64 protein-coding genes, 1 pseudogene and 1 riboswitch are annotated in these 57,671 nt (G+C 52.5%); of the genes and pseudogenes, 56 read left to right on the top strand and 9 right to left on the bottom strand.

What is annotated here, in order from left to right; genetic code table 11:
* Positions 1–299 precede the first annotated feature (299 nt).
* The 21 genes and pseudogenes from rho to D889_RS0107850 all read left to right on the top strand — a co-directional run bounded on the left by rho (position 300) and on the right by D889_RS0107850 (position 18,429).
* Positions 300–1,574 carry a transcription termination factor Rho gene (gene rho, locus D889_RS0107950; RefSeq protein WP_018962258.1) on the top strand — a complete coding sequence of 425 codons (1,275 nt, stop codon included), beginning with the start codon at positions 300–302 and terminating at the stop codon, positions 1,572–1,574.
* Positions 1,575–1,769: 195 nt separating this feature from the next.
* The gene (locus D889_RS0107945; protein ID WP_010630637.1) at positions 1,770–2,015 is read left to right on the top strand and encodes a type B 50S ribosomal protein L31; all 246 of its coding nucleotides are present in this window, start codon (positions 1,770–1,772) and stop codon (positions 2,013–2,015) included.
* Between the two features lie 149 nt (positions 2,016–2,164).
* Positions 2,165–2,737, top strand: a complete 573-nt coding sequence (locus D889_RS0107940) for a thymidine kinase (protein ID WP_010630636.1) — start codon at positions 2,165–2,167, stop codon at positions 2,735–2,737.
* 95 nt (positions 2,738–2,832) lie between these two features.
* Positions 2,833–3,906, top strand: coding sequence for a peptide chain release factor 1 (prfA, locus tag D889_RS0107935; protein ID WP_010630635.1), 1,074 nt, complete (start codon positions 2,833–2,835; stop codon positions 3,904–3,906).
* Complete coding sequence (gene prmC, locus D889_RS0107930) at positions 3,903–4,778, top strand: peptide chain release factor N(5)-glutamine methyltransferase (RefSeq protein ID WP_010630634.1); 876 nt, start codon at positions 3,903–3,905, stop codon at positions 4,776–4,778. The genes prfA and prmC overlap by 4 nt, the downstream gene beginning before the upstream one ends.
* 65 nt (positions 4,779–4,843) lie before the next feature.
* On the top strand, positions 4,844–5,587 hold the full coding sequence (gene spoIIR, locus D889_RS0107925) for a stage II sporulation protein R (RefSeq protein WP_010630633.1): 744 nt from the start codon (positions 4,844–4,846) through the stop codon (positions 5,585–5,587).
* A 302-nt stretch (positions 5,588–5,889) separates the two neighbouring features.
* Positions 5,890–6,930, top strand: coding sequence for an L-threonylcarbamoyladenylate synthase (locus tag D889_RS0107920; protein WP_026038981.1), 1,041 nt, complete (start codon positions 5,890–5,892; stop codon positions 6,928–6,930).
* A 146-nt stretch (positions 6,931–7,076) separates the two neighbouring features.
* Entirely contained in the window at positions 7,077–7,646 is a 570-nt protein-coding gene (locus D889_RS0107915) for a manganese efflux pump MntP (protein WP_010630631.1), read from the top strand.
* A 101-nt stretch (positions 7,647–7,747) separates the two neighbouring features.
* Complete coding sequence (locus D889_RS0107910) at positions 7,748–8,353, top strand: TIGR01440 family protein (protein WP_010630630.1); 606 nt, start codon at positions 7,748–7,750, stop codon at positions 8,351–8,353.
* A 364-nt stretch (positions 8,354–8,717) separates the two neighbouring features.
* Positions 8,718–9,974, top strand: coding sequence for a serine hydroxymethyltransferase (locus D889_RS0107900; RefSeq protein WP_010630629.1), 1,257 nt, complete (start codon positions 8,718–8,720; stop codon positions 9,972–9,974).
* A gap of 84 nt (positions 9,975–10,058) precedes the next feature.
* On the top strand, positions 10,059–10,688 hold the full coding sequence (gene upp / locus D889_RS0107895; RefSeq protein WP_010630628.1) for a uracil phosphoribosyltransferase: 630 nt from the start codon (positions 10,059–10,061) through the stop codon (positions 10,686–10,688).
* A gap of 467 nt (positions 10,689–11,155) precedes the next feature.
* Positions 11,156–11,377, top strand: coding sequence for an AtpZ/AtpI family protein (locus D889_RS0107890; protein ID WP_010630627.1), 222 nt, complete (start codon positions 11,156–11,158; stop codon positions 11,375–11,377).
* A 17-nt stretch (positions 11,378–11,394) separates the two neighbouring features.
* Positions 11,395–11,685, top strand: a pseudogene (locus D889_RS15960) (ATP synthase subunit I); the annotation flags it as partial.
* Between the two features lie 103 nt (positions 11,686–11,788).
* Positions 11,789–12,529, top strand: coding sequence for a F0F1 ATP synthase subunit A (atpB, locus tag D889_RS0107885; protein WP_010630626.1), 741 nt, complete (start codon positions 11,789–11,791; stop codon positions 12,527–12,529).
* Positions 12,530–12,596: 67 nt separating this feature from the next.
* Positions 12,597–12,821, top strand: a complete 225-nt coding sequence (gene atpE, locus D889_RS0107880; protein ID WP_010630625.1) for a F0F1 ATP synthase subunit C — start codon at positions 12,597–12,599, stop codon at positions 12,819–12,821.
* A gap of 156 nt (positions 12,822–12,977) precedes the next feature.
* Positions 12,978–13,463: a F0F1 ATP synthase subunit B gene (gene atpF, locus D889_RS0107875; RefSeq protein WP_010630624.1), complete on the top strand. Its 486-nt coding sequence runs from the start codon at positions 12,978–12,980 to the stop codon at positions 13,461–13,463.
* Complete coding sequence (locus D889_RS0107870; RefSeq protein WP_010630623.1) at positions 13,460–14,005, top strand: F0F1 ATP synthase subunit delta; 546 nt, start codon at positions 13,460–13,462, stop codon at positions 14,003–14,005. The genes atpF and D889_RS0107870 overlap by 4 nt, the downstream gene beginning before the upstream one ends.
* A gap of 7 nt (positions 14,006–14,012) precedes the next feature.
* Positions 14,013–15,527 (top strand): F0F1 ATP synthase subunit alpha, encoded by a 1,515-nt coding sequence (gene atpA / locus D889_RS0107865; protein WP_010630622.1) that lies wholly within the window; start codon positions 14,013–14,015, stop codon positions 15,525–15,527.
* Positions 15,528–15,568: 41 nt separating this feature from the next.
* On the top strand, positions 15,569–16,438 hold the full coding sequence (gene atpG, locus D889_RS0107860) for an ATP synthase F1 subunit gamma (protein WP_010630621.1): 870 nt from the start codon (positions 15,569–15,571) through the stop codon (positions 16,436–16,438).
* Between the two features lie 104 nt (positions 16,439–16,542).
* On the top strand, positions 16,543–17,952 hold the full coding sequence (atpD, locus tag D889_RS0107855) for a F0F1 ATP synthase subunit beta (protein ID WP_010630620.1): 1,410 nt from the start codon (positions 16,543–16,545) through the stop codon (positions 17,950–17,952).
* Positions 17,953–17,997: 45 nt separating this feature from the next.
* Positions 17,998–18,429, top strand: a complete 432-nt coding sequence (locus D889_RS0107850) for a F0F1 ATP synthase subunit epsilon (RefSeq protein WP_010630619.1) — start codon at positions 17,998–18,000, stop codon at positions 18,427–18,429.
* A gap of 252 nt (positions 18,430–18,681) precedes the next feature.
* Here the strand turns inward: D889_RS0107850 and D889_RS0107845 are convergent, their stop codons facing one another.
* Positions 18,682–18,975: a transposase gene (locus tag D889_RS0107845; protein WP_010630618.1), complete on the bottom strand. Its 294-nt coding sequence runs from the start codon at positions 18,973–18,975 to the stop codon at positions 18,682–18,684.
* A 411-nt stretch (positions 18,976–19,386) separates the two neighbouring features.
* On the opposite strand from D889_RS0107845, the gene D889_RS0107840 reads away from it, so the two are divergent.
* The 11 genes from D889_RS0107840 to D889_RS0107785 all read left to right on the top strand — a co-directional run bounded on the left by D889_RS0107840 (position 19,387) and on the right by D889_RS0107785 (position 30,311).
* Complete coding sequence (locus D889_RS0107840) at positions 19,387–19,647, top strand: DUF1146 domain-containing protein (RefSeq protein WP_010630617.1); 261 nt, start codon at positions 19,387–19,389, stop codon at positions 19,645–19,647.
* A gap of 159 nt (positions 19,648–19,806) precedes the next feature.
* Positions 19,807–20,565, top strand: a complete 759-nt coding sequence (locus D889_RS0107835) for a YwmB family TATA-box binding protein (protein WP_010630616.1) — start codon at positions 19,807–19,809, stop codon at positions 20,563–20,565.
* Between the two features lie 101 nt (positions 20,566–20,666).
* The gene (gene murA, locus D889_RS0107830; RefSeq protein WP_010630615.1) at positions 20,667–22,004 is read left to right on the top strand and encodes a UDP-N-acetylglucosamine 1-carboxyvinyltransferase; all 1,338 of its coding nucleotides are present in this window, start codon (positions 20,667–20,669) and stop codon (positions 22,002–22,004) included.
* 389 nt (positions 22,005–22,393) lie between these two features.
* Complete coding sequence (spoIID, locus tag D889_RS0107825) at positions 22,394–23,392, top strand: stage II sporulation protein D (protein WP_010630614.1); 999 nt, start codon at positions 22,394–22,396, stop codon at positions 23,390–23,392.
* A gap of 220 nt (positions 23,393–23,612) precedes the next feature.
* Entirely contained in the window at positions 23,613–24,431 is an 819-nt protein-coding gene (locus D889_RS0107820) for a M23 family metallopeptidase (protein ID WP_010630613.1), read from the top strand.
* Between the two features lie 464 nt (positions 24,432–24,895).
* A complete protein-coding gene (locus tag D889_RS0107810; RefSeq protein ID WP_026038978.1) occupies positions 24,896–25,345 on the top strand; it encodes an Lrp/AsnC family transcriptional regulator in 450 nt (149 codons plus the stop codon).
* A 310-nt stretch (positions 25,346–25,655) separates the two neighbouring features.
* Positions 25,656–27,263, top strand: coding sequence for a gamma-glutamyltransferase family protein (locus D889_RS0107805; protein WP_010630610.1), 1,608 nt, complete (start codon positions 25,656–25,658; stop codon positions 27,261–27,263).
* A gap of 72 nt (positions 27,264–27,335) precedes the next feature.
* Entirely contained in the window at positions 27,336–28,583 is a 1,248-nt protein-coding gene (locus D889_RS0107800; protein ID WP_010630609.1) for an MFS transporter, read from the top strand.
* A gap of 162 nt (positions 28,584–28,745) precedes the next feature.
* Positions 28,746–29,312, top strand: coding sequence for a chromate transporter (locus D889_RS0107795; protein ID WP_010630608.1), 567 nt, complete (start codon positions 28,746–28,748; stop codon positions 29,310–29,312).
* On the top strand, positions 29,309–29,842 hold the full coding sequence (locus D889_RS0107790; RefSeq protein WP_010630607.1) for a chromate transporter: 534 nt from the start codon (positions 29,309–29,311) through the stop codon (positions 29,840–29,842). Before D889_RS0107795 ends, D889_RS0107790 begins: the two co-directional genes overlap by 4 nt.
* Positions 29,843–29,846: 4 nt before the next feature.
* Positions 29,847–30,311, top strand: coding sequence for a hypothetical protein (locus D889_RS0107785; RefSeq protein WP_010630606.1), 465 nt, complete (start codon positions 29,847–29,849; stop codon positions 30,309–30,311).
* A gap of 66 nt (positions 30,312–30,377) precedes the next feature.
* Here D889_RS0107785 and cysC read toward each other — a convergent pair whose 3' ends face one another.
* The 7 genes from cysC to D889_RS0107750 all read right to left on the bottom strand — a co-directional run bounded on the left by cysC (position 30,378) and on the right by D889_RS0107750 (position 36,892).
* Positions 30,378–30,971 carry an adenylyl-sulfate kinase gene (gene cysC, locus D889_RS0107780; protein WP_010630605.1) on the bottom strand — a complete coding sequence of 198 codons (594 nt, stop codon included), beginning with the start codon at positions 30,969–30,971 and terminating at the stop codon, positions 30,378–30,380.
* Between the two features lie 13 nt (positions 30,972–30,984).
* Complete coding sequence (gene sat, locus D889_RS0107775; protein ID WP_010630604.1) at positions 30,985–32,139, bottom strand: sulfate adenylyltransferase; 1,155 nt, start codon at positions 32,137–32,139, stop codon at positions 30,985–30,987.
* A gap of 20 nt (positions 32,140–32,159) precedes the next feature.
* Positions 32,160–32,894, bottom strand: coding sequence for a phosphoadenylyl-sulfate reductase (locus D889_RS0107770; protein WP_010630603.1), 735 nt, complete (start codon positions 32,892–32,894; stop codon positions 32,160–32,162).
* Positions 32,895–32,966: 72 nt separating this feature from the next.
* On the bottom strand, positions 32,967–34,028 hold the full coding sequence (locus D889_RS0107765; RefSeq protein WP_010630602.1) for a sulfate/molybdate ABC transporter ATP-binding protein: 1,062 nt from the start codon (positions 34,026–34,028) through the stop codon (positions 32,967–32,969).
* 24 nt (positions 34,029–34,052) lie between these two features.
* On the bottom strand, positions 34,053–34,931 hold the full coding sequence (gene cysW, locus D889_RS0107760) for a sulfate ABC transporter permease subunit CysW (RefSeq protein WP_010630601.1): 879 nt from the start codon (positions 34,929–34,931) through the stop codon (positions 34,053–34,055).
* Between the two features lie 14 nt (positions 34,932–34,945).
* Entirely contained in the window at positions 34,946–35,791 is an 846-nt protein-coding gene (gene cysT / locus D889_RS0107755) for a sulfate ABC transporter permease subunit CysT (protein WP_010630600.1), read from the bottom strand.
* A gap of 39 nt (positions 35,792–35,830) precedes the next feature.
* Positions 35,831–36,892 (bottom strand): sulfate ABC transporter substrate-binding protein, encoded by a 1,062-nt coding sequence (locus D889_RS0107750; RefSeq protein WP_010630599.1) that lies wholly within the window; start codon positions 36,890–36,892, stop codon positions 35,831–35,833.
* 275 nt (positions 36,893–37,167) lie between these two features.
* A riboswitch (SAM riboswitch) is annotated at positions 37,168–37,269 on the bottom strand.
* Positions 37,270–37,560: 291 nt separating this feature from the next.
* On the opposite strand from D889_RS0107750, the gene D889_RS0107740 reads away from it, so the two are divergent.
* Genes D889_RS0107740 through murQ form a run of 6 tightly spaced genes read left to right on the top strand, consistent with a single transcriptional unit; the run spans position 37,561 to position 41,925 of the window.
* Entirely contained in the window at positions 37,561–37,995 is a 435-nt protein-coding gene (locus D889_RS0107740) for a PTS sugar transporter subunit IIA (protein ID WP_010630598.1), read from the top strand.
* 15 nt (positions 37,996–38,010) lie between these two features.
* A complete protein-coding gene (locus tag D889_RS0107735; RefSeq protein WP_010630597.1) occupies positions 38,011–38,829 on the top strand; it encodes a PTS mannose/fructose/sorbose/N-acetylgalactosamine transporter subunit IIC in 819 nt (272 codons plus the stop codon).
* On the top strand, positions 38,822–39,646 hold the full coding sequence (locus D889_RS0107730; RefSeq protein WP_010630596.1) for a PTS system mannose/fructose/sorbose family transporter subunit IID: 825 nt from the start codon (positions 38,822–38,824) through the stop codon (positions 39,644–39,646). Before D889_RS0107735 ends, D889_RS0107730 begins: the two co-directional genes overlap by 8 nt.
* Before the next feature lie 17 nt (positions 39,647–39,663).
* A complete protein-coding gene (locus D889_RS0107725; protein WP_010630595.1) occupies positions 39,664–40,152 on the top strand; it encodes a PTS sugar transporter subunit IIB in 489 nt (162 codons plus the stop codon).
* Positions 40,153–40,176: 24 nt separating this feature from the next.
* Entirely contained in the window at positions 40,177–41,019 is an 843-nt protein-coding gene (locus D889_RS0107720) for a MurR/RpiR family transcriptional regulator (RefSeq protein ID WP_010630594.1), read from the top strand.
* A 12-nt stretch (positions 41,020–41,031) separates the two neighbouring features.
* Positions 41,032–41,925, top strand: coding sequence for an N-acetylmuramic acid 6-phosphate etherase (murQ, locus tag D889_RS0107715; RefSeq protein WP_010630593.1), 894 nt, complete (start codon positions 41,032–41,034; stop codon positions 41,923–41,925).
* Between the two features lie 208 nt (positions 41,926–42,133).
* Here murQ and D889_RS0107705 read toward each other — a convergent pair whose 3' ends face one another.
* Entirely contained in the window at positions 42,134–42,460 is a 327-nt protein-coding gene (locus D889_RS0107705) for a hypothetical protein (RefSeq protein WP_010630592.1), read from the bottom strand.
* Positions 42,461–42,568: 108 nt separating this feature from the next.
* On the opposite strand from D889_RS0107705, the gene D889_RS0107700 reads away from it, so the two are divergent.
* From D889_RS0107700 to D889_RS0107615, 18 genes are all read left to right on the top strand, one after another.
* Positions 42,569–43,585 carry a nuclease-related domain-containing protein gene (locus tag D889_RS0107700; protein WP_010630591.1) on the top strand — a complete coding sequence of 339 codons (1,017 nt, stop codon included), beginning with the start codon at positions 42,569–42,571 and terminating at the stop codon, positions 43,583–43,585.
* Between the two features lie 390 nt (positions 43,586–43,975).
* Positions 43,976–44,245 (top strand): sporulation transcriptional regulator SpoIIID, encoded by a 270-nt coding sequence (gene spoIIID, locus D889_RS0107695; protein ID WP_010630590.1) that lies wholly within the window; start codon positions 43,976–43,978, stop codon positions 44,243–44,245.
* 241 nt (positions 44,246–44,486) lie between these two features.
* Positions 44,487–45,488, top strand: a complete 1,002-nt coding sequence (gene mreB / locus D889_RS0107690; protein ID WP_010630589.1) for a rod shape-determining protein — start codon at positions 44,487–44,489, stop codon at positions 45,486–45,488.
* A 57-nt stretch (positions 45,489–45,545) separates the two neighbouring features.
* The gene (locus D889_RS0107685; RefSeq protein WP_010630588.1) at positions 45,546–46,355 is read left to right on the top strand and encodes a flagellar hook-basal body protein; all 810 of its coding nucleotides are present in this window, start codon (positions 45,546–45,548) and stop codon (positions 46,353–46,355) included.
* 153 nt (positions 46,356–46,508) lie between these two features.
* Positions 46,509–47,348, top strand: a complete 840-nt coding sequence (locus D889_RS0107680; protein ID WP_010630587.1) for a flagellar hook-basal body protein — start codon at positions 46,509–46,511, stop codon at positions 47,346–47,348.
* A gap of 18 nt (positions 47,349–47,366) precedes the next feature.
* Positions 47,367–47,711: a DNA-directed RNA polymerase subunit beta gene (locus tag D889_RS0107675; RefSeq protein WP_010630586.1), complete on the top strand. Its 345-nt coding sequence runs from the start codon at positions 47,367–47,369 to the stop codon at positions 47,709–47,711.
* 36 nt (positions 47,712–47,747) lie between these two features.
* Positions 47,748–48,179, top strand: a complete 432-nt coding sequence (gene fabZ, locus D889_RS0107670) for a 3-hydroxyacyl-ACP dehydratase FabZ (protein ID WP_010630585.1) — start codon at positions 47,748–47,750, stop codon at positions 48,177–48,179.
* 145 nt (positions 48,180–48,324) lie between these two features.
* A complete protein-coding gene (locus D889_RS0107665) occupies positions 48,325–48,561 on the top strand; it encodes an AbrB/MazE/SpoVT family DNA-binding domain-containing protein (RefSeq protein ID WP_010630584.1) in 237 nt (78 codons plus the stop codon).
* Positions 48,558–48,896, top strand: a complete 339-nt coding sequence (mazF, locus tag D889_RS0107660) for an endoribonuclease MazF (protein ID WP_010630583.1) — start codon at positions 48,558–48,560, stop codon at positions 48,894–48,896. The genes D889_RS0107665 and mazF overlap by 4 nt, the downstream gene beginning before the upstream one ends.
* Before the next feature lie 161 nt (positions 48,897–49,057).
* Positions 49,058–49,207, top strand: a complete 150-nt coding sequence (gene scfA / locus D889_RS14900; RefSeq protein ID WP_010630582.1) for a six-cysteine ranthipeptide SCIFF — start codon at positions 49,058–49,060, stop codon at positions 49,205–49,207.
* A 71-nt stretch (positions 49,208–49,278) separates the two neighbouring features.
* A complete protein-coding gene (gene scfB / locus D889_RS0107650; RefSeq protein ID WP_010630581.1) occupies positions 49,279–50,670 on the top strand; it encodes a thioether cross-link-forming SCIFF peptide maturase in 1,392 nt (463 codons plus the stop codon).
* A gap of 410 nt (positions 50,671–51,080) precedes the next feature.
* On the top strand, positions 51,081–51,842 hold the full coding sequence (locus D889_RS0107645) for a potassium channel family protein (RefSeq protein ID WP_010630580.1): 762 nt from the start codon (positions 51,081–51,083) through the stop codon (positions 51,840–51,842).
* Between the two features lie 169 nt (positions 51,843–52,011).
* Positions 52,012–52,947, top strand: coding sequence for an ABC transporter ATP-binding protein (locus tag D889_RS0107640; protein ID WP_010630579.1), 936 nt, complete (start codon positions 52,012–52,014; stop codon positions 52,945–52,947).
* A complete protein-coding gene (locus D889_RS0107635; RefSeq protein ID WP_010630578.1) occupies positions 52,944–54,095 on the top strand; it encodes an ABC transporter permease in 1,152 nt (383 codons plus the stop codon). The genes D889_RS0107640 and D889_RS0107635 overlap by 4 nt, the downstream gene beginning before the upstream one ends.
* Complete coding sequence (locus tag D889_RS0107630) at positions 54,076–55,179, top strand: ABC transporter permease (protein ID WP_010630577.1); 1,104 nt, start codon at positions 54,076–54,078, stop codon at positions 55,177–55,179. Before D889_RS0107635 ends, D889_RS0107630 begins: the two co-directional genes overlap by 20 nt.
* A gap of 12 nt (positions 55,180–55,191) precedes the next feature.
* Positions 55,192–56,295: a sensor histidine kinase gene (locus D889_RS0107625; RefSeq protein ID WP_010630576.1), complete on the top strand. Its 1,104-nt coding sequence runs from the start codon at positions 55,192–55,194 to the stop codon at positions 56,293–56,295.
* Positions 56,273–56,914, top strand: a complete 642-nt coding sequence (locus D889_RS0107620; RefSeq protein ID WP_010630575.1) for a response regulator transcription factor — start codon at positions 56,273–56,275, stop codon at positions 56,912–56,914. The genes D889_RS0107625 and D889_RS0107620 overlap by 23 nt, the downstream gene beginning before the upstream one ends.
* A 190-nt stretch (positions 56,915–57,104) precedes the next feature.
* Positions 57,105–57,377, top strand: coding sequence for a hypothetical protein (locus D889_RS0107615; RefSeq protein WP_010630574.1), 273 nt, complete (start codon positions 57,105–57,107; stop codon positions 57,375–57,377).
* The last annotated feature ends 294 nt before the right edge of the window (positions 57,378–57,671 follow it).

Below are 57,671 nucleotides of genomic sequence, written 5' to 3'. Positions count from 1 at the left end.
AAAAAGAACATAGAATGTAAGATGATATTCAGCGGATCAATCCCGGGTACGACGGTCCGTCATTGAACGTGCAATGACCTTTTGTCCCGCTGTCAGCAGATAGTCATGCTTCAGCAATATCCCTTTTCTCCTCTCAGGGCACATTTCAGTGCAAACATCCGGATAGGAACAGATCGCATAACCCAATCATATCCCATGTCTTTTTTATGATGCATCAATGGATCGGAATCCTCTTGTCTCTATAACATTCACAGTGAAAACGCAATCAGTTAAAAAATTACAAGAAACGTGGTGCGGCAATGGCAATTACATTAGCAGAATTGGAAAATATGAAACTGAGGGAACTCTATGAGCAGGCAAAAGTGTACAAGGTCTCCTATTACAGCAAACTGACCAAGCGCGAGCTCATTTTCTCGATTCTGAAAAAGCAGGCGGAAGAGGACGGACTCTCATTTATGGAAGGCGTCCTTGAAATCATCCCGAACGAAGGCTTCGGATTTCTCCGCCCGATCAACTATTCACCGAGTTCGGAAGACATTTATATTTCCGCGTCCCAGATCCGCCGCTTCGATCTGCGCAACGGCGATAAGGTTACCGGAAAAGTCCGGCCGCCGAAAGAAAACGAGCGCTACTTCGGTCTGCTGCGGGTCGAAGCGGTCAACGGCGAGAATCCTGATGCGGCTAAGGATCGTGTCCATTTTCCGGCATTGACACCGCTCTATCCGAACCGGCAGATGGTGCTGGAAACGGCAAAGGAAAACTTCTCGACACGGATCATCGATATGATTTCACCGGTCGGCTTCGGCCAGCGCGGTCTGATCGTGGCACCGCCGAAAGCCGGCAAAACGACACTGCTGAAAGAAATCGCCAACAGTGTCAGCATCAATTATCCGGACGCCGATCTGATGGTGCTGCTTGTCGATGAACGGCCTGAGGAAGTCACCGATATCGAACGCTCAGTGCGCGGCGATGTTGTCAGTTCGACGTTCGATGAAGTTCCGGAGAATCATGTCAAGGTATCGGAACTGGTTCTGGAACGGGCGATGCGGCTGGTCGAACAGAAACATGATGTCATTATTCTGATGGACAGCCTGACCCGGCTGGCCCGCGCGTATAACCTGGTCATTCCGCCGAGCGGCCGTACACTGTCCGGTGGTATTGATCCGGCTGCATTCCATAAGCCGAAAAAATTCTTCGGCGCGGCGCGTAATCTGGAAGAGGGCGGCAGCCTGACGATCCTGGCCACGGCGCTGGTCGACACCGGTTCCCGGATGGACGACGTCATCTATGAAGAGTTCAAGGGCACCGGCAACATGGAACTGCATCTGGACCGCCGGCTCGCCGAACGGCGGATTTTCCCGGCGATCGACATCCGCCGGTCCGGCACGCGTAAGGAAGAGCTGCTGGTCAGCAGGGATCATCTGGAAAAATTATGGACGATGCGCAAAACAATGGACGAGTCGCCTGAATTTGTTGAGTCCTTCTTTAAACGAATTCGCCAGACGAAATCCAATCAGGAGTTCTTCGATCTGTTCGATAAGGAGAAAAGCGGTTTGCTGCACGCGCAAAGCTGAAAGCCGTGTGCCTGACCGGAAGACATGACGGGCACAGCGCATTCGGAGCGCGGCATCACGCCGTCCCCGGACATACGTGACACGCCATCATGCCGGCTTGCAAATCACATTTTTTCCTGATACAATACTCGTTGTGCGTTATGCTATCAGACTCTGGTTTGAGAGAATAATCAGGGCGCAAAGGAGATGAATGAAATGAAACCAGGTATCCATCCCGACTATCACAAAGTCGTATTCCAGGACTCAAGTACCGGTTTTAAGTTTTTGAGCGGCTCGACCAAGACATCGAATCAGACCGTTAAGTGGGAAGACGGAAACGAATATCCGCTGATCACTGTCGAAGTCAGCTCCGACTCGCATCCATTCTACACAGGCCGTCAGAAGTTTGCGGACAAGGGCGGACGTGTCGACCGGTTCAAGAAGAAATACAACCTCAAATAAGGATTGTATTCAGATGCTCGGAAGAGAAACGGCAATTCCGGCCGCGCTGGAATCAGCCGTTTTAATTTGCGTATGATCGCTGCAGACAGGGTCTCCTGTCTGTTTTTTATACCTGCAGAGGATGCCCCGGCAGAAGGGAAGTACGATTCATGGCACAGCTCTTTTTTAAATATGGCGCGATGAACAGTGGAAAGTCGATCGAGATTATTAAAGTCGCGCACAATTATGAAGAACAAGGCAAACCGGTGCTGCTGTTTACGTCCGGCATGGACAATCGGGATGCGGTCGGTACAATCTCCAGCCGTGTCGGATTCAGGCGGAAGGCGATACCGATTTTTAAGAATACCGATATCTATGCGGTGGTCGCGGAGTATCTGCCGCGCCCGCACTGCGTGCTTGTCGACGAAGCGCAGTTTCTGACGAAGGAGCATGTGCTGGAGCTGGCGAAAATCGTCGATACATGCAACATTCCGGTGATGGGATTCGGTCTGAAAAATGATTTTCGCAATGAACTGTTTGAGGGCAGCAAGTATCTGCTGCTCTATGCGGATAAAATTGAAGAGATGAAGACGATCTGCTGGTTCTGTGAGCGGAAGGCGACGATGAACCTGCGGATCGACGGGGCGGGCAAACCGGTCTATGAAGGCGATCAGATCAAGATCGGCGGCAATGAAAGTTACTATCCTGTCTGCCGTCACTGCTACAGTCATCCGCCAATCTGACCCGCGGTTTTGACGCTGAAAACGAGATCATCATATAATGATATTAATGAAGAAACTGGGTTAAGCGCTTACCCGAAGTGTACGAGGTGAGACAGATGTTTGAACATCTGCAGGCGACGGAAGACCGCTATGACAAACTGAATGAACTGCTCGCCGATCCTGAGGTGATTGGCGATCCGGTGAAGCTGCGCGATTATTCGAAGGAACAGTCCGAGCTCGAGCCGACAGTCATGGTCTATCGGGCTTATAAAAAGAATGCGCAGGAGCTTGCCGATGCCCGGGAAATGATCGACGAGACATCGGATGACGCCATGAGACAGATGATTCAGGACGAGATCGGCCGGCTGGAAGCACAGAAACCGAAACTGGAAAAACGGCTGAAGCAGCTGATCGTACCCCGGGATCCGAACGACGAACGCAACGTGATCCTTGAAATCCGCAGTGCCGCCGGCGGTAATGAAGCGGCGCTCTGGGCCGGCGATCTGCTCAATATGTATACCCGTTATGCGGAGCAGCATGGCTGGAAGCTGGAAGTGATCGACGCCAGCCCGAATGAAATCGGCGGGTATAAAGAAGTCGTGTGTATGATCACCGGGCGGGGTGCTTATTCCCGGCTGAAATATGAGAGTGGGACTCACCGCGTCCAGCGTGTCCCGGAGACGGAGAGCGGCGGCCGGATCCATACATCGACCGCGACCGTGGCCGTGCTGCCGGAGGCGAAAGAGGTCGAAGTAGAACTGAACGACAAGGATATTCGCGTCGACCGGTTCGCCTCAAGCGGCCCGGGCGGCCAGGGAGTTAACACGACGATGTCGGCGATCCGGCTGACGCATCTTCCAACTGGTATCGTTGTCTCCTGTCAGGATGAACGTTCGCAGATCAAGAATAAGGAAAAAGCGATGAAAGTCCTGCGCGCCCGGGTCTATGACAAGTATCGGAGCGAAGCGCGGGAACACTATGACTCTACCCGGAAGTCGGCCGTGGGCACCGGTAACCGCTCGGAACGGATCCGCACCTATAACTATTCCCAGAACCGGGTCACGGACCACCGGATCGGACTGACCGTCCACCAGCTCGATCAGGTGCTCGGCGGAAAGCTCGATGAATTCATCGATGCGCTGATTCTGAACGATCAGGCGAAAAAAATCGAACAGGCGGATGCCCCGTGACACTGAAACGATATGAAGCGCTCAAGTGGGCAGCAGCGTTATTAAAAAGTCATCACCGCGATGAGAATATCGGCGAGATTCTGCTCGAATATCGGCTCAATCTGTCACGGACCGATCTTCTGGCAGACATCCGCGAGCCGCTGCCGGCCGCGGATGAAGCCTGGCTGAAGGAGCATGTTGCCCGTCATGCGGTTTATGGTACCCCCGTCCAGTACATGACCGGACAGGCACCTTTTTATGGCCGGACATTCAGGGTAACGCCGGATGTGCTGATTCCGCGTCCGGAAACAGAAGAACTCGTTTACCGCTGCGGCAAGTGGGCGGCGCGGTTTTTTCCCGGCCGGAAGAGACTGTCGGTCTGCGATATCGGCACCGGCAGCGGCGCGATTGCCGTTACCCTGGCGCTGGAACACCCGGACTGGCACGTCACCGGAGCCGATATTTCGCCGCGGGCACTGGCTGTTGCTGAGCAGAATGCGGCAACACTCGGTGCTGCAGTCACGTTCCGCCAGGGCGATCTGATCGACCCGGTTAAAAATGAATCTTTTGATCTCCTCGTTTCCAATCCTCCTTACATTACAGGTGACGAGATGGACGCGCTCGACAACACGGTAAGAGATTATGAACCGCATCTGGCCCTGTTCGGCGGCGCCGACGGTCTGGACTTTTACCGCCGGATCGTCACCGGCGCCCGCACGCTGTTCGGTACAGGACCGTTTTTTGTCCTGGCTTTGGAAATCGGTGCCGCGCAGGGGGCGGCAGTCGGCAGTCTGATCCGCCGGGCCTATCCGGACCGCATCGAAGCGCTGTCGGTGGAAAAAGATCTCGCCGGTCTTGACCGGAACGTCATGGCCGTACTGCGGACAAAATAATTCATGACCGCTGCGTTTATTTTTCTCCGGACCCGTCCACACTGTCGGGTAAGGGAGGCGGCGGCATGAAGACGAAAAAAGTTTTAGTCATTCTATTTATCTTATCTATCAATCTTGTGATCTTTCTCTTCTGGCAGAGCAGCACAACTAAAGCCGATGAAAAGGGGCCGATCCCGCAGAACGCGATCCGTCTGCGAATCCTTGCCAACAGCGACACACCGGCAGACCAGACGGTGAAACGCCAGGTCCGCGATGCGGTCAACAGCCGGATTACCGGCTGGGTCGGCAATCTGAAGACCTCCCGGCAGGCGGAAACGGTCATCCGCGACCATCTGCCCGAACTTCAGCAGACCGTAGCCCGGACGCTGCGCCGCCTTCATGCCGACAGCACCTTCACGATCAAGCTCGGCAAAGCCGATTTTCCGACAAAAATGTACGGAACATATGTCTATCCGGCGGGACAGTATCAGGCACTGGTGATCTCGCTTGGCGACGGGCAGGGCGCCAACTGGTGGTGCGTCCTGTTCCCGCCCCTCTGCTTCCTGGATTTCTCCAACAGTGAGGCCGTCCGGCAGGATCCGGCGCCGCAGCCTTCAGCGGCGGGCACCGCTGTGAAACCGGCAAAACAGGAAACTGTCGAAGCGACTGGTGCGGCTTCCGCCCGTCCGTCTGCTGCTCAGCGGATAACCGCCGGGCAGCCGCAGGACGCAGCGCCGGAAGCGGCCCGGCCCCCGGCAAAAAGTCGGGTACAGGTCCACTTCTTCGTTGTCGATTTCTTTACATCCATGTGGCACTCAGTAACGAAATAATCACTGCGGTATCCGTGTCACAGCCGGAGTTTGTGAAATAGTGTATACTGAACATGTTGTCCTGCCGGCTGCGCGCCGGTTTTATTGTGCCTGAGAGAAAGGCTCCGTTCAAAATACTGTCCGGCTTAATGGGCGGGAGACATACAGATTGCCCGCAGGCATCGGATGCCGGAAACAAACGAAACGGACAAGTTGAACGGAATCTGGAAATAACAGACATTTCTTACGCCTTCGTACTGAAAGACTGCCGGACATCCGGCTTGATTGAAACGAAACATGGAAAAAAGGAGATTCAGAACATGATGAAAACGAAATTGTGGAAGGTGGACCCGGAAGCGGAGGATCTGGTTAATGATCCGCAGATCCGGGAAGCTGCCGCCCTGCTGGAGCGCGGCGAGATCATCGCATTCCCGACAGAAACCGTGTACGGCCTCGGGGGTAATGCGAAGATCCGAGACTCAGTCCGGAAAATTTATGCGGCAAAAGGCAGACCGAGCGACAATCCGCTGATCGTTCATGTCGCGACCGAAGAGCAGGTCCGGGAGATCTGTACGGAGATCAATCCGATGGCCAAGAAACTGATCGACGCTTTCTGGCCGGGTCCGATGACACTGGTACTGCCTTCCCGCGGGGCTGTCACCGATACCGTCACGGCCGGTCTGTCCACCGTCGCGATCCGGATGCCGAGCCATCCGGTCGCCCGCGCACTGATTCTGGCATCAGGACTGCCGATTGCGGCGCCCTCGGCAAACAGTTCAGGCCATCCGAGTCCGACGACGGCCGGGCATGTACTGCATGACCTGAATGGAAAAATTGCCGGTATCATTGACGGCGGTGAAACCGGAGTCGGCGTGGAGTCGACCGTCGTCGACTGCACGACCACCCCGATGACGATTCTCCGTCCGGGCGGCATTTCCCGTGAACAGCTGGCCGAAGTCATCGGCCCTGTGACCGATGATCCCGGACTGACCCGTCCCGATCAGACACCGAAAGCACCGGGGATGAAGTACAAACATTATGCGCCCGAAGCCACAATGTACCTGGTTCCGAAGGGCAAAGACCGGATCCGGGAACTGGTCGTCAATCAGAAGAATGAACACCGCCGCGTCGGCGTGCTCACGACTCTGGAAAATAAGGATGCCTTTCCGGATGCCGATGTGGTCCTGACCTGCGGCCGGCGCAGCGATCCGGTGACGGTCGCCCACGACCTGTTCGCCGTCCTGCGCCGTTTCGATGCCGAGAATGTCAACGTCATCTACAGCGAGACCTTTTCGGAAGCCGGAATCGGCAAAGCGATCATGAACCGTCTGTCCAAAGCAGCGGCCGGACGCGTCCTTGAGTAATTTTTACATAAAAAATGTGATTCAAACCGGATGCTGCACCTTTTACTGAGGCGCAGCATCCGGTTGCTTTTTTCTGCACGGCTTCACCCGGCTTCTATCCCGTACCGGACATGCATAGACTGGCTCTAGGAACAGGGGGGATCGGAGTGGCCGCAGATCTGATCAACGAGGGGCTGGCTTTAACCATTATGGGACTGGCTCTGGGTATGGACGCATTTTCAGTGTGCATGGGCATGGGCATGGCCGCTTTTCGGTCTCGCCAGGCAGCGATCACCGGAGTCTGGATCGGTCTCTTCCATGCGCTGATGCCGCTGATCGGTATCATTGTCGGACATCTGCTTTCGCACCGGTTCGGTGAAATCGCCGGTATGGCGGGCGGACTGCTGCTCATCCTGATCGGCCTGCAAATGATTCTGACGCTTGTCCGTCAGGATTACCGGCAGAAGGATCTCGCCCTCAGGACCGACGCCGGGATTGTCCTGTTTGCCCTGGGCGTCAGCATCGACAGCTTTTCCGTCGGTCTGAGCATGGGCCTGTTCGGCACCCGCATTCTCGCCGCGATCACCTTGTTCGGCTTCATCAGCATGCTGATGGCCTGGGCCGGATTTTTTATCGGCAAACGGACGCAGCGCTATTTCGGCCGCTTCGGTGAAGCACTCGGCGGCATCATCCTGCTCTTTTTCGGGCTCAAACTCCTGCTGCATTTTCCTCTTTGACGCTTATTTCCTTTTCCCGACAAAACATTTCCCGGGCAATTGTCGGTTTATGACTCATCAAGGGTATCCTGCTATAATGGTGAGGTAAGAATGACAGGCATATGCTGTCGAAAGGGAAGGGCAAAATTATGGCAGAAACAAATCAGCAGATTATAGATGAAGCAGCTGCAGCACTCGGCGATCTTGAAAAAGTGATGCCGTTCGACGCACGGCACCTGCTTGTCATCGGCTGCAGTACAAGCGAAGTCCGCGGCAGCCGGATCGGCACCTCCGGCTCGCTGGAAGTGGCCGCGTCGATCTATCAGGCCATAAAACAGATTCACGACCGGACAGGGGTCCGTTTCGCCTTCCAGTGCTGTGAACATCTGAACCGGGCGCTTGTGCTTGACAGAGAAGTAGCGGAACGGAAAAATTTCGAACCCGTGACCGTCCGCCCGGTCCGCCATGCAGGCGGCTCGATGGCGACCTACGCCTACGAACATCTTGCCGATCCGATCGTTGTCGAGTCGATCAGGGCCGACGGCGGTATCGATATCGGTGATACGCTGATCGGCATGCATCTGAAGCCGGTGGCGGTTCCGGTCCGCAGCACGATCCGGAAAATCGGCGATGCCAATCTGGTCATGGCACGGACCCGGCCGAAGCTGATCGGCGGCGAACGGGCCGTCTATCCGGAGAAAGAAACTTCAGGTGTCCTGCATGAATGAACCACCGGCTGTTCCAGCAAAAGGAACGGCTTTTTTTGTGTTTCGGAAATCAGGAGCTCAGAGTTTTCAGAAATTTGTCACAAAATGCAGCAGGTATTCCCGGAGTAGCCCTGAGCGAATACTGGGCACGCCGCAATTTGATTTAATTCACTTATAAAGGACAAAATATGATAAACTTTACATGATAAAAAACCTGCCATGAAGGAAACCGGAAAACCCGGCTGGACAAACAGGGCGGACAGGCGATTGGCTTCAACGCGTCCGCAATCGGGCTGTTTGATCCGGCAATAAGTTTTCGGGATGCCGCTTAGTTCGCGGCAAAAGTCAGACAAAAGCTGAGCTTGAGAGGAGCTGCACATCATCCATGAATGGAATTGAGACAGAGGATCCGGATGTTTTCAAGGCTATTGAACAGGAACTGGGAAGACAGCGGAGCAAGATCGAACTGATCGCGTCGGAGAACTTCGTCAGTGAAGCCGTCCTTGAGGCGGCCGGATCGGTGCTGACCAACAAGTATGCGGAAGGGCTGCCGGGCCATCGCTATTATGGCGGCTGCGAGTTCGTTGATATTGTTGAAAATCTGGCCCGCGACCGGGCACTGAAACTGTTTGGTGCCGAACATGTCAATGTTCAGCCGCATTCAGGTGCCCAGGCGAACATGAGCGTCTATAATGCTGTGCTGAAGCCGGGCGACACGGTACTCGGCATGCGGCTGTCCCACGGCGGACATCTTTCCCACGGCAGCAAGGTGAACTTCAGCGGTGAACTGTACCATTTTGTTGATTACGGCGTTCGCAAGGACAATCAGCGGATTGACTATGATGAAGTCGAGAGCCAGGCACTGAAATACAAACCGAAAATGATCGTTGCCGGTGCCAGTGCTTATCCGAGAATCATCGACTTCAGGAAGTTCCGTGAAATTGCCGATGAGGTCGGGGCGCTGCTGATGGTCGACATGGCGCACATTGCCGGACTGGTAGCCACCGGTCTGCATCCGAGCCCGATTCCCTACGCTGATTTTGTGACGACAACCACCCACAAGACGCTGCGCGGCCCGCGCGGCGGCATGATCTTCTGCAAGGAGAAGTACGCAAAGAAACTGGATAAGTCCGTCTTCCCGGGCATTCAGGGCGGACCGCTGATGCACATCATCGCGGCCAAGGCAGTTGCTTTGGGTGAGGCGCTTAAGCCTTCCTTCAAGGACTATTCGGCACAGATTGTCGCCAATGCCAAAGCCTTTGCCGAAGCGCTGATCGCGAACGGTCTGAATCTGGTATCCGGCGGGACCGATAACCATCTCGTTCTTGTCGACGTCCGCAATCTTGGGATCACCGGGAAAAAGGCGGAAGCCGTCCTCGACAGCATCGGGATTACGACGAATAAAAACGCCATTCCCTATGATCCGGAAAAACCGTTCGTCACCAGCGGGGTCCGCATGGGTACCCCGGCGGTGACGACGCGCGGTTTCAAGGAAGACGACATGCGCGAAGTGGCGTCGATCATCGCAACATCGCTGAAGCATCCTGATGATGCAGCAGTTCTGGCAGGAACCCGGGAACGCGTCCGCACTCTGACAGAGAAATATCCGCTCTATCAGACGGGAACCGGTGTGTTTTCCTGAAACATGGAAGAAACAGATACAGTGGAGCAGAAGGCTGCCGGTGCGTCATGCCGACAGTCCGACAGACAAATGGAGGAATCGAAAATGGGAAAACTGGTTGTTCTGAATCATCCCTTGATTCAGCACAAACTGACGATGATTCGCGATAAAAATACGGGAACGAAAGCGTTTCGCGAACTGGTCGATGAGGTCGCTACGCTGATGGCCTTTGAAATCACGCGCGATCTGCCGCTTGAAGAGACTGAAGTGGAGACACCGATCGCCAAAGCAAGGGCTTATCGCCTTTCAGGAAAGAAGCTGGGCATTGTGCCGGTGCTGCGCGCCGGGCTCGGCATGGTTGACGGGATGCTGAATCTGATTCCGGCAGCGAAGGTCGGTCATGTCGGATTGTTCCGCGATCCGAAGACCCTCAAACCGGTGGAATACTATTTCAAAATGCCGACGGATATCGCCGAACGCGACCTGATCATCGTTGATCCGATGCTGGCAACCGGCGGGACGGCCGTTGAAACGATTAAGCTGCTCAAGGAACACGGTGCCTCCAGTATTAAACTGATGTGCCTGATCGGCGCTCCGGAAGGGGTTAGAGCCGTTCAGGAGGCCCATCCGGATATTGATATTTATCTGGCGGCGCTCGATGAGAAGCTGAATGAGAACAGCTATATCGTTCCCGGATTGGGCGATGCCGGTGACCGCCTGTTTGGGACCAAATAACCGGATAGCGATCAAGAAAACAATTTTCAAAAATAAAACGTTTGCAAGATTATTATTTCGCTTTGTTGGCGATTTGTCACATTTTATCGGTGACGACATCCGGGTAAATGTTCTATATTTTAGATAAGCGAACAAGCAGAAAAAGTGACATGAAACATCATTTTTTCTGATAGAAAAAACTGATAAGGCAATAATGTGGCGTTTTATTGACAAAAAGATAACGCTTTCGTTAAAATGTATAGGTGATGCCCTTTTTTGAAACAGCTAATCGGTATGTTGTGCAGGAATGACCGGGAAGTTCAGAGGTATAAAATTGTGTGCATTCTGTGATCTGTCCTTGCTTTCCGGCGAACGTTTCGAATGTATTAAGTGTGTAAAGTGTGCGCAGGAGACATGCCGAAACGTGAACGAAAGCAGCTTTATACGTTAACCGGCACGGTACAGTGAGCGGCTGAGGGGGTTGCGGGATGAGCGGAAAGAAGCAGCAGACACCGCTGCAGATGGCGGCAATGGTCAGTGCCATGGGCTTCGAAATCTTTGCGTTCATCATCATCGGCGCCCTGGCCGGTAAATATCTGGACGGGCGGTTCGGATCGTCACACCTCTGGCTGCCGCTGTGCGCCGTTGCCGGATTCCTGTTCGGCCTGTTCAGCTGCTATTATACGCTGAAATCTTTTCTGAAGGACTGATCATGCGACGTCGATGAATCAAGTGGTACACCCGCACGACAGGGATTTTTGCGGTAATCTATCTGCTGATTTTCGGGTTAATCTGGTTTTTCACATCCTGGAAGGCGCTGGCAACCGGTGCTCTCCTCGGCGGATTAATCAGTTTATATAATATTTTCCATCTATCCTTTCGGCTCAAGATAGCCGGGCTTCGGGCGATTGCCGGTTCCCGGCCCGCAGGATTACATATGACCGGCCGTATCCTGACGGTGATTTTCGGCGCCCTGCTGGTCTGCCGGTTCCCGGCCCGTATTGACTATCGTTCCTTTGTGCTGTCGCTGCTGTTTGGTTACCTTTTAGCTGTGTCGGTGATCATTTTTTACTTATTTAAAAAGGGTAGCATAATGTCTGCGGATGAAAGGGGGGAGACTCTTGGATCTGACTCCGAAAGTAAAGTTTCTCGGAATGACATTCGATCTGACTGTCATTATCGGAAGCCTTGTTACAGCTGTGATCGTGTACTTTCTTGTTACTGCACTGACACGTCACCTGAGCATCCGTCCATCGGGAAAACAAAATGTAATGGAGTACATCATCGACTTCATCAATGGAATCACCGGCATTATGATGGAAAAGAAAGAGTCATATAAGTACATCAGTTTCGCATTGACCACTTTCTTTTTTATTATGATTGCCAATCTGCTTGGCGTTATTGTCATCGTTACAGCAACCGTGACTGGACCGATTCCGTCACTCGGAATTACGGCTGACATGCTGAAAACAACGCACTCTGTCAGCTGGTTCAAGTCACCGACTTCGGATCTGAATGTGACCGTTGCTATGGCGGGCGCAATCATGATCTATTCGCATCTTGCCGGTGCGGTAAAACATCCTCTGGTTTATGTGAAAGATTATTTCAAACCGTATTGGTGGATGCTTCCGTTTAACATCATTGATGAGCTGGCAAAACCGGTAACCCATGCGGCTCGACTTTGGGCCAACATTTTTGCCGGTGAAGTCCTGATCCTTATTTTACGGGAAGGTGCACTCTATCTGACAGCGGTTCCGCTTATCGTATGGATGGGATTCTCTGTCTTTGTCGGCTGCATTCAGGCGTACATCTTTACTGTTCTGGCGATGGTCTATATAGGGCAGAAAGTGTCCGCAGAATAGCCGTCCGTTTATGGGTATGAAGTTTTTGGGGTGGTACAAAACATAGACTTTTGGGAGGAATTTTTTTATGACTACAATTCTTGCTGGTGCACTGATGATCGGTTTTGGAGCTCTTGCAGCAGGTATCGGCGACAGTATTTTGTTTGCACGTTATATGGAAGGAATTGCTCGCCAACCGGAAGCAAGGGGTACACTTTTTGGCCAGACGATGATCCTGTTCGGTTTGATTGAAGCCCTGCCAATTATTTCAATTGCTTTTGGTATTCTGGTGCTCTTCGGCCTTGTTGGGTAATAAAAGAAATCAGGTGGCGCTGTAACCCGCGCTTACCTGCGGATATGATGATTCAGGAAGCGAGAGGCATGGTTCCGGCTTGTCCGGAGCTTTCCCCATGCCTGACAGAAAAAGTTTGACAGCAAAAAACAATTGGCGAAAGGAGTGGCAAAAGAAATGTCATTTTCCTTGGGAACAATTCTTGCCCAGATCGTGATTTTTCTGATTCTAATGGCACTTGTTGCCTGGAAGGCTGTCGGTCCGGTTGCTGCAATGATGAACAAGCGAAAGCAATATATTAATAATCAGATTACTGAAGCAGAGACCTCACGTGAAAAATCGCAGAAATATCTGGAGCAGCAGAAAGCAGAATTGGACAAGGCACGCCAGGAATCGCGTGAAATGATTGAGCAGGCGAAGAGTCAGGCAACTGCCGAATCGAAAAACGTGATCGAAGAGGCGAAGAAACACTCTGATCTGCTGATCAAAGAAGCGCATGACGACATCAGCCAGGAGAAAGCAAAAGCTATTGCCGCCATTCGTGACGAAGTGGCTGATCTATCCGTATTGCTGGCGTCGAAGATACTGGAGAAAGAGGTCAACGCGAAAGATTACTCTAAGGAAATTGATCAGCTGATGAAGCAGGTGGGGAATCAGCGATGAGCGAAATTGTAGCGAGCCGTTATGCAAAGGCGCTTTTTGAAGTTGCTGAAGAACGCGACGCCGTTGAACCGATTGAAACCCAGCTCGGCGCAGTGACGCAGACACTGGACAACAATCAGGATCTCAGGAGGGTGCTGGTGCATCCTCAGGTAAGTTCTGAAAATAAAAAAGCACTGGTTGGCAAGCTTTTTGAAGAAGATGCAGGTCTTGAAGTTTTGAATCTGCTGAGACTGCTCATCGACCGCAAACGCGAATCGATAATCGATGATGTGCTTGAAGCCTACACGCATATGGCGGATTTGAAGAGAGGCATCCTTGATGTGACCGTGACCACTGCGGTACCGCTTGACGAAGACGAGGAGAAGGATCTGGCTGCACGGCTGGAAAATGTCCTCGGGAAGAAGCTTCGCATGCATACCAGGGTGAATGAGAAAATTATCGGCGGCATCCTGCTCCGGATCGGCGACCGTCTCTATGACGGAACGATCGCCGGCAAACTGGCAGGCTTCAAACAGGAGATTAAAGTAGGTAAACAGGGGTGAAAATATCGTGAGCATTAAAGCGGAAGAAATCAGCTCACTGATCAAACAGCAGATTGAAAACTATCAATCCACTGTTGAAGTGAGCGAAGTCGGCACCGTCATCACGGTCGGCGACGGTATTGCCCGCGTCCACGGTCTCGACAGCGTTATGTCGGGCGAACTTGTCGAGTTCTCCAACGGGGTCATGGGCATGGCTCAGAACCTCGAAGAGGACAACGTCGGTATCGTCATCCTCGGTCCGTTTACGGATATCCACGAAGGTGACGAAGTCAAGAGAACCGGGCGAATCATGCAGGTTCCTGTCGGCGAGGCTCTGCTCGGCCGCGTCGTGAATCCGCTGGGCCAGCCGATCGACGGCAAAGGGCCGATTGTAACAGATAAGACGCGCCCTGTTGAAAAGAAAGCGCCGGGCGTTATGGAACGTAAACACGTTTCTGAACCGTTGCAGACCGGTATCAAAGCGATCGACGCAATGATTCCGATCGGCCGCGGCCAGCGTGAATTAATCATCGGCGACCGCCAGACCGGGAAAACAGCGATTGCCATCGATACGATTATTAACCAGAAAGATCAGGATGTCATCAGCATTTATGTCGCCATCGGCCAGAAGGAATCGACCGTTGCCGGCGTTGTAAAGACCTTGAAGAAATACGGCGTTATGGATAAAACGATTGTCGTTTCAGCGGGAGCTTCCGAACCTGCCCCGCTGCTTTATCTGGCGCCTTATGCCGGTGTCGCTATGGGCGAAGAGTTCATGTACAACGGCAAGCACGTATTGATTATTTATGATGATCTGTCCAAGCAGGCAGCAGCATACCGTGAACTTTCTTTGCTGCTTCGCCGTCCGCCGGGCCGTGAAGCATTCCCGGGCGACGTTTTCTACCTGCACTCAAGATTGCTGGAACGTGCGGCAAAACTGAGCGACAAACTCGGCGGCGGCTCAATCACCGCGATGCCGATCATTGAAACGCAGGCCGGGGATATTTCAGCCTATATCCCAACGAACGTTATTTCCATCACGGACGGTCAGATTTTCCTTGAATCGAACCTGTTCTATTCCGGTATCCGTCCGGCCGTTGATGCCGGTACTTCGGTATCCCGTGTCGGCGGCGACGCACAGGTCAAGGCGATGAAGAAAGTTGCCGGTACGCTGAAACTGGATTTGGCTTCTTACCGTGAACTGGAAGCTTTCTCCCAGTTCGGTTCCGATCTGGACAAGGTAACCAAAGCCAAGCTGGACCGCGGCAAGAGAACCGTCGAGATCTTGAAACAGGATCTGCACAATCCCTATCCTGTCGAAGATCAGGTGGCGGTACTCTATGCACTGACGCACGGCTATCTCGACGATGTCGCGATCTCTGACGTCAAACGCTTCGAAAAGGAACTGCTGGCTTATCTGAAGCAGAATAAAAAAGAAATTCTCGAAAGAATCAGGGAAAGCGGCAATCTTCCTGACGATAAACAGTTTGGCGAAGCAATCACCGCATTTAAAAAGACATTTGTGGCGTCCAAGGGCGAATAATTTTTAACGGATCAGTGACGTTAAAAAGGTGGTGAAAGAACATGCCTTCAATGCGTGAAATCAAGGAAAAGATCGCGTCGACCAAGCAGATGAGCAAGATCACCAAGGCGATGCAGATGGTTGCCGCTGCGCGGCTGAGCCGGGCGCAGCTGAGTGCCCAGAACTATGCAGCGTATGCCGGCAAACTGCGTGAAGTGGTGGCCAGCATTGCCAGCGCGATGCCAAAGGGCGGCGACAGCAAACATCCGATGCTCGCCACCCGTCCGGTGAAGAAGACCGCCTATCTGGTTCTGACGGAAAACCGCGGACTGGCCGGTGCGTATGACAGCAACGTGCTGAAATATGCGCAGAACCGGATCCGTGAAAAACATCAGTCGCCGGATGAATATACGGTGATTGTCACTGGAAAGATCGGCCTGAAATTTTTCACAAGACGGAACTATCCGGTTGTTTTCAGCAAAACGGATGTGGCCGATGAGATCAATTTTGACGATGCGGTGGCTTTTGCGCGCAAGGTGATCGACCTGTTCAATACGAAGAAAGTCGATGAACTGCATCTGATCTATAATCACTTTGTCAACGCGATTTCCCAGACGGTGGAAGACAAGCAGCTCTTGCCGCTCACCAACTTAACTGAAGGTCCGGCGAAGAAAACGAATTACATTTACGAACCGGATGAAGATGAAGTGCTGAAGAATCTGCTTCCGCTTTACGCTGAGGGGCAGATCTACGGCGCCCTGCTCGACGCCAAAGCAGCCGAACAGGCAGCACGGATGACGGCCATGCGCAGTGCTTCGGATAATGCCAGTGACATTATCGATCACCTGTCGCTGTCGTACAACCGTGCCCGTCAGGCGGCAATCACTCAGGAAATTACAGAAATTGTCGGCGGCGCTGCCGCACTCGAATAAATGTGTAGGCTCTGTTTAAACCGGACTTTATGCTCCCTTGAGCGAAGCATAACGGTTAGGAGTGAACAGAGCCAATGGATAAAAGGCTGATAGGAGGTAGTTCGATGAACAAAGGGTATGTGACTCAGGTAACCGGACCAGTCGTCGATGTTAAGTTCGACCGCGACAGTCTGCCTGACATTTACAATGCTCTGACCATTAATTACAAAGCCAAGTCCTCCAATGAAGCGAATATCCATCTGACGCTGGAGGTAGCACTTCACCTTGGCGATGATACTGTCCGCACCATTGCGATGGACTCGACAGATGGTCTTGTCCGCGGCATGGAAGTAATCGACACAGGTGCACCAATCTCTGTCCCTGTCGGCGACGCCACACTCGGAAGGGTGTTCAACGTCCTCGGCGAAGCGATTGACGGCAAGCCGATTGCGCCTGATGTTAAAAAAAGTTCAATTCATAAAGATCCTCCGAAATTCGCCGATCTGTCGACGAAAACGGAAGTTCTGGAAACCGGAATTAAAGTTATTGATTTGCTGACCCCATATATCAAAGGCGGCAAAATCGGACTGTTCGGTGGTGCCGGTGTCGGTAAAACCGTTCTGATTCAGGAACTGATTCACAATATTGCCGAAGAGCATCACGGCGTATCTGTATTCGCCGGTGTCGGCGAACGGACCCGTGAAGGTAATGACCTGTACTATGAAATGACGGATTCAGGAGTGATCAAGCAGACCGCGATGGTGTTCGGCCAGATGAACGAGCCGCCGGGTGCCCGTATGCGTGTGGCGCTGTCCGGTCTGACGATGGCGGAATATTTCCGTGACGTCGAAGGCCAGGACGTGCTGCTGTTCATTGATAACATCTTCCGTTTCACTCAGGCCGGCTCGGAAGTTTCCGCGCTGCTTGGCCGTCTGCCGTCTGCCGTTGGCTATCAGCCGACGCTGGCAACAGAAATGGGCCGCCTGCAGGAACGGATTACATCAACGAAAAAGGGCTCGGTTACCTCAATTCAGGCCGTTTATGTGCCTGCCGATGACTATACCGACCCGGCTCCTGCAACCACATTCTCACACCTGGACGCGACGACCAACCTGGAACGTTCACTGACCCAGATCGGTATTTATCCGGCCGTGGATCCACTGGCTTCAACATCCCGCGCGCTGTCGCCGGACATTGTCGGTGAAGAACACTACGAAGTTGCCGAACGCGTTCAGCAGACGCTGCAGCGTTATCGTGAACTTCAGGATATCATCGCCATCCTTGGTATGGATGAACTCTCCGACGAAGACAAACTGACCGTCAGCCGTGCCCGCCGCGTTCAGTTCTTCCTCGGCCAGAACTTCCACGTCGCCGAGCAGTTCACCGGTGTTCCCGGATCTTACGTTCCTGTCGAAGACACGATCAAGGGATTCAAGGGCATCCTGGACGGCAAATATGACGACGTTCCTGAAGAAGCATTCCGTAACACAGGAACGATTGCGGATGTTCTGGAAAGAGCGAAACAACTGGCCTGATGCGCAGTCTAATCGCCGCGCAGGCCGGACAAAGGGGGCTGGCAGATGAGCACAGTGCATACGGATATCGTCACACCCGCAGGCAAGGTGTATGAAGGAGACGTTCACATGGTCTGTGTACGGGCCACAAGCGGCGAGATGGGCGTACTTCCCCATCATATTCCGCTTGTTGCGCCGCTGGAAATCGCCTTGGTCCGTCTGAAACATGAAGATGAGAAAAAGGTGGATTACGTCGCCGTTCATGGCGGCTTCATCCAGGTCAGCCGTGACAAGGTCACGATCCTTTCGGAAGCCGCTGAAAAGAAAGACGACATTGATGTCGCCCGTGCGGAAAAAGCAAGAGATCTTGCCAGGAAGCAGCTCGGCACACTGCACGAAACCTCTCCGGGTTACGACAGTGCGATGCGTCGTCTGAAGCGTTCCGAGCTGCGTATTTCCACCGCCGCCATCAAGGAAGACGCCGTGCCGAACAAATAAATCCGGATACAAAAAAAGGAGCTCAGAGATGGGCTTCTCTTTTTTGTGCAGTCACTGATCCCGCTTCTCATCTAATTCGGCTGAAAATGGCGAAATCGGCTGATATATACCCAAATCGCCCGCAAATGAAATGGCTGCGCTCGTGCACCTATCTGTTTAAGCACAGTTCTTTAAAAAATTGCCATCTTTTATCCCGGGAACCGATCAATTTTTAGGAAAGCCGCGAAAAAACCGGCATATCCATTTCTGCTTTCACGATTCATCTTGGCCCCTGAGAAACTGCATCGTTCGCTTCAGAAGCTCATTTTCCCGATCAATTTGTTTCATTTCTTTGATGTAAGCGGCTTTGGCCTTTTCGAGTTCCTCCCGGTTCGGCGTCCGCTTCACGTCTGTCGTATGACGCGCCGCTCTATATGCAGCCACCCAGCGGCTGATCGTGGAGTCCGGCAGTCCCTTTTCAAGTGCCACATCGTGCGCTGCCCTGTGTCCATCCACAATCAATTTTGCGATCGATTCCCGGAATTCCCGGCTATGATGCTTACCCACCTTCTTCACATCCTCTTTCGTAAAATTGCATTTATCGCGATCTTGGTTACCCGTTGATTGAAGCTGAAGGTGCGAGATTCCTGCGGGAAAAGCGAGCGCCTGCAGCGGAAATCAACAATATGGCAAAATGACGAAACGAAGCGCTCTTCCTGTCTTATTTCGACCGAATCCGCAGATCATTACAGCTCCAGTTTCTACCTGTCAAAAATGTAATGAAATTCGAGAAATCTGTATTAATTCTGAAAAAACAATCATTTAGATTATTGTGGTTATTTTCCCAAAATCGCGTTAAAATAAAATTGTTTAAGAAATATTAACTTTTGATTACAGATTGATTACAAACAGGAGATGGATGCACATTCCCGAACCGCAGAAACAATATCCGGTTCATGAAAGGGTAACGAGCATTACATGATCAATCAGGCAGGTGGCAAGAAAGTGACGACAATTGGGGTACAGGCACTGTTAAATATCTTCGTGAATCTCCTGGTCCTCGTCCTCACATGGTGGGCGCTTCAGAGTCTTAAATTTGATCTGCTGTTCCGGCACCCGAAGTCATTACAGGCCAGGATTTGTTACATTCTTCTGGCACTTGCCATCAGCCATCCGGTCGCACAGTTTCTGATTGACTACATGAACTGGTCACTGATGCTGCCGCATATTTACGGATGAGCGCAGTGGCAAACCTGCGAGTAAGCCGAAAGTCCCGGATTTCCTCATGGCGGAGATGTCGTCCATCGGGGAAATCGGGCTGGTTTTGACGAAAAGTTCCACGTATGCAGCCCTCCTTCTGCCGGCCATACTTAAGGCAGGGAGAGAGGTGCGTACGGAATGAAGAAGACACTGATTCTGACTTTTATGGTGTGGCTGTTGATCCTGACAGCCGGCACCGGAGCCGAGGGAAAGACGGGAACAACCGGGAGTAGAACGGATCCCGTCGGACGCATCGGGCAGTTTGCCCAGCTGCTGGAAAAGGATCATGCAGAAGTTTCCGGCTGGACAGTATATGCTCGTGAGGAACACTCGGCGCTGCTGACAAAAACACAGTTTGAACGATATGTGAGTAAGGAACGCAACAACTTTTCAACAGGTAACTGGACGGCTTTCAGTAAGCATGGCGGCATCCTCGTCCGGCAGGCACGGAAACGGGCCGGTACGGGTGAGACGGCGCAGCTGACATATCTTGCCTATCCGGTCGGAAAACTTTACCGGACGGCGACGCTTTATCAGGTTCAAAGCGAAAAATATAACCGGAACATCTGGCCGGTACAGGAAAAAAAGATTCATGGTGAGATCACCGAAATTTTTCATCGTCAAGTGCAGATATTCTCTTGTGTCAGAGCTCAGGACCATGCTAGAATGAAACTTGGCTTATCAAGCCGGGGGGATCGTTATCTCAACTTTTTCAATGCGGTTCCCGTTGAACGGTTAAGCGAAAAAACCTTTGTTTCGATTTCCGCATATAATGCGATATGGAATGATCAGATACGATCCGGAAACCGGCCGGTTAATTTGCAGGTGGCTCTGCGTGATGACGGACAGAAAACCGTGATTACGCTCGGTACGCCGATTATCACTCTGGAATATTGAATTACATCAGTCCGCGCCTGAGGGGGACGTGTCTCCCCGGCACGGCCGGTGGCTCACTCGGATCGAGCGAAGAGATATAAGGACGCGGAGGGGAAAAGGTTTTGGAAAAGATAATTATTCGTGGAGGAAAACGGCTTTCTGGATCTGTGAAAATTGAAGGCGCGAAAAACGCGGTACTCCCCGTCATCGCCGCTTCGATGCTGGCCAGTATCGGAACAAGCAAAATATATAATGTACCGGAACTGGCCGATGTATACACGATTAATGAAGTATTACGTTATTTGAACGTATCGGTAAATTATAAAAACAAGACGATTGTCGCCAACGCGGATGCGGATCCTTACACGGAAGCGCCATTTGAATATGTCCGGAAGATGCGGGCTTCATTCCTCGTTATGGGACCGCTGCTTGCCAGAGTCGGTCATGCGAAAATTGCCCTGCCCGGCGGCTGCGCCATCGGTTCACGGCCGATCGACCAGCACCTGAAAGGTTTCGAGGCCATGGGTGCCAGGGTAAAAATCGGCAACGGGTCGATCGAAGCAAGCGTGGAAGGCAAACTAAAGGGTACGGTCATCTATCTTGATTTCCCAAGCGTCGGTGCCACGGAGAACATTATCATGGCTGCTTCACTGGCTGAAGGCGAAACGGTCCTTGAGAACGCCGCCTGCGAGCCGGAAATTGTCAATCTTGCTCAGTACCTGAATGCCATGGGCGCACGCGTCAGCGGCGCCGGCACCGGCCGCATCACGATTGAAGGCGTGGATCAGCTCCATGGCGCGGAACACACGATTCTGCCCGACCGGATCGAAGCCGGCACCTATATGATCGCTGCAGCCATCACCGGCGGCAACGTGCTCGTTGAAGATTCCGATGTTGACGATTTGCGTCCGCTGATTGCCAAACTGCGCGAAGCCGGCGTGACCGTCAACGAAGAAGAGGGCGGACTTCGCGTCATCGGCCCCGATCACCTCAAAGCGGTCGATATCAAGACAATGCCGCATCCGGGCTTCCCAACCGATCTTCAGGCGCCGATGATGGCCCTGATGCTGAAAGCAGAAGGCATTTCCGTGATCACCGAAACGGTATTTGAGAACCGCTTCATGCACGTTGAAGAATTCCGCCGCATGAATGCATCGATCAAAATTGACGGCCGTTCCGCGATCATCAGCGGCCCCGACGACCTGCAGGGTGCCGAGGTTGCAGCGACCGATCTGCGCGCCGGTGCTGCCCTGGTCATCGCCGGCCTGGCCGCGAAGGGACACACCAAGGTCAGAAGGCTGCACCACATTGACCGCGGTTACGTCAATCTCACCGGCAAGCTCAGAGCACTGGGCGCCGACATTGAACGTGTTCGTGTCGACGAAGAGAAGCATGAGATTCCTGCCGCTGAACCTGAAGCCATCCATCCTCAGATCAGCGCCGATCCGAAATTTGCGTAACAACATGATCAAACCACCGAGGCGCGCAACCGCGTTCCTCATTCCCAATAATTTACGGTTACATAATCCTCAGACCGACCGGTTTTTACCCCGGCCGGTTTTTTCTATTCTATTGATACTTTATTGTTTGGAGGAAAGGGTGCGACACGCCTGCGGCATCAGCGAGTCGATCGAGGCTCGTCGATCGCCGGCGGACACCTGCAAAGGAGCGACGTCCGCCCAATCAGGATTATATGCTGCGTGCCATCATTTATGACTCAAAAAAGACAAGTCCCTGCGAACAGTCAGAATTCAAGCGGATTTTTCCACGGCCGGGATGGCCCGGCTTCTAAATGGCGGAAGCGGAGCATATCATCCAGTAAAAAACAAACCTGCACCGGAGGAATTCCATGAAGAAAAAAGCCGCACTGCTTCTCGCCTTTGTACTCGTTATCCTCCTGGTACCCACGATTATTGTTTCTCCATTCATTCACAAGCCGCCGGTCCAGTCGGCAACCTTGCAGTTACCCAGCGCCGTTCCAGACAAAAGTCCGAATCCGGATCCCGCCGTCACTGTTTCCGTTCGTCGCTCGGCTACCGGGATCACCGAGCGGGTCGGTCTGAACCAGTACCTGATTGGTGTCGTCGGCTCGGAAATGCCGGCTGCCTTTCAGCCGCAGGCACTTGAAGCCCAGGCGCTGGCGGCCCGGACCTACATTGTCGCCCGCCTGGTCAGCAACCCGGCGGCACGCGTCACCGACACCGTCAGCAATCAGGTCTATAACAGCCCTCAGGAGCTCAAAAGAATCTGGGGAAAAGACTATGCGTGGCGGATTCGCAAGATCACCAAAGCCGTGGAGGCCACCGACAATCAGGTGATTACCTATCGGGGCAAACTGATCACGCCGCTCTTTTTCTCGACGAGCAACGGCCGGACAGCTAATGCTTCCGATTACTGGACCACGGATGTCCCATACCTGAAGTCCGTTCCGAGTCCATGGGATAAACTGTCGCCGAAATATAAAAGGGAAAAGAAAATCAGTGCCGCCGATGCCGAATCGGCACTGGGGGTCGCGCTGCCGGTTCAGGACGGTACCGTCGGCCATGTTGTCGCGCGGACCGGCGCCGGCTATATCGCCCGGTTCAAGATCGGCGGCCGCACGTTCACCGGACGCCAGATCCGGGAAAAGTTGAACCTCAGCTCGTCCGATTTCCGGCTGACCAGGAAAGGAAATACAATCATTGCCGACACGACCGGCAACGGCCACGGTGTCGGAATGAGCCAGTATGGCGCTCAGGGCATGGCCCGCACTGGAAAAACGGCATCACAGATCATCGCCTATTACTACCGCGGCACGCAAATCAGCCGGATGACCGTGACCTCCGGCAGGGCCACGGTTCTGAAATAGCCCCCCTGCTGGAGTCACCATTTTCTTCGGCGGACCCGAAACAGCTGTGCCGCAAACTTGCGGCAACGCACGCTGAAGAGATGCGATTCTCATAAAATAGCGGAATCCACAGTACATTTTTAAAAAAATTAGCAGGTTTTTAGAAAAATGGTTGATTTTTTGCATTCTGAGGTATAGATCACCGGCAATCTGATCAGACTGGTTGCTGAGGTGATACAAGTTGACAGAAAACAAGAATCAGAAACAACTGCAGGAAAAAGAGCTGTCCGGTCTGCGCAAGCTGGCCAAACGGCGCTGGTTCTATCCCGCATTATATTTATGCGTTGCGTCGCTGATCCTTACCGGTATGCTGATTTATCAGGTAAGCGGGACCAGTCAGACCAGCAGTAAGAAGGAACAGGACCAGGTGGTGTTCAATCAGAACAAGCCGACCAACCCGCTGAATGCCGGTGAAGAAGTTTTCGAGTGGCCGTCGGAACAGGCAACAACCAAAGTGGTTCAGCCATTCTATGATTCCGCCGGTACCCAGCAGGAACAGCAAGCTGCTCTCGTAAACTATAACAACACGTTCGTTCAGAATACGGGCATCAACATCGGGGCGAAGAATGATCAGTCGTTTACGGTAACGGCAGCGCTGAGCGGCAAGGTCGTCACGGTGAAAAAGGACAGTCTGCTCGGCAAGGTCGTGACGCTGCAGCACAGTAACGGCGTGACCACCCTGTACCAGAGCCTGGCATCCACTTATGTTAAGTTGGGACAGAAAGTCAAACAGGGCGACGTGATCGGCACAGCCGGTACCGAAGCGATCAACAAACCGATGGGCGTTCATGCACACTTTGAAATCCGCAAGAACGGAATTCCCGTTAATCCGGAGACAAGCATGAACAAAGCGACCGCCGACATTAAAGCGGTAACGGTCGGTGCGCAGTCCACAATGGGCGTGACGTCCGGCACGGATGCGGCGACAACATCGGGCAGTACGGCAACACCGGCACACGGCCCGGCAAACGGCGCAACAGGCACCGGTCTCGGCCGATAAACAAATCTTTCATTCCCGCGATACGCAGATGCGTGTCGCTTTTTTTGATGCCCGAAACAGGGCATTTTCCTTCCATAAAATGGTTCACCGCTGGATTTTTATCCGTAACGGCTGGATTTTCTCTGATCACGGCTGGATTTCTGTCGTTTACGGCTGGATTTTACGCTGGGACGGCCGGATTTTGCACTGTGCTCACGCGTCAACGATTAGCTGATCCGCACAGAGAAGGGGAAAAGTATTTATCAGAAAATACTGTTAAATGTATTGAAGGTTATTGCGCATTGTAATTTAAGAAGTTTAAAATGGATAAGTATAGCAAGGAAGTCCAAAAAGAAAGCACCATCTTAGTGCAGAAGGGAGAGCTCCGGCTGTCGGGATAAGATACAGCAGGATCATTCTCAGTATCACTGGCTTCGTAAAAAATTAGTACAAATCCTGAAAGTTTCCGCCAGCCGGTCAAAAATATGAATCTGGATGAGACAGACCGCAATATACTTACGTGTTTATCAAAAGACGGAAGAATGTCTTATGTTGAAATTGGTAAGAGCCTCAACCTTTCAAGAGTAGCGATTCGCGAAAGGGTACAACAGATGATAAAAAACGGGGTCATTGAAAAATTCAGCGTAGTGATCAATTCAACTTTGGCCGGAGAAACAGTTTCTGCTTTTTTTGAAGTTGAATGTGACCCTTCGGCATTGGTCTCTGTGGCCCGCAAGCTGGCAGCCAATGAGAACGTGGCGAGCTGTTACCAGATGACTGGGCCGAGCATGCTTCATGTCCATGTGCTCGTCGAAGACTTCAAAGAACTTGAAAAGTTTACAAATAAAGAACTCTATTCAATGAAAGGGATCACGAGCGTTAACAGTCATATCTTGCTGAGAAGATTTAAGAGTCGAACAGGAATGACGTTATAATTATCTGAAAGTCAGGATACATAGATTAATGTTGATGCCACAGGAGAAGATATTTCCGTGGCATTTTTGTCTATAAAATGAATAATTAGAAAAATTATAATCATTAAATATTTAGAAAAATATATTGAATTATTAAAGATAAAGTCATATAATCATTTTTAATGATTGTATCAATTGTTAACAATATTTATGTTTATCATTAATTATTGATGAATTTATATCCCATAATTGTTACATAAAGAAATATAAATATCGATAAATAAACATGAAGTGAAATAATTGAAAATTTTGACTAAAGGAGAAACTGAGAATGTTTGATTATGATTTTCAGCCTTATCACACTTACCGCGTACCGGCTTTTTCAAGAATGGGGATGGTAGCGACAAGTCAGCCGCTCGCTGCGCAAGCAGGTCTTGAGATGCTTAAAAATGGTGGAAATGCAATTGATGCAGCAGTTGCAACCGCTGCATGCCTGTCAGTGGTTGAACCCACATCAAATGGAATAGGAAGTGATGCTTTTGCGTTAGTATGGGCTAATGGAAAACTTCATGGCCTTAACGCGAGTGGTATCGCGCCTCAGTCAATATCAATTGAAGCTATCAAACAACGTGGCTTTAAATCTATGCCTGTTCACGGTTTAGAACCGGTTATGGTTCCCGGGGCACCGGCAGCATGGGCTGAATGTATCCGCAGATTTGGGAAAAAAAGCTTGAAAGAGGTGATGCAGCCGGCAATTAATTATGCAGAAAATGGATTCCCCGTCTCTACAGTTGTAGCAAAAAACTGGAAGCTGAATTTTGAGCAATATAATGAAACACTCAAAGACCCTATGTTTAAGCCGTGGTTCGAGATGTTTGCACCGGGGGGCAGACCACCTAGAGCAGGGGACATGTGGTCTTCACAAGATCAGGCGCAAAGTCTGAGTATAATAGCTGAGACAGATGCTTCTGATTTTTATAAGGGTGAACTTGCAGATCGGATTGACCGATTTTCCCGAGATCATGGGGGCTTTATCAGGAGAAGCGACTTGGAAACTTATAGACCGGTATGGGTCAATCCCATCTCAGTAAACTATCGGGGCTATGACATTTGGGAGATGCCGCCGAATGGGCAAGGGCTTGTCACTCTTATAGCTTTGAATATCTTAAAACAGTTTCATTTTGATTATAAAGATAGTGTCAACACATACCATAAGCAAATAGAAGCACTGAAACTGGCTTTTATAGATGGTGAGAAATATATTACCGATCCTCGGGATATGGGTGATGAAGTCTCAGAGCTTCTGTCAGAAACTTATGCCGAAAAGCGGAGTCGATTGATCGATGAGGAAGCCATTGAACCTATTCCGGGTACTCTGCCAAAAGGTGGAACCGTCTACCTGGCTACGGCAGATAAAGAAGGAAACATGGTCTCGTTTATTCAGAGTAATTATAAAGGCTTCGGTTCGGGGATTGTCATCCCGGGTACTGGCATTTCTCTTCAAAACAGAGGGCATTCATTTTCCCTTGATCAAAGCGATGCGAATTCGCTAGCTCCAGGAAAGAAAACGTATCACACGATTATCCCGGGGTTTATGACAAAGAATGGACAGGCTTTAGGAGCGTTTGGAGTCATGGGTGAATATATGCAGCCGCAGGGACATCTGCAAGTCGTGACCAACATGATTGATTTTCACCTCCATCCTCAGGCAGCGCTCGACGCACCAAGATGGCAATGGATCAGTGGAAAAACAATTTTAGTTGAACCCGATTTTCCTGAATATATAGCGCAGGCTTTAAAACGTCGTGGGCATCAAATTAAAGTTGCTCTTGACAGAGGCCTGTTTGGCAGAGGACAGATTATTTTAAGAAACCAGCATTCTGGTGTTTTTGTCGGGGGAACCGAGCCAAGAGCAGACGGTGAAGTTGCCGTCTGGTAACTGATTATTCATGGTGCGCGCAGATTTAATCAGCCTTCATGGAATGAAAATGATATCTGGGAGGGCGTCAGATTGGAAAATACGAAGAAAAATTATGCATTGGTGATTATTCTATTTTCACTCGGTTGGGCATTTATGTATGCAGATCGCAATATCCTGTCACCAGTTATGAATATCATTGGTCAGGATTGGCATCTTTCAAAAAGTGAGCTAGGCTTAATGTCGACAGTTTTTTTCATTACGTATGCATTGATGCAAGTACCTGCCGGGTTCCTGGCAGATCGTTTCGGAAGAATGAAAGTACTTGTTGCAGGATATATTTTATTTGGTATCGGTACATTAATGAGCGGGCTGGTTACAGGTCTTGGAATTTTTCTGATTGTTCGGGCCATAACAGGAATAGGAGAAGGAACTTATTATAGTCCACAATACGCAGTTTCCTCTGATATTATTCCCAAAAAATATCGCGGCGTTTCTTCAGCGATTATTAATAGTGGGATGGCACTGGGAATTTCTTTAGGCTTTATCGCATCAAGTTACCTTACCTTTTCTCTACATCAGAAATGGCAGATCTCATTTATGTTGTTTGGTGTTTTAACAGCCGTAGTTGCCATTCTGATTGGCATCTTTATAAAAGACAAGAAAAATGATTCGAAGAAAAAAGCAATAAAAAAACAACCTGTTCCTATAGATATGAGGGTGCTTTTTAGTAAAAACCATATATTCACGTACATCATTATATTTTGTTCACTTTACGGATTCTTCGGAATGTTGACATGGCTTCCCTATTACCTACAGACAGCCAGAGGGGTCAGCGGGACGCAGACAGGCATTATTGCCTCGCTTGTGCCCTGGGCATCGATACCCGGAGCCATCATCTTCGGATATATCTCAGATCGAATTAAGAATAAAAAGCCGTTAATCTTTTTTCTTTCAATACTTGGGGCGATTTGTCAGTTTGTTATACCATATAGTCAGAGTTATTCATTAATGATCATTGGACTGATCGTTTACGGGTTGGTTGGAAAGCTGGCACTTGATCCCATACTGGTCTCTTACGTGGCAGAAAATACCCCATCACTGATGTACTCAAGAGCATTTGGGATTTTCAATTTTGCAGGAGTGCTTTCTTCGGTCTTCGCTCCTTACATTACAGGATATTTTGCTGATATCACGGGTAGTCTTCAGGCAGGATTCTATATATCAGGGGTACTGTTGCTCATCGGGGGAGTATTGTTCCTGTTTACTAATAAAGAACCAGACGTTCCTGAATCGAAAATACCCAATTTTGGAAATACGATGTTACCAAGAAACAATTGATTCACAATATAAATATATAGTTAACAAAGTAGCGATATAATAAAAAAATGGATTTACTAATAGATGGTTTATTTTGAGCACACTTGCACAGAAGGGTATGGATTCGATGTGTCAGGGCAACAAAGAGAGAATAGAACAAAAAACGACAGAAGTAAAAAGTCGATGAGGATTTATTTTGACATCTTCATCGCATTTTTTCGTTCCAGTATTCTCAGTTTTGGCGGCGGCCCGGTCGGCATTCCGCTGATTGAAGAAGAGGTTGTTAAAAAGTATCACTGGATGACGCTTGAGGAATTCGGTGATCTGGTGGCGATCGCCAATGCGCTGCCGGGGCCGATCAACACCAAACTGGCGGGCTACATCGGCTGGCGGATCAAAGGAGCAGCCGGCATGCTGCTGGCTCTGGTCGCCTGCGTATTCCCGATCGTGATTGTATTGATCCTTCTGCTCGGGTTTTTGACACGCTTTCAGGATCAGCGCTGGGTGCGCGGCATGACGCAGGCCGTGCTGCCCGTCGTTGGTGTCCTGATGGCCCAGCTGACCTGGCGGTTCGTGACCAGTGCCAAAAAGGGTATGGGCTGGACGCTCACTCTGATCCTGATTGCCGCCAGCTTCATCCTGATGGAACTGCTGCATATTCAGGCGCCGATCCTGATCGCACTGACGCTGCTCTTTGTGCTGCTGAAACCATGGAAACAGAGAAGCAAAAAAGAGGGGGCGTCCAAATGACGACCCTCTGGCACATTTTTCTCGCCTTTTTCATCCCCGGAATTCTCGGATACGGGGGCGGTCCGGCGTCGATTCCGCTGATTGAAAACGAAGTGGTCGACCATTATCACTGGATGTCGGTCACCACATTCAGCAATGTCCTGGCGTTTGGAAACTCGCTGCCGGGACCGATTGCTCCGGAACTGGCGGGTTATATCGGCTATCATGTCGGCGGGGTGGCCGGTTCGCTGATGGCGATGTTCGCAACGATCGCCCCGTCGCTGCTCTTGCTGATCGTTCTGCTCCGCCTGCTTTACACATTCAAGGATTCACCGAAAGTCAAATGGCTCACCCTGCTGATCCGCCCGATTATTGTCGTCATGCTCGGCATGATGGCCTGGAATTTCTTTGCAACAGCGAATCAGGGATCCGGATGGCTGCCGATGGTGCTGATCGGCGCAGGCGCTTTCATCCTGATGCAGCGGTTCCGCATTCATCCTGCCTTCATCATCGCCGGCGCCCTGTTGATCGGCGCCTTGTTTATGGGGTGATTATATGCACTTCTGGAGAATTTCTAAATATGACCCGGCCAAAAAACACGCCGACGGAAGCGATGCGGATGCAAGCGAATCGACGTCGTCTTCAGACAGCGAAAAGTCAGTCGGTGAGAAGGATGATCTGCAGACGGAGAAAAAATATCTTCAGGCAATCCGATCTTTTGCAGAAGAACTGGGGATTACGAAAGTTGTGCTCCGCGATCTCGAAACGGATTCACAGGCGGGCCATTTTTTCAGTATCTGGGTGAATCAAAAGATCACACTAAAGGATGCACTAAAGCTTTCCAGGTGGGCGCTGAGGGAAAAGCTTCGCTGTAAGCTGGAAGTCCCGGATGTGTTCTTCGTTCACTTCGGATATGATGATTACATGTACATTGGTGCTTGTGAAGACTGCCCTGAAGCAAAGGAAAAGGTGTTCGCTTCAGGTTTGTTTGTTGCGGATTTCCGGTCACCCTATTCATGAAAAAAAGCTGTCCCCGGTTGGAGACAGTTTTTTCATAATCGTAAACAGAACGTGGCATCGGAGGGGTCAATGAATGATACTCTTTTCTTTTAAATAGGAGAGGATGGTTTCCGTGCTCTCTTCCAGTGTCTGATGCTCCGTGTCGACCGTCAATTCTGGCGCTTCCGGCGCTTCATAAGGCGAATCAATACCGGTGAAAGACGGAATGACGCTGGCCCGTGCTTTTTGATACAGGCCCTTCGGATCGCGGGATTCGCAGACGTCGAGCGCACATTTGACGTAGACCTCAATAAATTCGCCGGATGCCAATCGTTTTCTGGCGGAGAGGCGATCGCTCCGGAACGGCGAAATGAATGCCGTCAGCACGATCGCGTTACTGTCGACGAACAGCTTGGCGACTTCGCCGATCCGGCGGATGTTCTCCTGCCGGTCCGCATCGGAGAAACCGAGATCGCGGTTCAGTCCGCTGCGGATATTGTCCCCGTCCAGCAGATAGGTGCGGTGTCCGGCAGTGAACAGGGCAGCCTCGACGCGGTTGGCAAGCGTCGACTTTCCGGATCCGGAAAGCCCGGTCAGCCAGATGACCGCACCTTTCTGGCCGCTCTGTTTTTCCCGGTCTGCTTTGGTGACGGTTGTCTTGTGCCAGACAATGTTTCCCATTTGTTCAGCCTCCTTAATGCCCGATGGTTTCGGTTTTGACATGCAGCCCCTGAATCAATGTATCGACGACCTCAGGACGGCTGAAGGTTTCCGGGGGACGGATGCCACTGCGCAGCATTTCCCGGACTTTAGTGCCGGAGAGGGCGACATGGAATGATTCGGGATGCGGGCATGTTTTGTTGGAGGCCATTCCACCGCACTTTTTACAGTAGAAACTGTTCTCAAAAAACAGGGTCCGGATGTCCAGCTCATCACGCGTGAAATTTGAAAAGATTTTCTGCGCATCGTAGGTCCCATAATAATTCTTGACGCCGGCGTGATCCCGGCCGACGATAAAGTGCGTGCAGCCGAAATTTTTCCGGCAGATCGCATGGAACACCGCTTCTCTCGGCCCTGCATAGCGCATGGCGGCGGGGAAGACAGCAAATGCGGTGCGCGCTTTGACATAATAGTTGTCGATCAGTACATGGTAGCTGCGCATCCGGATATCTGCGGGAATATCATCTTTCTTTGTCTCCCCGACCAGTGGGTTGATAAAAAGGCCGTCAATCGTTTCCAGCGCGGTTTTCTGAATATATTCGTGCGCGCGATGGATCGGATTCCGTGTCTGAAAGCCGACAATCGTTTTCCAGCCTTTGCGGTCGAACAGGGCTCGCGTTTCGGCGGGATCCAGAAAGTCTGCCGCGAATTCCGCCGGGTGTTCCGAGCGCCGGATCAGTTTGACCGGTCCGGACAAGTAGACGTCGCCCCGGTCGAACAGCCGCCGGACGCCGGGATGCTCCCGATCTGTGGTCAGATAGACATGCTTTGCTTCCCATGCCTTATCCGGCCTGAATTTTCCGGTCACTTCAAGCGTGCCGTAGACAGTGCCCTGATAATCCAGCTTCACAAGATCGCCGGCAGCCACACTGCCGGCAACCGATTCGCTGACCGGCAGCGTGATCGGGAGCGTCCAGGCCAGCCCGTTTTTCAGCCGCATCTTTTCAACGACAGAATGATAGTTTTCTTCATCGATGAATCCGGTCAGCGGACTGTATGTGCCGTTGGCGATAAGCTCCAGATCGCTTAAGGACACGCGGTCGATCGGAATCGTTTTCTGAATGTTGCTGACGTCTTCGCCAAATGCCTGACGGTTAATTAATGTACCGCCATGAGGTAAACCTGCCATCTTTTATTCCCACCTTTTGATTATTCTTTGACATCATTCTTCAGATGGAGACCGCACTCGGTTTTATCGAAGGAGCTCCATCGTCCTGCCCGCTGGTCTTCGCCCGGTTTCACCGGTAATGTACAGTAAGCACAGCCGATGCTCGGGTAATGCTGATCATGCAGCGGATTATAGGGCAGATCATGAGCATGGACGTAGTCCCACACTTGTGCCCATGTCCAGTAGATCAGCGGACAGATCTTGACTGACTGAAATTTTTCATCCCTATTAATGAACTGAACGTTCCGCCGTGTCGGCGACTGCTCATGACGCAGCCCGGAGATCCAGGCATCATAGTGGCTGAGCTGCTTGCGCAGCGGGTCGACTTTCCGCAGCTGGCAGCATAGATCGGGCCGCCGCGTCCATAACTTTTCACCATACTTCTCGGCCTGCTGTTCAGGCGTCAGATCCGGTTTCTGGCGGATGATCCGGAGCTGCGGATAGCGGGCCTGGACACGGTCGACCAGTTCATACGTTTCTTTAAAATGGAAATCCGTGTCGAGAAAAATCACTGCCGCATCCGGTTTCACCCGGGTGATCAGGTCAATCAGGACAATCCCTTCAACACCGAAACTGCACGAGTAGGCGACGCGCTCCCCGTAGGTGCCATACGTCCATCTCAGCACATCCAGTGCGCCATGATAAACCGGATCAGCCGTGAATTCAGGGAGATGCTGCCCGGTCCAGTTTGCGTAACTCAATAATTCCTGTCCCAATGGTCATTCCTCCTTCAGCGGGGACCTGTCCGAAAGCCGTAGCTTCTTGTTCGCCCGAACTCCGGACAAGAATCAATTGACGGTGAACACTTTGACTTTCCTGGCTTCCAGAAAGACCTGCTGATTCTTGCTCAGAGCCAGAGCGTCAAATTCCCGCCTGGTCACTTCAACTTCAAGATTCTGATCTTCATCCTGCCCGATCAGTTCAAGCTTAATGATCGATCCGGACGGATGAATATGCGTCACGGTCGCCGCCAGTGTCCGGCCTGCTTCCTGAATGTCGTCCGGTGTCCGGATCGCAAACTGATCGGGACGGATAAAGGCGACACCATCGGCTTGTTCCGTGTTGTCCACCGGCACTCTGAAACTGCCGTTTGTAAACAGGCCGTCGCTGATCGTTCCCCGCACCTGATTGACATTGCCGATAAAGTCGTAGACAAACGAGTTGACCGGATTCTCATAAACTTCGGACGGTGTGCCGATTTGTTCGATTTGTCCTTTGTTAATGATGATCACACGGTCGGCGACTTCGAAGGCTTCCTCCTGATCGTGGGTAACCAGCAGACTAGTCATTTTGACTTGCTGATGCAGGTGACGCAGCCACTGGCGCAGCTCCTTCCTGACTTTGGCATCAAGCGCGCCGAACGGTTCATCCAGCAGCAGAATATGCGGCTGGATGGCCAGAGCGCGGGCGAGTGCGACGCGCTGCCGTTGCCCGCCGGACAGCTGCGACGGATACCGATCGCCGTAGGGTTCTAGGCGGACAAGGTGGAGCAGCTGATCGACACGTTCGCGAATCTGCTGCTTCGACGGCCGGTCCTTCCGCCGTTTCACATTCAGTCCGTAAGCAATGTTGTCGCGGATCGTCATCGTGTCGAACAGGGCATAGTGCTGGAAGACGAATCCGGCCTTGCGCTTCTTGATCGGTGCGTTGGTCAGATCCTCACCGTGAAAAAGAATCAACCCTTCATCGGCATATTCCAGTCCCGCCAGCACTCTGAGGAGTGACGTTTTTCCGGAACCGGACGGCCCCAGCAGCGCGACCAGCTCACCGGTCTGGATCGTCAGATTAATATCTTTCAGGATTTGATAGGGGCCGTATGATTTTGAAATATGACGTAGTTCAATACTCATGCCAACCATCCCCAGTCATTTTTATTATTCGGGCCGTGTGCTTTTCCAGTCGATATAGCTTTTCAATGCCAGTGAGACAATCGCGACGACGGACATCAGTGATGAAAGGGCGAACGCCGCGGTCATCTGATAGCCGTCATAAAAGGCCTGAACCTGAAGCGGCATCGTATTCGTCTGGCCGACGATATGCCCGGACACAACGGAAACCGCGCCGAAGTCGCCGATGGCACGGGCACTGCACAGGATGACACCGTAGAGCAGCCCCCATTTGATATTGGGCAGAGTGACTTTGAAAAAGGTACGCAGGGTGCCGGCGCCAAGCACGAGCGACGCTTCTTCTTCAAGCCGGCCCTGATTTTCCATTAATGGGATCAGTTCGCGCGCCACAAAGGGATAGGTGACGAACAGCGTCGCAATGCAGATACCGATGGTGTTGAAAACGAGCTGAATATGATGAGCGAGCAGCCACGGTCCGAGAATTCCGTGATCACCGAACATAAGCACGAAGATCAGCCCGCCGATGACCGGAGAAATCGAGAAGGGAAGGTCGGCCAGGGTCACGACCAGACTTTTTCCCCTGAAACGGTATTTGGTTGTTGTCCAGGCGAGCAGAATGCCGAATACGGTGTTGATCGGCACGACGATGACCAGGACGGTGAGCGTCAGGGTGATCGACGATAGGGCATCGGAACTGGATACCGCCGCCCAGTAAACCCCGACCCCGTTCTGAAAGGCCTGAGCGAAAATAAAGATCAGCGGCAGAATCAGAAACAGGGCGATGAAGGCGATCACGATCACTGTCAGCAGCGTCCGGATCCAGAGCGGCTCGGTCAGGGTACGGGCAACCCGCCGCCGGGTCTGCAGCAGATTGCCCGGTTTCGTGGATACAGAGAGTTCAGCCATATGGATACCTCCTTTCATTGATCGGCAAATTTCCGTTTGGCCAGCCACTGCGAGAAGTTAATCAGAAACAGAATCAGAAACGATGCAACGAGGAGAACCAGCGCAATCGATGTGGCGCCGTCATAGTCGAAGGCTTCCAGTTTCTGCATAATGACGAGCGGCGCAATCTCTGTTTTGAACGGCATGTTCCCGGCGATGAAGACGACCGATCCGTATTCACCGAGCGCCCGGGAGAATGCGAGCGCGAATCCGGAAAAAGCCGCCGGGCGGATCTTCGGGAAAATGACATGGACGAGCGTCTGGAAACGGCTTGCACCGAGAATTGCCGACGCCTCTTCGTTCTCCTTGCCCAGGTTCTGCAGAACAGGTTCGACGATGCGGACGACAAACGGCATGCCGATCAGGATCAGCGCGACGATAATCCCCACTTCGGTATACGAAACTTTAAAGGGCAGGAGCCGGCCGACCCAGCCGTTGGTCGCATAGAGCGTTGCCAGCGTAATCCCGGCCACCGAAGTCGGCAGGGCAAACGGGAGATCAAGCAGGCCGTCGAGCAGTTTTCTTCCCGGAAAGGTATAACGGACGAGCACCCAGGCGGTCAGGACACCGAACACCAGATTGATCAGCGATGCAATCAGGGCGGTTGTAAAACTCAGACGAAGTGCTGAAACAACAATAGGCTGGCTGATTTCTCGGACAAAGCCGCCCCAGCCAAGACTGGAAGTATAGATAAAAATCATCGAAAGAGGAATCAGCACCAGCAAAGCGAGATAGGACAGCGACAGTCCCAGCGAGAGACCGAAGCCCGGGATGATCTGTCTGTCCCTCGCTTTGTTTCTTTTTACAGATTGAACGGACATGATTTTCCTCTCCTTATTCTCTGTCTGAAAGCCGGGACATCACTGCTTCCCCGTATAGATCTGATCGAAAATACCTCCGTCATTAAAGAATTTCTTCTGTGCTTTATTCCATCCGCCGAACAGCGGGTCATCGATTTTTACCAGCGGGATGTTCGGATAAACATTGCGGTATTTCGCCAGCACACTCTGATTGCGCGGACGGTAGTAGTTTTTCGCGATGATTTCCTGCGCCGGCTTTGTGTACAGATACTTCAGGTAAGCGCTGGCGACCTTCGTCGTTCCGTTCTTTGCGGCATTCTTGTCAACGACGGAAACAGTCGGTTCGGTCAGAATGCTGATCGAAGGATTGACAATTTCATACTTGCTCTTGCCGCCGGCAGCGTTCAGGCTGAGCAGAGCCTCATTTTCCCAGGCGATCAGCACATCACCGACACCGCGTGTGGTGAAGGTTGTGGTCGCGCCCCGCGCTCCGGAATCAAGAACTTTAACATTCTTGTACAGAGCTTTCAGAAATGCCTTGTCCTTTGTCTGATTGCCATTGTACTTCTTATTCGCGTAGGCCCAGGCTGCGAGGAAGTTCCATCTTGCACCGCCGGAGGTCTTCGGGTTCGGTGTGACGATACCGACGCCTTTCTTTGTCAGGTCATTCCAGTCTTTGATATGTTTCGGATTGCCTTTCCGGACCAGGAAGACGATGGTTGATGTGTATGGGGCAGAATTATCGGGAAGCCGGCTCTGCCAGTTCGAAGCAATCTTATGTGTGCCGGTGACGATCGAATTAATGTCTCCTGAAAGGGCAAGCGTGACCACGTCGGCGTTCAGCCCGTCAATGACTGCCCGCGCCTGTGCGCCGGACCCGCCGTGCGACTGCGCCACAGTCACGGTCTGACCGGTCTTCCTTTTCCAGTAATTAGCAAACAGCTGATTGTAACTCTTGTACAGCTCACGGGTCGGATCATAAGAGACGTTCAGCAGTTTGACCGGCTTCCCGGCTGTCGATGATGAAGCACCTGAAGCAGCACTCGATCCGCAGGCTGAGAGGACAAGCGAGAAGACAATAAGCAATGAAATGATGGACCAACTGCGTTTTCTGATTTTCAAGACAAGCACCCCTTTAAAATGGATTAATGTCATCAAAGCGCATACGAAAACTAAGAATAATGTCAAAAAAATAATACTAGTATCACAACGTCTGGCGGTACTCGATGGTTCACCTCCTGAATGAAACGGTTTTTGGAAAAACTCTGTTTAAAGAATGATTCCGGGGGAGGTTTGCCTGAAAGAAACCGAATCAGAAAAGCATCAAAAAAGCTGATTCCTTATTCAGAAAATGACTGAAGTAAGAAATCAGCTTTATTCGTCGATAACAGCTATCTTTCTTATCTCCCAGATGATACGCCATCTGCTGGAATTGACACCGTGCTAACGCCGGTTGTCGAGCTTCATCGAGCCAGTCTCTCCGCTACTCTTGATAAGATGATTCAATTGTTGTGATTGGGTCTAATTCTAACGCCGTCGATCCGGAGAGTCAATAATATTTTGAAAAATTTGTTGTCCGGCAGTAAGAGAAAGGGAGAGATCGCTCAGAAAACGACTGTTTTCAGCATATGCGGACGAGACCGGCGCGCAAAGCCCGGCATGAATGATCGCACACAAAACTAAAATACTATTTCAGTAATAAAAATTTTCGAGATGAATATTGTAATAGCATTTCATTGGACTTAAACTATGAATAGTTAGATAATTTTAAAAATTTAGGAGGCGATTTCTTGCCGGCGGGTATCATTCTGACTTCCCATGGGAAATTGGCCAAAGAGGTTCTGGCGTCAGCAGAAATGATTATCGGACAGACAGAGAATATTCAGGCAGTCTGCATGACGATGGATGATGGTTCCGCAGGACTCAGAAAGAAGATGGAGCAAGCCGTCGACCAGTTTTCAGACAGAGAAGGTGTGCTGATCATTACGGATTTGCTCGGCGGAACGCCATGCAATGTAGCAACCCTCCTTGCCCAGGGGAGCGACCGGATCACGGTGATGACCGGCCTGAACCTGGCGATGGTGGTTGAGGCATCAGCCGTAGCACAGCAACCCTTGCAGCCTTTAACGGATTATCTGGTGCGGATCGGCAAAGATTCGATTAACCGCATTAATCCGTGCGGCGGCACCGCAAACAGCGGGATTTCGGATGGATACGATGAATGAGGAGGATTCTGCGAAATGACACTGTCTATTGGTCTGATCATTATCCTTACCCTTTATGTGGGTCTTGCACAAATTGATGCCCTGTCCGCGCAATTGGGACTGTATTCTCCGCTGTTCGGGGGAATGATCACCGGATTGCTGATGGGAAATATCACAATCGGTCTGCTGGTCGGCGGAACCCTTCAGCTGATGATCCTCGGTGTCGCGACGTATGGCGGCGCATCGGTACCGGATTATCTGTCCGGTTCGATTATCGGCACCGCCTACGCCATCCTTTCGGCAAAAGGGGCCCAGTACGGGATCGGACTTGCGGTTCCGATCGGACTCTTACTGACCCAGCTGGATGTGCTCGCCCGGATGAGCAACCTGTTCTTTCAGCATATGGCTGACCGCCATGCACGCACCGGCGATTATCGGGGCGTCGAGCGGGCCAATCTGTTCGGGATCATTCCCTGGACGCTGAGCCGCATGATTCCCGTTTTTATCGGCTTATTTTTCGGCAACAGCGTGGTCAACCTGATCAACCAGTATATGCCGGCCTGGCTGATGCTTGGCCTGAAGACAGCCGGTGCCATCCTCCCGGCATTAGGTATTGCCATTCTGATGCGGTATCTGCCTTTGAAGAAGTTCTTTGCCTTTTTCATTATCGGCTTTGTCCTGATGGCCGTCGGCGGAACCAATATGACGATGATGGCTGTTGCGTTAATCGGCTTGGCGCTGGCCGCCATCTACATGCTTTTCAAGAATGAATTCAAACCGGCACCGGCCGGCGGATCGCCTGCAGCCCGGACGAAACAAAATGATGACGATGAGGAGGTTGAGATTGATGACTGAGGAGAAAACAACGGAACCGGTCGTAACCCGGAAGGATCTTGCCCGCGTCGCGCGTCGGAATATTTTCGGCCTGCAGCTCGGGTGGAACTACGAAAAAATGCAGGGACTCGGCTATTGCTACACCGTTTTGCCGATCCTGAAGAAACTTTATAAAGATGATCCGGACAAAATGAAAGCAGCACTGCAGAATCATCTCGGCTTTTTCAATACCACACCGGCCATGTCCCACCTGATCGTCGGCGCGAACACGGCACTGGAAGAAAAGCTCAAAGGGTCCGATCAGGATGCGGTGACCGGCCTGAAGACAGGACTGATGGGTCCGTTTGCCGGCGTCGGCGACACTCTTTTCGTCGCCATTTACCGGACACTCGTTTTCTCAATCGCAGCCTATCTGGCGCTGCAGGGTCAGGCGGTCGGTCTCCTGATTCCGCTGATTGCCGGCTTCGTCATTCTCTACATCCGCTACAAATTTACGTTTATCGGTTATAATCAGGGGCAAAGACTGACCACAGAATTCGGCGGCCAGCTCAAGAATCTGACAGAAGCGGCGGCCATTCTCGGGCTGACGGTGATCGGTGCATTGATACCGGCTGTGATCAAACCGGTCATCCCGCTGGCATTCAACATCGGGAAGGTTAAGCTGGATTTCCAGACGCTGCTCAATCAGATTATCCCCGGGATCATCCCGATTGCGATTGTTCTGTTTTCCTACTGGCTGCTTGGCAAGAAGAAAATGACCTCGACGCGGCTGCTGTTTATTCTTCTGGCGATCGGGATCATACTCGGCAACCTTGCAAATATTGTAAAACTGTTCTGAGAGTGGGAGCGAATGACGTGACAATACGAAATATCAGAGTGGACGAACGGCTGATTCACGGACAGGTCGCGACGGTCTGGTCGCATTCCCTGAACGTCAGCCGGATTGCGGTGATTAACGACAAAGTGGTCAAAGATGAAATGATGATCAATGCGCTCAAAGTGGCGCGTCCGGCCGGCGTTAAACTGTCAATTCTATCTGTTCAGAAGGGCGTCCGCAATTTTACCGCCGGAAAGTACGACGCCGATGAAGTGCTCGTCCTGTTCCGAAACATTGAAGACGTCAAACGGGCGGTGGATCTCGGGATGCCGATCACGACATTTAACGTCGGCAATCTGTCGCATAAAGAAGGGCAGTTAAAAATCAAGAAATCGGTCAGCCTGAGCAAAGAAGATATTTCCGCGATCAGGGATCTGTCGGCCAGGGGCATCACCATCACTGCCCAGATGATTCCCAATGAACCGGCCGCCAATATACTCGAATTGATCAAGAAAGCTGAAGGCTGATCCGGGACGAAAGATTGTGGCGCTATGAACTTTTTTGACAGGCTGAGAATCAAATACACGTCGCTGACAAAAACCGGGAAAAGAATTGCCGAATTCCTTTTCGAAGATGCTCCGGCGTTTACCCGGATGACCGCTGCGGAAATCGGCCGAAGAAGCAGCACGTCTCCGGCTGCGGTCATCCGTTTCTGCAAGCAGATGGAGTGCGGCAGTCTGGAACAGCTGAAAATGGACATTGTCCGCGCCATCAATCCGCAGACAAAAGAAAAGATGCTGAACCCGATTTTTATGAGTACCGATAATACGGCTCAGATCACTGAGAAATATTACCATTATCGTGAACTCAGCAATAAAAGGGTATTTCAGATGGTGGATATCGGGCTGATCGAAAAAACAGTGGAACTGATGCATCGGGCAAAGATGATCTATCTGTTCGGGATCAATGCATCGTCTTTAGCCGCCTATGACCTGGAACATAAACTGAACCGCGTGAACATACCGGCCGTTTTCCATCAGGATCCGCACATGAATCTCGAATTCTCGGTAGGCATTAAACCGGAGGATCTGGCCATCGCCATTTCCTACAGCGGCGAAACCAGGGAAGTCCTGCTCGCGGCGGCAAAGGCCAAAGAGAAGGGCGCGCAGTTGGTCGCCATTACCCAGGATAACAAGAATCCGTTGTCCCGGATCGCCGACATTCTCCTTGCCGTGCCGAGCGATGAAAAGCGATTGCGGATCGCGGCCGTCAGTTCAAGACTGTCCCAGATGTTTTACACCGACTTGCTCTATCTGTGTCTCATTCAGAAAGATTTCGACCGGGTGTCCGACTACCTTTATGAGACTAGTGAGCTTGTTAATAAATTACTATAGTGATGTGATCGAATGGATCTTTCAAAAATTGATACGGAACAGAGAAACCCGCGGACACTGAATATTGACGCTGTGCCGACCCGGGATATGCTGAAGATGATCAACAGCGAAGATGCAAGAGTGGCCGCCGCGGTGGACAAGATTATTCCTGACATTTCCCGCGCCGTGGATGCGATGACTGAAAAATTTGTACGGGGCGGCCGAATCATCTACGTCGGAGCAGGGACGTCCGGACGGCTCGGGTTTCTGGACGCGGCCGAAAGTGTGCCGACGTTCGGCATTAAAGAGGGGCGGATTACCGGCCTGATTGCCGGCGGTCCGGAAGCAATGCGCCGCGCTGTGGAAGGCGCAGAAGACGACACCGGACTCTGCGAACAGGATTTGAAAAAGATTCAGTTTACCGCCGGGGACGTCCTCGTCGGCCTGGCCGCGAGCGGCCGGACACCATATGTCGTCGGCGGTTTGAAGTATGCGCGGTCGATCGGCGCACGGACCGTTTCGGTAACCTGCAACCCGTCCGGCGTGATGAACCGGATCGTCGATTTTCCGATTGCCTGTGAAGTCGGCCCGGAGGTCATCACCGGTTCGACGCGAATGAAATCAGGAACCGCCCAGAAGATGATCCTGAACATGATGTCGACAGCGATCATGATCAAGGACAACAAAGTGTTTAGCAATCTGATGATCAATGTCCAGCCGACCAACGGAAAACTGCGCGAACGCGCCAGACGGATTGTCATGGAGATCACCGGCGCCGCCGCTCAGGAAGCATCCGGTCTGCTTGACCAATGCAGCTATCAGGTTCCGGTGGCAATTGTCGCTAAAATGGCCGGCGTCGATACAGCAACCGCCGGTCAGAGGCTGAAACAGGCCGGAGGTAATCTTCGCCGTGCCCTGCGCAATTGAAACATGGGATGCCCGGATCCGGGACCGGCTCAGCCGGCTGATCGCGGCCGGTGCTGTCCCCGGCGCCGCCTGGAGCCTGATCGAGGCAAAGAGGTTTTCCTGAAAGAACGGAAGAAGCTGACTGATCAGTTTATCTCGGAGGAAAGTATGTAAAAGCATCGGATTTCGGAGGAGCTGTCTCGTGATGGGGGCAGCTCCTTTTCTCACGCTAATCCTGCCGCGGGTTTTCGAGTAAACCTTTGCGCCGCGTAATGATTACATAAAGTCCGGGTAAATTGCTCACCGGAGGAACAAGTGCAAGCCATGCTGCGTGTGCCGTATGCGTTGCCGCGAGCAGCCACCAGCCGAAGCCGAATGTCATGGCCATACTCAAAAACGTTGTGATAAATAGAGCAGTCAGAAGCATCCGGACACCCGGATGCTTTTTAAACAAACGTTTATTCAGCAGCAGTGTGCTGAAAAACAGAGCCAGGAACAGCAATGACTGGAACAACGCCAGCCCGACCAGTGAAAGAATCAGCCATAATAGATCCATTTCTGCTACCTCCGCGATGATGTCACACAATGTTTGAAAATGCCGGCAGGAATTGGATCCCGCGGGAAAGAACTTCTTAAAAGTTACTACGATTAAAGGAGGTCTTTGATGAAAATCCTTAAACAACAACATATGCCTCTGCGGCTGCTCGCTGTTCAGGCATTGCGCGACCATCTGCCGCCCGGCAGCAGCGATTATGCCAGGATCGACGATGATCTCTCCAGCTATCATGCCGGCTGGCTGGGTGAGCAGAACCTTGCCTATTATCTTAGCACACTGTCCGGCAGTGCCTGCCGCATTCTTTATGACCTTCGTGAAAATGTGCTTGAGCACACCTTTCAGATGGATGCCTTTCTTTTCCTCGAGAATTTCGCCCTTATTATCGAAGCAAAAAATTATTCCGGTACGCTTACTTTTGAACCGAGCGGGCGTCAGATGATCCGCACACTTGGCAATAAACGCAGCGGTTTCTCCAATCCCCTGATCCAGGTCGCCCGCCACCGCCAACTGCTGCTCGCGTGGCTTAACGATCACGGTCTGCCCCGGATTCCGCTCGAAACACTTGTGACTTTCTCCAACCCGGCGACGATCATTGAAAACCCCGGCCGCTCCCGTGATGTCGCCGAAAGGGTTCTGCACACGGAACAGGTCATTTCGAAAATCCAGATCCTCGAGAAAAAATATCAGAACAGTTCCCGGATTACCGATGAAGTTCCGCATATCGGGTCTCTGCTCATTAAGGAGCACACCGACCCGCCGCACGACACACTGACCAAATACCACATTCCGTTTGAGACTCTGCAGCGCGGTGTCCGTTGTCCCCGCTGCCATCTTTACACCATGAACCGCATCTTTGCCGCCTGGGCCTGCCGATGCTGCGGCCACAGCTCACGAACTGCCCACATACCGATGCTGCTTGATTATTTCCTGCTCCGCGGTGCCACAATCACCAATAAACAGGCGCGCAACTGGCTCCGCCTGGATGATCGGCAAATCATCAAATATTTACTGAAGAAAATGGGACTGCGCCCAAAAGGCAGCGGAACAGGCTCAGGACTTTACTATGAATCTCCCACATATGAATGGATCGATCAATATTACCAATCAATCAAAAGGAACTTTTAAAAAAGTTGACCCGAACCGGAGAAAAGATTACCCGACCCGCCGTGAAGTTCACCCTAATCGGGAAGAAGTTCACCCGAAAATCAAGAGTTCACCCGAAACCACAAGAAGTTCACCCGAATCAGGAAAAAGTTCACCCGGAAATCAAGAGTTTACCCGAAACCACAAGAAGTTCACCCGAACTGCCGCAGAGTTCACCCGAAAATCTCTGCATCCCTTGTCCCACTTGACTTTTTCGGCATATAAAAAGAACTCGTTTAATAAGATGTTACAAACTCACATACGGGGTTTTGAGGTGAGCGCGGCGGGCTGGAACAAGTGAGCGGCCTGGTTTCCGTTTTCCCTCCACAGAATTCGCATGTCGCATCTTCATAACATCAGGAGGCGAGTCGTGTGCACGATTACATCAAAGAACGGACGATCAAGATTGGGAAGCATATCGTGGAGACGAAGAAGACAGTGCGGGTCATCGCCAAGGAGTTCGGCGTTTCGAAAAGCACGGTTCACAAGGATCTGACCGAGCGCCTGCCCAACATCAATCCCGAACTGGCCAACGCGGTAAAAGATGTCCTTGACTACCACAAATCCATCCGGCATCTTCGGGGAGGGGAGGCGACCCGGCTGAAATACCAGAAAGGCACAGAACAGGCAGCCCAGATTTGACCGGCCGGCCATTCGCCTCATAAAGGACAGCCAGAGCATCCGGAACCTAATCCTATCCTTCCAGTCTACACCGCCTATTTTCCGCTTCCGACACAGCCCGCCCACGATTAGAAAATTTTAATGAACCGATTGATCGGACGTCTCCCTGTTTGAAACTATTTATGATAAAATGAACTAATGAATGGGAAAAGTTCGGCCTTCGGGCTAATGGATCAGGTATTTTGACAGGGAGGATAACACGGTGTTTTCAAAAGACATTGGAATAGATCTTGGAACGGCAAACGTTCTTATTTATGTGAAAGGTCAGGGCATTGTCCTGAATGAACCGTCCGTCATCGCACTGGATACAGAAACCAAGCAGCTCCTGGCGGTCGGTGAAGAAGCCCGCCGCATGGTCGGCCGTACACCAGGCAATATCGTGGCCATCCGTCCGCTGCGTGACGGCGTTATTGCGGACTTTGAAATTACAGAAATGATGCTGACACACTTTATTGATAAAATTCATGTGCGCGGTTTTCTGACCAAGCCGAGAATTCTGATCTGCACGCCGACGCACATCACATCTGTCGAACAGAAAGCGATCCGAGAAGCAGCGGAACGCAGCGGCGGCAAACAGGTATACCTTGAAGAAGAGCCGAAAGTTGCGGCAGTCGGCGCCGGCCTGGATATTTTCCAGCCGAGCGGCAACATGGTCATCGACATCGGCGGCGGCACGACCGACATCGCCGTCCTGTCGATGGGCGACATCGTAACCTCCCAGTCGATCAAACTGGCCGGCGACAAGTTCGATCAGGAAATTCTGAACTATATCAAGAAAAAATATAAAATGCTCATCGGTGAACGGACGGCAGAACAGATTAAGATCAATGTCGGTACGGTTTTCAGAGATGCCCGTGACGAAAGCATGGACATCCGCGGCCGCGATATGGTAACCGGCCTGCCGAAGACACTGACGATCCACTCCAGTGAAGTCGAAGAGGCACTGGCCGATTCGATCAGCACCCTCGTCCGCGCGGCAAAAAATGTGCTTGAAACGACACCGCCGGAACTCTCCGCCGATATCATCGACCGCGGCGTCATGCTGACCGGCGGCGGCGCCCAGCTCCACGGCATCGACCAGCTCCTGCAGAGCGAGCTGAAGGTCCCGGTCGTTGTCGCCGAGAACCCGATGACCTGCGTCGTTGAGGGCGCCGGAAAAATGCTCGAACACCTTGAGAAATTGCCAAAGCGCAAAGCCAATTAAAGCTCTGCGCTTTTCGCGTATCCGCACCGGACAAAACAAAGAAGGCAGGTGACGCACATGATCCGCGGACTTTATACATCGACAGCCGGAATGATCGCCCAGCAGCGCCAGATGGACATGCTCTCCAACAATCTGAACAACATCGACACGCCCGGATATAAGCAGGACCAGGGCACCCTCCGGACGTTCCCGGAGATGCTGATCAGCCGCCTCGGCGGCGATCCGCCCCGGAATGCCCGTGTCGGAGACGTATCAACCGGTGTCTATCAGGACGAGACGATTCCGGATTTTACCCAGGGGACGCTCACCCAGACCGGTAAATCCACCGATGTGGCCCTGGTCACCGCACAGCTGCCCGTCAATCCGCAGACCGGAGCACAGGAGGGTGCCCTGCTCTTTAATGTGCGGACACCCGCCGGCGCCCTGCGCTACACGCGTAGCGGCCATTTCACGCTGAGCCCGGACGGCCGGCTGACCGATGCAAACGGCGATACCGTACTGAACACCGCCGGCCAGCCGATCCGGCTCCCGTCCGATCAGTTTCAGGTCGCAGCCGACGGGACGATTACCGCTAACGGCACCGCAGCCGGGCAGATCGCTGTCAGCTACGCGGCCAACACGAACCGGCTGGTCAAGGAAGGCAGCGGTCTCTTCCGTACGAACGCCGCTTTGCCCGCCGCAGCCGGCCGGGCAAACGTCGCTTTCCAGATCCGCCAGGGTTACATGGAAGGATCCAACGTCAACGCCGAACAGACGATGACCGACATGATGGAAGCCTACCGCGTCTTCGAAGCCAACCAGAAGATGATGCTGATCGAAGACAACGCACTCAACCAGGCTGTCACCCAGGTCGGCCGTAATCCATAAACCTTTTTGATAAAATGTTCGCCGGACGGCCAGATAATTCCGGCTTGAAATGAACTTCATTTTACCCGGATCACCGCCTCATGATCAGGCACACTTTTTACAGACAGTGGGGCAACGCGCACATCTTTCGCGCAGAAGAAAGCAGGTGGCAAGATGGAACGTCAGATGATGGCAACCGCAGTGACCCTGTCGCAGATTCAGCAGCAGCTGGCCACCGTTGCCGACAACATTGCCAATGTCGGAACAACCGGATATATGAGCCGCAACGCCCAGTTCAGCGATCTGCTCGATCAGCAGATCAATAACATCGACCGGAACGGGGACACCGTCGATAGCGGGGCCCGGCTGACGCCGGCCGGTATCCGCTCGGGTTCCGGTACGCGGATCGGCGACACGCAGCTTGATCTGTCGGAAGGCAGCATCCAGGCGACGAACAATCCGCTTGACGTCGCCCTCAGCAGCGACCACCAGATGTTTTTGATCGGCGTGAACGGCGGTGTTGCCTATACCCGTGCCGGCGCGTTCAACGCTCAGGCTGATCCGCAGAACCCGAACGTGCTGAACCTGGTGACCAAGAGCGGCGACCCTGTGCTTGACCAGAACAGCCGGCCGATCCGTCTGCCCGCCGGTTATAACGATCTGCAGATCAGCGGCAACGGCACGATCACGGCGATCATGCGCAATGGTAACAGGGTCAATGCCGGCCGCCTTGGCCGCGTGACGATTCTTCGCCCCCAGCTGCTCGAAAGCCAGGGAAACGGGCTTTACACCTTGCAGAATCTCGGCCGGCTCGGCATCGGTCTGAACCAGGTCGTCCAGCCGGTCGGCGCCGGAAATAATTCAGTGAATCAGGGCAAACTGGAAAATGCCAATGTCGATCTGACCAAAGAAATGAGCGAACTGATAAATCTGCAGCGCAATTACCAGCTGAACGCCAGATCACTGACGATGAGGGATCAGATGTCCGGACTGGTGAACAGCATCCTGCACTGACGGACGGTGATCTGTAAGATGGAAGAGAATGAGAACAATCAGTCGGGCGGGGAGACCCGTGAATCGATCCGCAAAGCCCGGCTGGAAAAGAAGAAAAAACTGGTGAGCCGGGCGGCCCAGGCCGTCCGGGAGAAAAACGAAGACACCGGCCGCCCTGAAGAGCCGCCGGTGTACAATCCGTTTTTCAATTACCATAAACGCCGCTTCCCGATCTGGCAGCGGCTGATTGCGCTGATCAGCATCGCGGCGATTGTGATGCTGCTTGGCGCCATGTTCGGCTACGGCGTTCTCGGCCACGGCAATCCGTGGGAAGTCTTCAATCCGGCCACCTGGCAGCATATTCTTGACTTCGTCCGGACATAATACCGCCTGTTCAGGTTAAGAGAGGGGAATACATAGATGTTATCGATTGATGAAATTAAAAAGATTCTGCCGCACCGTTATCCAATGCTGCTCGTCGACAAAGTGCTGGAAGTCGAAGATGGCAAACGCGCCGTCGGCATCAAAAATGTGTCGGCCAACGAACCGTTTTTCGCCGGCCACTTTCCGGATTATCCGGTCATGCCGGGTGTCCTGATCGTTGAAGCACTCGCCCAGGTCAGCGGCATCGCCGTCCTGCATGCCGGCACCGCGAAGAACATGCTGACGCTGTACGCCGGCATCGACAAGTGCCGCTTCAAACGCCAGGTCCGCCCCGGCGATCAGCTGAAGCTCGAATCGGAAATCCTTCGTTTCCGCTCCGGATTCGCCAAAGCGAAAGGCGTCGCCTCCGTTGACGGCGAAGTCGCCTGCGAAGCCGAAATGATCTTCGCCCTGAAACCGGCGGAATAAACAGAATTCAGAACAGCCCTGCAGCGCGTCATCTGACTGCAGGGCTGTTCTTCATGATGGCATCAAGACACGTCACGATGTATATACTAAGTGTATACAATTGCAGGAATGAGGTGGTATATTGGAATCAAAGGGGGAATTCCAAATGACGACAAAGGTGCAAAAGTGGGGGAACAGCCTGGCTGTGCGGATTCCCAAAACGATCGCTGAAACCGCGGGTATTTATAAGGGGACTGAACTGGTTCTCTCAGTACAGGATGAGACGATTGTATTAAAACCGCAGAAGAAGGATCCATCTCTTAAAGAACTCCTCTCTGAAGTAACCTCTGAAAATCGCCATGATGAAGCCATCACAGGAAAAGAAGGAGAGGAACTGCTGTGACGGTATACATCCCGGATCGCGGAGATCTTGTCTCCCTTGATTTCACACCACAGGCCGGCCACGAGCAAGCGGGTAAGCGGCCGGCCATTGTCTTATCACCGGTATCTTTTAACCAGATAACCCATTTTGCCATCGTCTGCCCGATCACATCGCAGAGGAAAGGCTATCCGTTCGAAGTTCAATTACCTGAGCAATCGCAATTGCATGGTGTTATTTTTGCCGATCAGGTAAAAAGTCTGGACTGGCATGCCCGCAGCTTTCAATTTAAGGAGAAAGCCCCTGCGCATGTCCTGGATTCCTGTCTTAAGCTGATACATACCATACTCTTTTCATGATTGCCTGCTGATTCTCTCATCAAAGCCGCATTTTCTTATTTTTCTATGTCATAGATCACATCAATAATCCATTTTTCCCCTATATAATAAAAATATTAGGTTCGGAGATGCAGCGCATCCGGACAGTTACTAAAATTTTTTTCAAAAAGAGGTTGTGCGCGATGAGACGAATCATCACCTTGAATACAATGAATCTGAAAGACACAGTAAAGCATGGCGGACGCGGCGAGTGTATGACATCCTGCCAGTCAGCCTGCAAGACGTCCTGCGGTGTTGCCAACCAGAAATGTGCGGTACCTGCGGAACGCTGAGCTCGGAGAAGTGAACTGCCGCCCGCCGGAACGAAGACGGGCGGCCATTTTTTTGACAAAGGAGACCGAAAATGATTCATCAATACAAACTGAACGGATACAACATTGTACTGGATACATACAGCGGCGCCGTGCACGTCGTCGACGATCTTGCCTACGACGTGATCGCCCTCTACGAGCATACCGATCGTGACGAGATCATCACCCGGATGCAGACGAAATACCCGGAAGCCTCGGAAAAGGACATCCGCGACACGCTCGCCGATGTCGACCAGCTCAAGGAAGACGGCAAACTTTTTACCGAAGATGCCTACAAGGATCTTTCTCTGGTCGTCACGAAGCGCAAGACTTACATTAAAGCACTCTGCCTGAACGTCGCCCACACCTGCAATCTGTCGTGCGAATACTGCTTCGCGGCCCAGGGCAAGTACCATGGCCCGCGGGCGATGATGAGTTTCGAAGTCGGCAAACGGGCGATCGACTTCCTGCTCGAGAACAGCGGCTTCCACCACCGGCTCGACGTCGACTTCTTCGGCGGCGAACCGCTGATGGACTGGAAAGTCGTCAAACAGATCGTTGCCTACTGTCATGAACGGGAAAAGGATACCGGGAAAAAATTCCGGTTTACGCTTACGACAAACGGCATGCTGCTCAAGGACGAAGTGATTGATTTTCTGAATAAAGAAATGAGCAACGTTGTTCTCAGTCTTGACGGGCGCAAGGAGGTCCACGACCGGCTGCGCAAAACGGTCAACGGCAAAGGCAGCTACGACTTCATCGTCCCGAAATTCCAGAAGTTCGTCGCCAGCCGCGGCGATAAAGAGTACTACGTCCGCGGCACATTCACGCACAATAACGTCGACTTCACAAACGACATTTTCCATATGGCCGATCTCGGCTTCGACCGCCTGTCGATGGAGCCGGTCATCTGCGATCCGAAAGAGCCGTACGCCCTGCAGGAATCCGATCTTCCGGAAATCTACCGCCAGTACGAGATTCTCGCCAAAGAAATGCTGAAGCGCGAAGAAAACGGCCACGGCTTCATCTTTTACCACTATATGCTCGACCTGCACGAAGGCCCGTGTATCTACAAGCGCATCTCCGGCTGCGGCTCCGGCACCGAATACATGGCTGTCACCCCGTGGGGCGAGCTGTTCCCGTGCCACCAGTTCGTCGGCGACCAGAAATATAGCATGGGCAACATCTTCGAAGGCATCAAGCGGCCCGATATCGTCGACAAGTTCAAGCAGAATAACTGCTACTCAAAGCCCGAATGCCAGAACTGCTGGGCCAAACTCTACTGCAGCGGCGGCTGCCCCGCCAACTCGCTGCACGCCACCGGCTCACTCACCGGCAACTTCAAGTTCAGCTGCGACATCTTCCGCAAGCGGATCGAATGCGCCGTCATGATCAAAGCCGCCGAAGCCCTGCGCAGCAACCAGCAAGCCGCAGTCAACAACTGATTATTAAAAAAGAACAGCGGACCGCCCGGATAAATCAGGCGGCCCTTTTTAATAGAGAAACACCCGCTGTTCGGAATCTCAGGAAAGTTTACCCGAACGCATGGGAAGTTTACCCGAATCGAGCCGAAGTTTACCCGAATCAGGCAAAAGTTCACCCGAAATAACGAAGTTCACCCAAACGCGTGAAAAGTTTACCCGAATCGAGCCGAAGTTCACCCGAATCAAGCCAAAGTTCACCCGAACCACGCAAAAGTTTACCCGAAATTATCGAACGCTCTGAAACCACGCCACCGCGCTCCGAAATGGACCGGAAACGCTTCGCATCCGGATAGCCGCATCCCCAGGAATTCCGCGCCCAAAGCGTATACTGTATCGGGATTTTCCGACCGCATTTTATGGAGGATCAGCCAATGATAAAAAAGGAAAACAAGCTCCTGCTGATGTATCACAGCGTGGTCATTCTGCTCGCACTGGTGCCGATCATCATTGTTCTGCTCTCATTTACCGGACGGCTGAGCATCACGCGTTACCCAAATAACCTGATCACCACGGGGATTCTGGCATTTTTTGCCGCAGATTATGTCATCCGCCTGTTCGCCGCCAAAGACAAGAAACGTTTTCTGATCGAAAACTCATTCGATCTGCTCGGCCTGATCCCGATGCATCCGCTGTTCGCCCTGTTCCGGGCAGCGCGAATCGTCAGGATTCTCCGCGACCACCGGATTTTCTGGGTTCTCGGCATCGATGGCAAACTGACCGGCAGCATCCACCGGTTCATCTACGGTACCGGATTCATCTATCTGTTCTCCATCAGTGTTGTGATTCTGGTCCTGAGCGCCCTCCTTTACTCGATTGTGGAAAAATTATCCCTCTCCGACGCATTATGGTGGGCAATCACCACAGCCACGACCGTCGGCTACGGGGATATCTCGCCGCACACCGCGATCGGAAAAATTATCGCCTCCTTCCTGATGATCGGCGGCATCGGGTTCATCGGTTTGCTGACCAGCACGATCACCGACTTTTTCACCGTGAACAGCAGCAAAAATCAGGACACAAACGACATCAAAGCACTGGTGAGCAAAATTGATCAGCTGAATCGTAAAGTCGACCGACTCTCAAGCCAGGTGAACCACCTTGCCCACAAATCGGAAAAGAACCATTGGAAGTAGCCGGAATCCCGGAGCACACTGAAAATTCAAAGCGCTCCCAAACTGGTCTGACACGTTTGGCATTTTCCCCCTCATGACATTTGTCACCGCAAACTCTGGCGCTCTGTCACTATTTTTTTATCCCTGCCGCTGATAAGCTGGGAGTATATAAGAAGGGGGCCAAAAAAGCATGATTATCGAAGTCAATGACCTCATTAAACGCTACAAGGATTTTCTGGCAATCGACCATCTGAACCTGACAATCGGCGACGGTGAACTATTCGGCCTGCTCGGCCCGAACGGCGCCGGAAAAACGACACTGGTCAACGCCATTCTCGGTCTGACTGCTGTCGACCACGGCACGATCAACGTTTTCGGTGAAGCGCTGAGCACGAGCGAGCGGGCAATAAAAAAACAGATCGGACTCGTGCCGCAGGACATCGCGGTCTATCCCGAACTCACTGCCCAGGAAAATGTCACCCTGTTCGGCAAACTGTTCGGTCTGCGCGGCGAGGCGCTGAGAAAAGGCGTCGCTGATGCACTCGAATTCACCGGACTCACCGACATCCGGAATAAAAAACCGTCGCAGTTTTCCGGCGGGATGAAGCGCCGCCTCAACATCGCCTGCGCGATTGTCCACAAGCCGCGCCTGATCATTATGGATGAGCCGACCGTCGGCATCGACCCGCAGTCGCGCAACTACATCCTCGAATCCGTGAAGAAACTCAACGACATGCACTGCACCGTGATTTACATTTCCCATTATATGGAAGAGGTGGCGTCGATCTGCACCCGGATCGCGATCGTCGACAAAGGCCGGATCATCGCCAAAGGCACTCAGGAAGAGCTTGGGCGGCTGATCGAAGACGACCAGGTCGTCTCGGTCGGCGTAACCGCGCCGGACTATTCGATCATTGAAAAATTGAAGCGCCTGCCTGCCGTCAAAGACGCGACCGTCGACGGGCACACCATCCGGATTGTGCTCAGCGAACGGAAGCTGAACGCCGTTCTTGACACTTTTCTTGAGGAAGACCTGACGATCACAAAAATCGAGACCAATACGCCGACGCTGGAGGACGTCTTCCTGACACTGACCGGCCGGGCGCTGCGGGAGGGAGCACAATGAGGGAAATCGCCGCTGTTTTTCTGAGTACCGTCAGAATGAACTTCCGCGACCGCCGCAGCCTCATTTTCATGATCCTGTTTCCGATTGTCCTGACGCTGATTCTCGGCACGGCGCTGAGCAGTGTCAGCGGCAGCAGCGACACGGCCGAGAAACTCGACAGCCGTGCGGCACTCATCAATCAGGATCATGGCGCTATGGCCGGCCGGATGGAAAAATTTTTCCGCAGTCCAGAGATCAGGAAAATCGTCCATACGAAAACTTACCGGTCGCTGAGCACCGCCAAAGCCGATCTGAAAAAACAGAAGCTCGACGCCATCATCGTGATCAATAAGGGATTCACGCAGGCGGTCGAAAACGGCAGCAGCAAGAAACTCGACTTCATCACCAGCGGCGACATGGAAAGCTCGCTCATCAAAAATATTACCCAGAGCTATCTGCAGCGGATCAATGCGTACCGGGCGGCAGCCGCCTTCGCGCCGCAGCCGGCCGCCCCGCTTCTCGCCGACCACGCGCTCAGCATTAACGGCAAAATTCCGCGCTCAAGCGACTACTATGCCGTCACGATGCTGATCATGATCATCCTGTATGCCTCCGCATACGGTCTGAATGTCGTCCGCGAAATGAACCTGTCGCCGATCGGCTACCGGATCCGCTCGCTTCCGGTCCGGCAGATCAATTACCTGATCGGCAAAACGCTCGGGCAGCTGGCGACCGTTTTCCTGCAGATCATCGTCCTGGTGACCTTTTTCAAATTTATTTATCACGCCAATTTCGGCAGCAATCTCCCGTTCATTTTTCTCGTCTGCTTCCTGCTCGGCTTCATCATCATCTTGCTGAGCATCGCGCTCGCCCTGCTGTTTTCCTATAAAATGGCCGACACGATCCTTGATCTTGCCATACCGGTGGCGACATTTCTCGCCGGCGGCTATGTCAAACTCAGTATTCTTGACACCAATCCGATCGCCGTAGCGCTCAACAGCTGGCTGCCCAACGCGGTCGCCCAGAACCTGGTTTTCCAGAATATTTATGGCGGCACGGGTCAGACCGCGGCCGGCGGCGTCCTGAAACTGACCCTGATCGCGCTCGCCATTCTGCTGCTGACCATCGCCGCACTGAGGAGGAATAACCATGCCGATCTTTCAAAATAACCTGAAACGCTTTCTGAACAACAAAATGAATTTCGTGCTGATCATGCTGATCCCGCTGATCTTCATCAGCCTGTCCTTTTCCGGCTCCGGCACCCAGAAAGCCAAAGTCGGGATCATTGACCGGGACCGGACCCAGCTCACGCAAGCCATAAAGAAGGCGATCCGCAACCAGGCCGACATCGCCCCGATCGCGCAGAAGTCATTGCGCACCGACCTCACCAACAATAGAATCGACACCGTGCTGGTCATTCCAAAAAATTTTACCCGCTCGCTGATCAGCGGCAAGCCGATCAAAACAGAGAGCTACCACGTGCAGGAGAGCAACGTCTCAAGCGGGATCCGCACCTACATCTCCGGCTACCTGCAGGATCTGTCGGTAATGGCACACGCCGCCCGCGGAAACAGCACGCAATTTTACAAATCACTGCAAAGCTACCAGCAGAACCATCTCGGCCTGTCCGTCAGCAGCCCCGACCGGACCGGCGCGATGCGCGAGCGGACCGTCAGCGCCCTCGGCTTCGTCATCTTCGGCCTGTTCATGATCGTCAGCGTCTCGTCCCGGATGATCATGGAAGATAAACGGCTGAAACTGTACACGCGCTTCTTCACCACACCGCTGTCGGTCCGCAGCTATAACATCCAGAACATCCTCAGCTATCTGACCCTGTCCGCTGTGACGATCATCCTGCTGCTCGCGCTCCTCGTCTTCGGCTTCCACGCCGCACTCGGCCCGTCGCTCGTGAACATTTTTCTCGTCCTGCTGCTGTTCTCGATCGTCTCGATCTCCATCGGTGTCCTGATCAGCTCGGTCGCCCGGACCGCCGGCCAGGCCAACGCGCTCAGCCTGCTCGTCGTCACCCCGGTCGCCATGCTCGGCGGCTGCTTCTGGCCGATCCGCATCACCCCCGTCTTCATGCAGAAGATCGCCGACTTCATGCCGACCACCTGGGGTATGCGCGCCCTGACCACACTCGTCTATGGCAACGGGCTCAAAGATGTTATGATGGATTTACTGATCCTGGCCGGATTCGCCGCCCTGTTTTTCCTGCTCGGCTCATGGCGGCGCACCGACATTGCCAGCTGACCGGAGGCGCCCATGGCCTGCATCTACCGGATCCTGATCTTCGCCCTGATCGCTTTGGGGCTCGCCCGCGGCACATTAACTTCCCTGGAAGTGATGTGCTTTCTGGCGTTGCTCATCCTTGACGTTTTAAGAACACGATTTTTTCCGGAAAAAGTTCTGGCCTGGGCCGAATGGCTGCTGGCGCTCGCTTTTTGCTTCGTGGTCCCGGTGTTCATCGCTGCCGGAGCACTCCTCCTGCCGGACATCGTGGCCGAGAAACACGGCCGGCTCATCGGCGCGGCCCTGATCGTGGTGCCTGCCGCCTTTTTCCTAAGCCCGCAGCAGCTTGCACTCGATCTGCTCTATCTCGCCGTCTGCCTTTACCTGACCGTGCTGACCGACCGGCTGGCCCGGACAGAAGCCCGATTTAAGCAGGTCACCGATGAAGAGCGGCGCTCTATCTATGAACTGGAAAAGTCGCGGCAGCTGCTCCGCGTCCGGCAGGAAGAGAACATTCATCTTGCCGAGCTGAAAGAGCGCAACCGGATCGCCCGCGAATTGCACGACACCGTCGGCCACCGGATCGCCTCCCTGTATATGCAGCTGCAGGCCGCGTACAAAATCCGTACATGTGACCGGGGAAAATATGATGAGCTGGTCGCGAAAACGATCGACGAACTGTCCGGAACGCTGCGCCTGATCCACGATACGGCGCACGACCTGATTCCGCGCAAACCGACCGGTCTCGACACCCTCCGCGAACTGGTGAAGTCGTTCACCTATTGTCCGGTCACGTTCAACTTTTCCGGGCATACAGAAGAGATAGCGGCAGACCAGTGGCGGGTGCTCACGGCCAATGTCCGCGAAGCACTGACCAATGTGTTCAAACATTCGGAAGCGACGGCGGTCCGGATCGAACTGACCCAGAACCGCCGCTACATCCGGATGCTGATCCACGATAACGGGAAGGGCGCGCCGGTTCTGAATCAGCAGTTAGGTTTAACCGGCATGCGTGAACGGGTAAAAGCAATGGGGGGCAGCCTGACGATCGACGGGAGCGCCGGATTCACGATCGTCTGCCTGCTGCCGAAAAACAGGAAAGAAGGCGGGCTCTTTGAAACTCCTGATCGTCGATGACGACACGCTGATCTGCGACAGCCTGAAACTGATGATTGACCTGGAAGAGGATATGGACGTGATCGGCACCTGCGGCAATGGGGAGGAGGCGGTCCGTTTTTGCCGTAATGATCTGCCCGACATGGTGCTGATGGACATCCGCATGCCCGTCATGGACGGCGTCCGCGCCACCGCCGAACTCAGAAAGCAATGGCCGGCGCTCAAAATCATCATGCTGACCACGTTCCAGGACGACGCCTACATCCGTCAGGTCCTGAAAAACGGCGCCGCCGGCTATCTGCTCAAAAGCCAGCCCGCCGACACAATCATCGCCACCCTGCGCACCGCCGCAAAGGGCAGCGTCGTCATGAGCGGCGAAGTTGCCGAAAAACTGTCCGCCATGCTCGGCGCCGACGCGTCCGAACCCCCGAAAATCATCTCCGAATGGGGCGAAACCCTGACCCGCCGCGAACAGGAAATCCTCGCCCTGATTGCCGAGGGCCGCGCCAACCGCGACATCGCCGGCAAACTGTTCCTGAGCGAAGGCACCGTCCGCAACAACGTTACCCGACTGCTTGAAAAATTGAACTGCCGCACCCGCACCCAACTCGCCATTTACTATCTCAAACATCAACCCTGAAAAGTTTACCCGAATCGGCGAAAAGTTCACCCGAACCGTGGCAGAGTTTACCCGAATCAGTCAAAAGTTTACCCGATCTCGCTCATTTCGGCTGCATCCCAAATTGTTTTCCGCAAATTCCCAATAAATAGTCTTTTGTCCCTGACCAATTCGCCTGCCGGTGCATCTGCTGATAATGGAGGTGAAGTACATGTCTGATAAAAATATCAACAAACCCGGTGTTCAGCCAATCTACTGCGATCCGCAGTATGTTTATCATGATTCCTATGTGTGCCGCGAAATCCCGGTGATTCATCCAATCGTTCATGTTAACCGGCAGAACATCGTCAACGTGCCCCGGCACTACACTCAGCCGACCCAGAGCACTCAGGTCCTCGACCCCGGCTTACCGGGCAAAGACCAGGTCTGCGGCTGCGGCCACAGACCATGCGGCCATAAACGCCCGAACCCCTGGCTCTGGTAATGACAGCCCCCGACCAAATCGGGGGCTTATTTTAGTGCGCCCGGCATGGGCGATAATTTGGCGGTGAAAGTCCGCTGTAGGCTGTAGCGGTCGGAACTACTAGCTGAGGACAAGGGTGTCCCCCGTGAGGGAGAATCTGAAGGAAGTCTAAAGCAAAGTGCTGAACTGATGCATAAGAACCAGCTATAAGGCTGTGCGTCATGGATAAGGTTGCTAAACAAACCAAAGTCCAATACCGCTCAAAATGACAAGCAGTAGAGCTGGCAGTGACATGGCACGAAGGTTATCGCTCTT

It is taken from the genome of Sporolactobacillus vineae DSM 21990 = SL153 (assembly GCF_000377985.1).
Lineage (GTDB): Bacteria > Bacillota > Bacilli > Bacillales > Sporolactobacillaceae > Sporolactobacillus > Sporolactobacillus vineae.
This window is presented reverse-complemented; position numbering and strand designations above follow the sequence as displayed.

Coding starts and splice junctions, on each gene's coding strand:
- spoIID (WP_010630614.1), top strand. CDS start 22,394: ATGAAGAAAAAAGCCGCACTGCTTCTCGCCTTTGTACTCGTTATCCTC.
- cysC (WP_010630605.1), bottom strand. CDS start 30,971: ATGGGAAACATTGTCTGGCACAAGACAACCGTCACCAAAGCAGACCGG.
- D889_RS0107910 (WP_010630630.1), top strand. CDS start 7,748: ATGCTGTCGAAAGGGAAGGGCAAAATTATGGCAGAAACAAATCAGCAG.
- sat (WP_010630604.1), bottom strand. CDS start 32,139: ATGGCAGGTTTACCTCATGGCGGTACATTAATTAACCGTCAGGCATTT.
- D889_RS0107700 (WP_010630591.1), top strand. CDS start 42,569: ATGAAAATCCTTAAACAACAACATATGCCTCTGCGGCTGCTCGCTGTT.
- atpG (WP_010630621.1), top strand. CDS start 15,569: ATGCCTTCAATGCGTGAAATCAAGGAAAAGATCGCGTCGACCAAGCAG.
- spoIIR (WP_010630633.1), top strand. CDS start 4,844: ATGAAGACGAAAAAAGTTTTAGTCATTCTATTTATCTTATCTATCAAT.
- D889_RS0107680 (WP_010630587.1), top strand. CDS start 46,509: ATGGAACGTCAGATGATGGCAACCGCAGTGACCCTGTCGCAGATTCAG.
- scfA (WP_010630582.1), top strand. CDS start 49,058: ATGAGACGAATCATCACCTTGAATACAATGAATCTGAAAGACACAGTA.
- atpE (WP_010630625.1), top strand. CDS start 12,597: ATGACTACAATTCTTGCTGGTGCACTGATGATCGGTTTTGGAGCTCTT.
- D889_RS0107870 (WP_010630623.1), top strand. CDS start 13,460: ATGAGCGAAATTGTAGCGAGCCGTTATGCAAAGGCGCTTTTTGAAGTT.
- atpD (WP_010630620.1), top strand. CDS start 16,543: ATGAACAAAGGGTATGTGACTCAGGTAACCGGACCAGTCGTCGATGTT.
- upp (WP_010630628.1), top strand. CDS start 10,059: ATGGGAAAACTGGTTGTTCTGAATCATCCCTTGATTCAGCACAAACTG.
- atpF (WP_010630624.1), top strand. CDS start 12,978: ATGTCATTTTCCTTGGGAACAATTCTTGCCCAGATCGTGATTTTTCTG.
- D889_RS0107685 (WP_010630588.1), top strand. CDS start 45,546: ATGATCCGCGGACTTTATACATCGACAGCCGGAATGATCGCCCAGCAG.
- D889_RS0107645 (WP_010630580.1), top strand. CDS start 51,081: ATGATAAAAAAGGAAAACAAGCTCCTGCTGATGTATCACAGCGTGGTC.
- D889_RS0107720 (WP_010630594.1), top strand. CDS start 40,177: ATGAACTTTTTTGACAGGCTGAGAATCAAATACACGTCGCTGACAAAA.
- D889_RS0107625 (WP_010630576.1), top strand. CDS start 55,192: ATGGCCTGCATCTACCGGATCCTGATCTTCGCCCTGATCGCTTTGGGG.
- D889_RS0107790 (WP_010630607.1), top strand. CDS start 29,309: ATGACGACCCTCTGGCACATTTTTCTCGCCTTTTTCATCCCCGGAATT.
- D889_RS0107630 (WP_010630577.1), top strand. CDS start 54,076: ATGCCGATCTTTCAAAATAACCTGAAACGCTTTCTGAACAACAAAATG.
- prfA (WP_010630635.1), top strand. CDS start 2,833: ATGTTTGAACATCTGCAGGCGACGGAAGACCGCTATGACAAACTGAAT.
- cysT (WP_010630600.1), bottom strand. CDS start 35,791: ATGTCCGTTCAATCTGTAAAAAGAAACAAAGCGAGGGACAGACAGATC.
- D889_RS0107850 (WP_010630619.1), top strand. CDS start 17,998: ATGAGCACAGTGCATACGGATATCGTCACACCCGCAGGCAAGGTGTAT.
- D889_RS0107840 (WP_010630617.1), top strand. CDS start 19,387: ATGATCAATCAGGCAGGTGGCAAGAAAGTGACGACAATTGGGGTACAG.
- D889_RS0107675 (WP_010630586.1), top strand. CDS start 47,367: ATGGAAGAGAATGAGAACAATCAGTCGGGCGGGGAGACCCGTGAATCG.
- D889_RS0107835 (WP_010630616.1), top strand. CDS start 19,807: ATGAAGAAGACACTGATTCTGACTTTTATGGTGTGGCTGTTGATCCTG.
- fabZ (WP_010630585.1), top strand. CDS start 47,748: ATGTTATCGATTGATGAAATTAAAAAGATTCTGCCGCACCGTTATCCA.
- D889_RS0107635 (WP_010630578.1), top strand. CDS start 52,944: ATGAGGGAAATCGCCGCTGTTTTTCTGAGTACCGTCAGAATGAACTTC.
- D889_RS0107765 (WP_010630602.1), bottom strand. CDS start 34,028: ATGAGTATTGAACTACGTCATATTTCAAAATCATACGGCCCCTATCAA.
- D889_RS0107945 (WP_010630637.1), top strand. CDS start 1,770: ATGAAACCAGGTATCCATCCCGACTATCACAAAGTCGTATTCCAGGAC.
- D889_RS0107795 (WP_010630608.1), top strand. CDS start 28,746: ATGAGGATTTATTTTGACATCTTCATCGCATTTTTTCGTTCCAGTATT.
- D889_RS0107665 (WP_010630584.1), top strand. CDS start 48,325: ATGACGACAAAGGTGCAAAAGTGGGGGAACAGCCTGGCTGTGCGGATT.
- cysW (WP_010630601.1), bottom strand. CDS start 34,931: ATGGCTGAACTCTCTGTATCCACGAAACCGGGCAATCTGCTGCAGACC.
- D889_RS0107640 (WP_010630579.1), top strand. CDS start 52,012: ATGATTATCGAAGTCAATGACCTCATTAAACGCTACAAGGATTTTCTG.
- D889_RS0107735 (WP_010630597.1), top strand. CDS start 38,011: ATGACACTGTCTATTGGTCTGATCATTATCCTTACCCTTTATGTGGGT.
- D889_RS0107920 (WP_026038981.1), top strand. CDS start 5,890: ATGAAAACGAAATTGTGGAAGGTGGACCCGGAAGCGGAGGATCTGGTT.
- scfB (WP_010630581.1), top strand. CDS start 49,279: ATGATTCATCAATACAAACTGAACGGATACAACATTGTACTGGATACA.
- D889_RS0107890 (WP_010630627.1), top strand. CDS start 11,156: ATGAGCGGAAAGAAGCAGCAGACACCGCTGCAGATGGCGGCAATGGTC.
- D889_RS0107900 (WP_010630629.1), top strand. CDS start 8,718: ATGAATGGAATTGAGACAGAGGATCCGGATGTTTTCAAGGCTATTGAA.
- D889_RS0107810 (WP_026038978.1), top strand. CDS start 24,896: ATGAATCTGGATGAGACAGACCGCAATATACTTACGTGTTTATCAAAA.
- D889_RS0107730 (WP_010630596.1), top strand. CDS start 38,822: ATGACTGAGGAGAAAACAACGGAACCGGTCGTAACCCGGAAGGATCTT.
- D889_RS0107805 (WP_010630610.1), top strand. CDS start 25,656: ATGTTTGATTATGATTTTCAGCCTTATCACACTTACCGCGTACCGGCT.
- murQ (WP_010630593.1), top strand. CDS start 41,032: ATGGATCTTTCAAAAATTGATACGGAACAGAGAAACCCGCGGACACTG.
- D889_RS0107785 (WP_010630606.1), top strand. CDS start 29,847: ATGCACTTCTGGAGAATTTCTAAATATGACCCGGCCAAAAAACACGCC.
- D889_RS0107705 (WP_010630592.1), bottom strand. CDS start 42,460: ATGGATCTATTATGGCTGATTCTTTCACTGGTCGGGCTGGCGTTGTTC.
- rho (WP_018962258.1), top strand. CDS start 300: ATGGCAATTACATTAGCAGAATTGGAAAATATGAAACTGAGGGAACTC.
- D889_RS0107615 (WP_010630574.1), top strand. CDS start 57,105: ATGTCTGATAAAAATATCAACAAACCCGGTGTTCAGCCAATCTACTGC.
- D889_RS0107940 (WP_010630636.1), top strand. CDS start 2,165: ATGGCACAGCTCTTTTTTAAATATGGCGCGATGAACAGTGGAAAGTCG.